Raw genomic sequence first — 57,671 nt, 5'->3', positions numbered from 1 at the left:
AAGAGGAGGTGGTCTTTTTTTGATCGCATGCTATAATAGAGGACAACAAAGTGGTAACAGGAGGCGTAAAAGACATGCATTATCAAAAGATAAATTACCCGGACAATGATAAGGTCTGGCTGGAGTGCTATATACAGGATAGCGGTCTGAAATTAGGACAGGATCTGGTACGACCGGCTCTTGTGATCTGTCCCGGCGGCGGTTATGTGTATTTATCACCACGCGAGGCAGAACCGGTGGCTTTGGCATATGCAGCCAAGGGCATACAGGCATTTGTCCTGCATTATTCTCTGGGCTGGGAAGTCAAAGGTTTCCAGCCATTAAAGGAAATGGACTGGGCGATCGGTCTGATCCGTGAACATGCGAACGACTGGTATGTGGATGCGGACAAGATCCTTGCTTGTGGTTTTTCGGCAGGCGGACATCTGGCATTATCCAGCGGTCTGCTGGGAAAGAACCGACCGAATGGGCTGATCTTGGGCTATCCGGCGACAGACATGAGCGGACAGGGTTCGGAACTGATGCAGATGCTCTTTTTCGGAAAAGAGGGACCGGCGAAAGAAGAAAAGAACTGGCTGAACCCGGTGCAGGCAGTGACCAAGGACGCACCACCACTATTTATGTTTACGACCGCAGAGGATACGCTCACCAGGAGATCGACCCTGGATCTGGTGATGGCATATGAAGAAAAGGGCTGTCTCTTAGAGTATCATCTTTTCCAAAAGGGACCACACGGCTATAGTCTTGCCAACGAAGCATGTGCAGATGGCTCATCCCAGGTCATCGATCCGCATGTGGAAAAATGGCTGGATCTTTCGGTAGAATGGATTTTTTCTGTATTCGGGCAATTAGAATTTCGGGACATATCCACCAGTCACATTATGGATGCGATCAAAGAATTGGGCATCCCATTGCCGCAGGAAGCCACAGGCAAAGGGATAGAAAACGCATAAAGATAACAAGTTAAAAGGAGAGACATCATGGAAAATGCATTAGAATATTTTAAGAGCCTGGTCGATCAGGACCGTTGCGACGTGGTACTTTGCAATCTGGAGCATGAGATCATCTACATGAACCCGGCTGCCATCAAAGATTATGTAAAGTGGGGCGGGGCAGATCTGATCGGGCGCAGCCTGCTTGCCTGCCACAATGATAAGTCAAAAGAAATGATAAAGCGTGTGGTGGACTGGTTTGCGGCAGACAAAGATCACAATATCGTGCATACCTTTTTCAATGAAAAACAGCAGAAAGATATCTATATGATCGCCCTGCGTGCCGAGGACGGACATTTGATCGGCTACTATGAAAAGCACGAATTCCGCAACCGTGAGACCATGCCGTTTTACGATCTCTGGTAGGAGGATCTATTTCTAAAGTTTTCTTAATTTTCTTCCAAGCCGGCAAAAAATTGTTATACTGTAGGCAAATACAGACAGAAAATGGGGTTGGGAGAAGCGACAGATGAGCGAGATACAGACAAGGACAATGGAAGAACAAGGGAAGCCGGCGGCTTCCCATATTTTGGTGGTGGATGACAATCCGGAGATCCGGGAGGTCATCTATCTTCTTTTGGGGGGCGAGGGATATGAGGTGACCGAGGCGGCAAATGGCGAGCAGGCGATCGAGGCTTCGGCAAAATATGCTTTTGACCTGATCATCCTGGATATCATGATGCCGGGGATGAACGGCTATCAGACCTGTGTGGAGATCCGAAAGAACAGCAACGCGCCTATTCTTTTTCTGAGTGCCAAATCCCAGGAAGATGATAAGATGCTGGGATTTTCCAGCGGTGGGGACGACTATCTGGTAAAGCCCTTTTCCTATAACGAACTTGTCAGTCGGGCAAAGGCACTGATCCGCCGCTATCATGTATATCAGGGGAAGAATATGCCGGTCAGGGAAGCGGCATCAAAGGAGGGCACGGCAGAGCGCATCATTTCTTATCAGGATATCGTCCTCAATGAGACAAGACGGGAAGTCAGCCGGAATGGGCAGGTCATTGAACTGACCGATACGGAATATGCCCTTTTGCATCTGCTTCTTACCAACCGCAAGCAGATCTTTTCGGCGGAGCATCTGTATGAGAGTATCTGGCAGGAAGAATATTATTATGGAGCCAACAACACGGTCATGGTGCATATGCGAAATCTCCGCTGCAAGATCGAGAAGGACCCGAAAAATCCGACCATAATCAAGACGGTCTGGGGAAGGGGGTACCGCTGTGACTAAAGAGAAGAAAAATGCCATGCTCCACTGCTTAGAGGAACATCGTCCGGGCAAATGGAAGATCCGCACCAAACTCTTTGTGGTTATTCTTATTATGCTGGCGGTCAGCGTTCTTCTTTTCTGGGGACTTTGGAATCTGCAGGAGTCGGTCTGTCATGTCTTTGAAAACCTGCATCTGATCAGTTGGTTTGACGAGGATACCTATATTGAACAGATAAAGGAAGATGCCGTCAATTACAATGTGCCGGAATTGGAGAGCGACAAAACAGCGCAGAAGGCATTTCGTCCATTTTTGAAAAAACATACCAGTTATTATATCGGATGTTATATCTATGGCCATGATGACAGACTCTTTCGTGCGGGACACGCGGCGAAAGTCATAGAAAAGATCATGTACGGATCCATCATATCAGACAGCATGGACATTTTGGGAGAGTACACTAACATTGTGCCGGTGCAATTTGCCAACGGTACCTATGATGTCGTCTATTCCTCCTTTATGCGGACGAGGTTTGTCTATCCTTATGTGATCGCATCTGCCCTTTTTAGTATCTTCATATTTTTCCTGGGGGTACTTTCCTATATGGGGAGCGTCATCAAGCGCATGGACGGACTCAAGGATGCTGTCGTTAATATGTCCCAGGGCGATCTGACTCATGCCATTCCCCAATGCGGCGAGGATGAAGTCGGGATCGTGGCAAAAGAACTGGATATCCTGCGCAAGACCCTGGATGAAAATATCAAGCAGGAAGATGCCATCCGCCAGACCAATCAGGAACTGATCTCCGCAATTTCACACGACCTGCGCACCCCGCTTACAGTATTAAACGGCTATCTGGAAGTTTTGCGCATGGATAACGCGGATGAGGAAAAGAGGGCTTTATATCTGAACAAGTGCCTGCAAAAAACAGCCGATATCAAGGCACTGACGGATCACATGTTTGAGTATGCTTTTGCCTATGAGACTAATGAAGAAGCGGTCTTAAAACGCATGGAGATCGGGCAGGTAAAAGAAATCCTTCTGGGCAACTGCGAGTTTGTGGAACTGGCAGGCTTTACGATCGAGGGGCAGATGGAGGATATCGAGGGGATTATGTATGCGGATGAGATGATGTTAAAACGTATGTCGAGCAATCTCTTTTCCAATATCCTAAAATATGCTGACAAGGGAAAGCCTATCTATGTGCGCCTGCGGGTGGAACAGGGCATGCTCGGTATTCTTTTGATCAATACGATCAAGCAGGATGTCGGCACGGTGGAAAGCAATCATATTGGACTGCGCAGCAGTCAGAAGATGGTAGAACTTCACAAGGGACAGATGCATGTCTACCATGAAAAACAGCAGTTCCGCGTCCATATCCTCCTGCCGGTTATCAGCATTTCAACTCCGCAGTCCTAAGTGGCTCTCAGACAGTTGCGGGCATTTTATACTGCAGGCTGGCGGCAGCCATGATGTGTTGATGGAACGGGGAAGATTCTATGCAGAGATATACAGGATTATCGTGCGCAATTCGTGGCTACGCAGTGGATGCTTTTGATTACATATTAAAACCGATTTCCTAACCCTCTACACAATCACCCGCAAGACAAAGTCATTTCCATCCACTGCAAATTGGCAGTTTCCACCTGCTTTTTCTGCAATGTAGCGGATACTTTTGGTGCCAAAACCATGTCCAAGCTTTTTGCTTTGTGGCATGCCATCTTTGATTTCAGGCAAAGTGGCACAAGGATTTTTGATGGAAATGAGCAGCTTCTCATCGTGCATGCGCATATGGAGTGTAATAATGCGCTGCTCGATGGGAAGCTCAGATACAGCGTGCATCGCATTTTCCAAACCATTGGATAAAATTGCAGTCACATCCACATCGGATAGTGGTAGAGCATTTGGAATTTGTATGGTATGTTCGAGATGGATATCCTGCTTTTTTAAGAGGTCGTCCTGGGCAGATAAAACGGTATTGACCAGTTCATTGGTGCAGTATTTCTGGATTGCCATTTGATCGGAAGTAGACACGAGTTCATGGATATAGTTCAGTGCATCCTCCTTTTTGTCGTTTTCAATCATGGAAGAAATGGCAAGAAGAAAATGACGCATATCGTGTCGCATGATGGAGACAGACTGTTGCGCCTGATGCAAGGTGACGAGATCTTTTTGAGACTGGTCGCGCATAAGTTCCATCAACTGGTTTTGATGCAGGGTTTCCTGTTGCTCTTCGTATTGTTTGAAATATAAAAAGAGAAAGAGCAGATAGGTGGTGCAGAGAACAAAACCTAAAAACTCAACGACAACTTTGCTTCCAGAATATAGAAGTGATGTATAGACGTTCGTTGCATAGTCAAAAATATAATAGACAAAGGGAATGATACCCAAAATGGCAAGTGATTCTGTTGATTTTTCCAAGAGCCTTGCTGTTGCATCTGATACATGAAGCAGTAAAAATAAGAAAACCGTCACAGTCACAACGATGCGGATAGCATAATAGCACCATTGTTCGTGGGTCAGTGTAAGAAAAGCTATGCCAATCCAGTTACTAATCTGACAGCAGAGATAAGCCGTCAGAACGGAAATGGATGCTGCCAGAGGGCGATATTTATAGTATAAGACCAGTAAGAGAATCAAAGGCAGATGTACAATCAAAGGATAGAGTTCCCTCGTTATGGCTTCACCTAAAAATAGAAACACACCGAGATAAAGCAGCCCGGTTGCACAGGAAAATCCAAGCAGCCGCAAGATATTAGAGCGTTTCATCACAATGCCGAGAAAGGCAGCGGAGAGGTAAACGCCAAAAAGTAATGTAGTCGCATTGTGGGTAAGTTGCAGTATTCCTAAAATCATACAATAATCTCCATAAAAAATTATTCAGCAAACAGGGTTGAAAAATAAGCTTCTTTGAACGCTTTTCCGTATCCTCGGGCAATCGGAATGGTCTGCCCGGATCGTGTTGTGACTTCGTTATTGTTGAAATGATTGACATTGGGCAAATAAACCAGGTAGGAACGATGGCATTTGAAGAAACCGTCTGTGTTCAATAGCTGTTGTTCAAAGTGGTTCAGTGGCTCTGAAACTTCTAAAATCTGCCCGGAACAAAGATGAAAGAGAACGCGTTTGTTCTGGGCTTCTATATATTCAATATCGTGAAAATATTGTTTCTGATAGCCAAAGGCTGTTTTTAAAATCAGATGCTTTGGCTCTTCGTCAAATTGTACGGCAAGTTCATTTAATTCTTTGGATAATTTTTCCTGTGATACGGGCTTGAGGATATATCCCTGTGCCCTTACTTCATAAGATTCTAAGGCAAATTCCGGCGATGATGTCAAAAATATAATCTGAACAGCACGGTCGTGCTGACGCAGTTCGCGGGCAGTATCCATCCCGTTTAACAGAGGCATAATGATATCAAGAAAAATGATATCCATATGACAGTCCTTGTGTGCTTCGATGAGAGCATCACCATTGTCATAGGTAAAAATCTGAACCGCATGTCCGGTGTTAGCAGACCATGTTTCTATGTATGTTTTTGTCTTGTTTAAAAAGATGGGACTGTCGTCACAAACGGCAATCCGTAAGCTTGTCCGTGCCTGCATTTTTATAGTTCCCTCAAAAAATGATCTATCAGTGATAGTTCTATCTTAGTATATGTAAATTTCTTTTTCAATGACAGCGATTGCATTTCACACCCTAAAAACGACACTTCGCGCTGAGCGAAATTTTTAGCATAAAAATTCGGTATGATAGATACAAGATATGGTGGCTATTACAATGTTTGACACCAGTGAAACGGAGGAGAACGCTTATGAAGTTGAAAAAGTTATTCGGAAAAATACTTGGCGCAGGTCTATGCATGGGCATGTTGATTGGATGTATGCCTGGCGGGGCATTACAGGTAAAGGCGGCTACGGAGCCGAATTATCTGACCTTTACGGCAGAGGAGGCAGGCTCAACCTTATCCTTGTCATGGGCGAGCGCAAGTGATGTTCAGACCAGCACAGATCATGGCACAACATGGTCTGCCTATGCAAGGGGTACGACAATTACATTGGCAAATGTAGGCGATAGCGTTTCTTTTAAGGGCAGAGGTTTTGTGGCAAATAACAGAGCCAATGTCAATCATGTAAGGATGACCGGCAAGATTGCGGCATCCGGCAGTGTGACCAGCCTGATTGATGAAAATGGTGGAGACCCGAATGTAACGTTGCCTAGTGATTGTTTTGCACATATGTTCCAAGATTGCACCAGTCTGACACAGGCACCGGAATTACCGGCAACGACTTTATCAGGTATATGTTATGTTTTTATGTTTCAAAATTGTACGTCGCTGACACAGGTTCCGAAATTACCGGCAACCACATTGGCAACAGCTTGTTATCGCGGTATGTTTGATGGTTGTACCGGACTTTCTCTTACGACCACAAAGGATGCAGATCATACATTAGCATGGTCACTTGCGGATGCCACTGAGGAGTTGAATTGGAATGCAATCATGTTTGAGGGATGCCCAAATGTTGATCTGGGAAATGGCTCTAAGGAACCACAGATGAATACCGTTTATTATCAGACTTGCAACCATTCCTATGGTAGTGATGGAAAGTGCATCTACTGTGGCACAGAAAAGGCTGTGGACATCGTGACACCAACGCCGGAAGCAGCACCAGCCGCAGGCATTACAAATGCCCAGCCAAATGGTGGAACGCCGACTACACCAAATACCAATAATCAGGCAGCACAGAACACAACAGCAAATGTCAAAGCACCGGTAACCGGAGAAGCATCGTCGATGGCATCTGTGATACTTGTTTTGCTCATCGCAGGAGGACTTGCTGTAATCCTTGTGGGAGTCTGCAAGATGCGTAAACATTGTAAATAAGGACGAGGAGAACGCTTATGAAAAAGACATTTGGAAAAATACTAGGAGCTTTCTTATGCTTAGGAATGGTGCTTGGATTGATGCCAACGCAGGCATTACAGGTGTTTGCAGAGGGAGAGACAACGCCGAATTATCTAACTTTTACGGCAGAGGAGGCTGGATCGACCCTGTCATTCACATGGAACACAGAAGAAAGTGTGGAGATTAGTAAAGATAGTGGTACGAATTGGTCGACTTACGCGAAAGGAACAAAAATCACCTTAGCCAAGGTAGACGCCAGTGTGCAATTTAGAGGAGAACTTACCAAACTTAATATAAATACTTATATAAACCCAGCTTTTACCATGACGGGAAAAATCGCTGCGTCCGGCAGTATAACTAGTCTTAAAGACGGGAATGGTGGAAATCCTGATACAGTAGCGTCTGGCTTTGGAGGCATGTTTATGAATTGTGATGGTCTTACACAAGCCCCGGAATTACCATCAACACGGGTAGGAAGTAATGGATATGCGTGTATGTTTCAGAATTGTAAGAGCTTGGTAGCAGCGCCAGAATTACCAGCAACTACGCTGGGATATAATGCCTATACAAGTATGTTCTCAGGATGCACGAATATGAAAATAGGACCAGACAAGTTGCCGGCAACAACTCTGGATGACTGGTGTTACTCTAATATGTTTCAAGATTGTATATCCCTAACAAAAACTCCAGAACTGCCAGCAACGACATTGCGGCAGGAATGCTATTTTGGCATGTTTCAGGGATGTACATCGCTACAGCAAATTCCAAATCTGCCAGCTACAAAATTAGCGCTAGATTGTTATAGATGTATGTTTAAGAATTGCAAGAATTTATCCATGACGAGTACGAAGGATAGTAGTCACACGATAGCATGGACATTACCAAATGCTACATTGCCGAGTGCTACAATGTTGGGATCAGACTGGAACACAGATATGTTTAAAGGGTGTACAAATGTAAATATTGGAACTCCACAGTTGAACAAGACATATTACCAACTGTGCCGCCATTCTTATAATGAGAACGATAAATGTATCTATTGTGGAGAAGCTAAGCCAAAGACATATAGTGTGACACTCATTGCAGGAGAAGGATTAACGCATTATCCATATCATGGCGCAGAACAACAGACCAATTTGTTGGGTGCAATGGAGCCGGTATATTATACCGCAGACGAAGATTACTATATTCAAGATGATTATCCGATGATTACAAAAAATGGCATTACAGTGGCAAGATATGTATTGGAAGGGTGGGGACCGGTTATCGTTGTAAATGGAACGCCTACGGCTGATACTACAATTACATTGCCAGCAGCAATAGCACGCAATGTAACACCAAATCCAGAACCGAATCCGAAACCAGAACCGAATCCGGAACCGACGCCGAATCCGGAACCGACGCCGAATCCAGAGCCAACGCCAGCTCCTGAAAAGCCGGTAATGAAGGATGGAGATAACGGACAGCATGTTATAGGCAAGGCAGAGGCACTTACCTTCCGTTCTAGTGCGCCACTCAACGAATTTGTAGCTGTATTGGTCGATGGCGTAATAGTGGATCCGTCCAATTATGACGTGTCGGAAGGTAGTACGATTGTACGTCTGAAACAGTCTTTCCTAGATACGCTATCTAAGGGAAGCCATACGATTGCTATTCAATCAATCGGCGGAACAGCAACGGCAAACTTTTCAGTTACAGCATCTTCTAATAGTGGAAATACTGGCTCTGCCACAACACCAACACCTTCTGCTCCGACAGCAGGCATTACAAATGTCCAGCCAAACGGTGGAACGCAGGTGGCATCAAATACCAATAATCAGGCAGCACCGAAAACAACAGTAAATGCCAAAGCACCGGTAACCGGAGAAACTTCACCGGTATCATGCATGGTACTTGCCCTCATTATTGTTGGTGGATTTGCACTTTTGATTGCAGAATTGCGCAAGGCACACAGAGCATAAATGTAATATTATATAAGACCACTACCTTGTAAGACATTGCGAGGTAGTGGTCTTTTTCGCATTTCGCACCCCAAAATCTACACTTCGCGCCGAACGAAATTTTAAGCCCCCAAATTCGTTATGATAGATGTAAGAAAAAGGTGGATGGAAAGAAACAGACACCAAAGGGAACGGAAAAAAGGAGAACGCTTATGAAAAAGACATTTGGAAAAATACTTGGGGCTTTCTTATGCTTAGGAATGGTGCTTGGACTTATGCCAAGTCAGGCATTGCAGGTAAAGGCAGCCGGTGAACACAAACACTGTGTATGTGGAGCAACGCATAAAGATGTTGGCGACCATACGTCGGAAACAGAAATCACATTTGAGGCATGGACAAAAACGAATAGCCTGCCGGATACAGCGGGGAATTATTATCTGGAAAATGATGTAGTACTTAATGTGCCAACGGATACAAGTGATATGTATCGTGGTTGGCAAGTGCCTGATGGTGTAGTACTTTGTTTAAATGGTCATAGTATTACAGCGACAGGTAGGAATCTGAGTAATGATATTTTTGTACAGAGTAATACTACATTTACAATGACGGACTGTAAGAATACAGGCAGGGTTACGCATGCTAAGAATGCGGATGGAATAACATATACAGGTAGTGCTATAAATGTCAGCGGGGGAACCTTCAAGATGTATGGCGGTTCAATTACTGGAAACGATGCTACAAGTAATAATCCATCTGATGGTAGAAATTGTGGTGGCGGCGTGTACTTATCTGGAACTTTTAAGATGTATGGGGGCTCGATTACCAATAATCATTCGGCTAGTGATGGTGGTGGCGTGTATATACCGACACAGTGGGGCTGTTATTTTTATATGTATGGTGGAAATATCACAGGTAATACTACGGAAAAAGAAGGCGGTGGAGTGTACGCCGTTAGTGACATAACAGTGTCAGGCAATGTCAAAATCACTGGTAATAAAAAGGCAGATGGTAGTGTAAGTAATGTTGGTCTATATACAACCAGTAGTGGTGAGACCAAGACTATTAAAATTGCTGGTGATATGAATGGCACGCTTGGTGTGTACACGGATAGAGTGGTGCCAACCGCTGAAAATCCGGTTATTGTTGTTCAAGGAGCAACTGCAAATAAGGACTATAGTAACATTATTACCAGTGATAGCGCTAACTATAAGATCATGCACGATAGTAGTGATCCTACGAAACTGGTGTTAACAGGGAAGGACGCAACAGAACCGACACCTACGGAACATACACATTGTGTCTGCGGTACGAATAACTTAAGTACGAAGGGTCACAGATGTAATAAGAATCAGGTATGGACGGGTATTGATGATTTGTCGGAAATTACATCAGGTGGATATTATTACTTAAAGCAGGATGTGACAATCACATCTACTGATACATACAGTAGTGTATATACAAGTGGAAATCAGTATTGTGGATTGAAAATATCTGACGATGTTGCACTTTGTTTGAATGGTCATAGTATTATCATGCAAAATCCAGAAGGTGAAACAAACGATGTGGATGCTGTCATGGTTGAGGGACATTTCGTGCTGACGGATTGTCAAGGTACGGGAACGATTAAGCATGCAAAGAATTTATCAGGAGAAACATACCAAGGAAAAGGTGTAAAAGTACAGGGTGGTACATTTGATATGTATGCCGGTACTATTACAGGCAATACATCAGAATATGATACGGGCGGAAGCGGTGTCAGTGTAGAAGGAGTGAAAGAAGCGGGCAAATCCAGCATATTTCATATGTATGGTGGAACAATCAGCGGAAATATAGCCAAGAATGGCGGTGGTGTTGAAGTTACCCGTAGTGTTTATAATGGACCGTCAGAATTTCATATGTATGGAGGAACAATTACAGGTAATACCGCAGATAGTACATGGTCTAGTTATGGTAATGGCGGCGGAGTATATGTCAGCTGGACAGCAAAGTTTTTCATGAATGGTGGTAAAATATGTGGAAATACGGCAACTTATCAAGGCGGAGGGGTATATGGATCCGCATTAGCAAGAACTAGTGCATATGATACTGGTGGAGCAGCAGAACTAAATGTTTCCGGTAGTGCCACAGTTATAGACAATACGGCTGGCGGAAAGAATAACAATGTATACATGACAAGTTCTACACGAGAAAGTGGTTATGAAACGTTATATGTGAAACTAGATATATCAGATCCATTCAGTGGCATCATAGGAGTATCGACAAAAGACAAACCTGTGGCTGGAAAACCTGTTGTTGCTGCAGCAAGTGCAACACCTGGTGTAGATTACAGCAAACATATTGTCAGTGATGATACGCAATACAAGATACGCCATGTAGGGTATATGCTTATGCTGACAACAGCCGATGAACCAAATCATCAGCATACATGGGATGAAGGAAAAATAACAAAACAGCCGACAACAAGTGAGGAAGGTGTGAAGACATTTACTTGTACGGGATGTGGAGCAACCAAAACTGAGCCAATCGACAAATTAGTTTCAAACACCTATAAAATAATCGATGGAGCCAATGGGAAACATACCATTGGTAAGGATGGTACATTGACCTTCCGTTCTAATGCTCCATTCAGTGAATTTGTAGCTGTATTGGTCGATGGTGTGAAAGTGGATCGATCCAATTATGATGTGTCGGAAGGTAGTACGATTGTACGGCTGAAACAGTCTTTCCTTGACACGTTATCCAAGGGAAGTCACACGATTGCTATTCAGTCAATTGGTGGAACAGCAGTAACAAACTTCTCAGTCACAGCATCTTCTAATAGTGGAAATACTGGCTCTGCCGCAACACCAACCCCTTCCACCCCAACCGCAGGCATTACAAATGTCCAGCCAAATGGTGGAGCGCAGGCAGCACAGAAAACAACAGTAAATGCCAAGGCACCGGTAACCGGAGAAACTTCACCGGTATCATGTGTGGTACTTGCCCTTATTATTGTTGGTGGATTTGCACTTTTGATTGCAGAACTTCGCAGAAGTCGACAGATGCAAAAGAAGCACTAAAATTGTTGATAAAAAGTAAATAAGATATTAAAATCTGGGACGTTCCTTTTGCCACAAGGAGCGTCCCTTTTGTCATAAGGAGTGTCCCTTTGGCTTATAAAAAAGTAATTTTGTAATAAATACAGACATATGTGGCATAAACGACGCATAGTAATTATGTATGAAATTAATGGACATAATTTGTGCAATATGACATTTTTACACAATCGTGGCATTATGTGTCGAAAAAGCGCATAGATTATGATAAACTTTAAATAATCTTTTTATAAACTTCTTATAAAGGGCTATGCATAAGTAAAGTAAGGGAGACAGCAAATGAATACAGACAAGATTGATGCCAAGATCCTTGCCGTTGCCGGTAAGGGTGGCGTTGGTAAGACCTCGCTTGCAGCAGTTATGGTCAAACTCTTGGTGGCAGCCTATCCGGATAAGCGGATCCTTGCCATTGATGCAGACCCGGCTGTTGGCTTGTCTACCGCCTTGGGTGTGGACGTGAAACTCACGGTAGACGATATCCGCAAAGAGGTGGTTGCAAACGCAGAGGACGGCAACGCTAAGGCGGCAATTGAATTATTAGGAGAAGCCAGATACCGTATTTTCGACGCGCTCGTCGAGATGGATGGCTTTTCTTTTATTGCTATCGGAAGACCGGAGGCAGCAGGCTGCTATTGCAAGATCAATAGTTACCTGAAAGAAGTTATTGGTCTTTTGGCAGAGAATTATGATTATATCGTGATCGACGGCGAGGCGGGGATCGAGCAGATCAACCGTCGTGTCATGGAAAAGGTGACACACCTCATGCTGATCACAGACTCTTCCAAGAAGGGGACACAGGTCGTAAAGACCATCAAGCAGGTAGCAGACGAACTCGTTATGTACGACAAGGTCGGCGTGATCGCAAACCGCCTTCCGAATTTAGACGTCAAACAGTACATGGACGTGGGCGATATCCCGGTACTTTCCTACATATTATCGGATGCCTCTTTGGCAGAGTTCGATCTCAAGGGAGAGAGCGTATTTTATTTGGATGATGATGCGGCAATCGTCAGGGGAGCCAAGGAAGCTCTGATCGGTATAGGAATCTTAGAAGCGTAAAGGAGGGCAAGCGTGAAAGACTTAAAGCACTTATATTATTTTGAAAAGTTATTGGAAGATGCCAATAACGAACTTGTGCGTCAGGCACAGGACGAGGGTCTTAAGTGTATCGCAACGACTTGCGAGAATGTACCGGAACCACTCTTAAATCTTCCGGGCACATTTTCGGTAAGACTTCGTGCACCGCGTACAGGCTCTATGGAGATGGCTACTTACTACATGACAAGTTTCTTGTGCGAGTACAGTAGAGCACTTTTGGAGAGAGCCATTGAGGGCGGCTACAACTTCGTAGATGGTATCGTGACACCGGACGGCTGTACCATGATGAATCGTTGCGTAGAGAACATGGAACTGCTTAAGACCATGGGTCAGGGCAAGGACGGATTTTTCTGGGAATACATGGAGATTCCACAGAAAAACGATGACAATGCGCTGGAAATGTATACCTTACAGTGCCGCAACCATATCTTAAAGCCTCTGGCAGAAAAATATGGTATCGACACATCCGATGAGGCGATCCGTGCAGCAGTAGATCAGCATAATGAAGTATGCCGTCTGATCCGTCAGATCGGAGACTTCCGTAAGGAAGCCAATCCGCGCGTGACAGGCTATGAGTTCCACATCCTTACCATGGCAAGTTACGTGGCACCAAAGCATCTGATCCTAGACAAACTCCGCGAGACCTTGGAGGAGATCAAGACCAGGGAGCCGGATGCGGCTGACAAGTACCGTGCTCGTGTTGTTTTTGTCGGCTCTGAGGTGGATGATGTTGATGTCATCAAACTGGTAGAAGAATCCGGCGCTTATGTATGTGCAGACCGTTTCTGCTACGGATCTTTGCCGGGACGTGATGAGATCATCCTAAATGACGAGGAAGACGTGGTAAAACAGATCTGCCGTCAGGTGCAGGGCAGAGCACAGTGCCCGCGTTATTGGGATATGGCAAAGATGACTGGCAGACGTGATTACGTTGCAGATCTTGCCAAGGAATACGGCGCAGACGGTATTATCTACGAACAGATGAAGTTCTGTGATCCATGGGCTTATGAGCGTATGATCGGTACGATCGTGCTCCGTGATGAGCACGGCTATCCGGTACTTGCTGTGGATCGTCCGTATTCCATTGGCTCTTCCGGTCAGATGCGCACACGTGTGCAGGCATTCGTAGAGAGCATTGAGATCAAGAAGATTCAAGGAGGTAAGAAATAATGGCAAAAGAAGTAGGCGCAGAAGCGCTGGGTAGATTTTTTACCGATGGAAAAGTACGAAGCAGACGTGAGTGGCGTGGATTCAAAGATACCTTTTATGATTACACACGTTGGCTTTATATTATGAAGCAGTTGGCAGGCTTTATCATCAAACCTAGAAATATCAAAGCCATGTTCCGTTACCGCTGGATGGCAAACTATCTGGCAGTACCGATGATGGTAGATAAGCATACACAGGGACTGCGTGGACCATACCTTCGTATGTGCCATTTAGAGCAGGATCTGGTCGTTTATGACGTAGCAAAACTTCTCGACAATCTTTTCCGTGGCGACCGCCGCATCGGCAATGATGAGGAGTTTTCCAAGAAGGTCGTTTTGGTAGATGAGAACGAAATGACAGCCGTTATGATGGGATTTCCTACCTTGAAGGGACTTTCCCGTGAGACGCCGTCCACCTATGTATCCGTTCTTCTGAACCAAACAGCAGCCCTTCATTATATTGATGTGGCACAGGAATACGGACTTGCCGGTGATGTTTGTCCGATGCCGGAGGCAGAACTTGGCGTTTCCATTGATGATGATGCACCGATCCTTGGTGCCTGCGCCGTACAGTGTAATACGACCTGTGACGGTTCCCTTATGAGTAACGGTGGTATTGCTAAGCGTCTGGAATTAGAAGACGGTATCCCGATCTTCCAGTTGGCAGCCCCGATGCGCCACAGAGAGGACGACGTACAGGATTACGCAGCACAGGAGATCAAGAATTGTATCGCCTTTATCGAAGAAAAGACAGGCGAGAAATGGGATTGGTCTTACTACTTTGAGTGTGCAAAGCGTGTCAATGAGTCTACCAGACACCGTATGGAGTGGCTGGACATGAACAAGACCGATTATCCACAGGTCTTTGGTTCCAACCTTGCGCTTTATACAGAGACCAACTACATGGCTATCTGTGGTAAGGTACCGGAGTTCGTCAATGTAGACCGCAAACTGACCGCACTTGCCAATCAGGCATACAAAGACAAGATGATGATGGCAAGAGAGTATCGTCACCGTGCTATCGTATGGGGCGTACAGTCACACTTTTATATGGACTTTTTGCTCTGGATCTTAAACTGCTGGGGCATCGTTCCGCTGACCGATATGCTTTCCATGGTCAATACCGAAATGATCGCAGAGGAAGATACACCGGAGAACCGCGAAAAGGCATATTATGATATGGCTTGGCTGACAGAGAATATGATCATGAGAAACCGTACCCACGGTGGTTACAAGGTTCTCTTAGACGAACTCTGGGAGTTCTGTGAAGAGTTCAATGCCGATGTGGTCATCCTTTGGGAGCACATGGCATGTAAGGCACTGGATGGTATGCATGGACAGTTCGAGGAAAAGGCAAGAGAAAAAGGTATTCATCTGATCTGGGTAACCCACGATCTGTTCGATCCTCGTATCGTATCCCGTCAGGGTGTTCGTGATCAGGTCAATCGTTATATGAGAACTGTATTTAAGGAAGAACCACTGGATCCGTCGCTGGAAGTATTGCACGACGAGCATTCATGGTAAAAAGGAGGAACAAGATGAAATATTATGGCGGATGTGATTCCGGATCAACTTATACAAAATGTGTCATCATCGATGAGACAGGAAAGATGGTAGCAGATGTAACACTACGCAGCCGTATCAATGCGGTACTTTCCTGTGAAGAATCCATTGAAAAGGCAGTTGCCCAGGTGCCGGACTTAAAGTCAGCAGATGATCTGGCTTATCTGGTAGGTACCGGATACGGACGTAACAAGGTACCTTCCGCAGACGAGAATATCTCAGAAATCTCCTGTCATGCCATGGGCGTGCATGTAGCAGACCCAAATGTCAAGGCAATCATCGATATCGGCGGACAGGATGTCAAGGGTATTGCCATTGATGCTGACGGAACCGTTTTAAACTTTGCCATGAATGACAAGTGTGCAGCCGGAACCGGACGTTTCTTTGAGGCAATGGCAAAGGCATTTGAAATGGATCTGTCTGAGTTTTCCAAGTTATCTTTGAAGGCAAAGAATGTGATCCCGATCACGGCACAGTGTACCGTATTTGCAGAGTCAGAGGTTATCTCTTTGGTAGGAGAGGGCAAGCCGATGGATGAGATCGCAGCAGGTATCGAGTTATCCGTTGCAAAGCGCTGCTTCGTTATGTCAAAGAAGGCAGGTGCTGTAGATTCCATCACTTTGACCGGTGGATGTGCCAAGAACGACGGCTTGAAGGAAGCCATCGAAAAGGTATTGAATTTGAAAGTCATCGATCTTCCGATCGACCCACAGTTGATGGGAGCACTTGGGGCGGCAGAGTTTGCACGTCAAAAGGGAATGGCTAAGGAAGGAGCGGTTTAATATGGCAACATTTCTTCATGTACTTTTGATCATTGCGATCGTTTTGGTTTGCCTCTTTGTTTTGAGTTTTATCGTATATTTCTTTAACTTGGATATGAAACTTACGGCAGCGATCGAACCGTTGATGTTAAAGCATTACGATAAGATAGAAAGAGACACACATCTATGAGACTTTATGATGAGATTATCAATGACATTCTGACTGACCTTTCAGGTCAGGATGTCGTGAAACTTCCGGTCGGTGACGCTGCAGATCCGATCAGCCGGGACTGGCAGGATGCCGGGAAAGCAATGATGATCTTACAGGCAGATATGGCATATGAACTGGGCGGGCATAATCTTCCTGCCGTGGGCAATACCTTAGTGACGACGGAGACAGAGCTGGTAGGAGAGGATGAGATCATCCTCATAGGAAAAGATCTGCCACAGATCACAGAGGACACCCCATATGCAAGGATCGCCCTGGTACGTGTTGCCGAGGATAGTATTGGAACGGGAGACAAGTTATACAATACCATCCAGAACATCGGCTACTTCCGTTACCACATCTACCCTAAGGGATTTATGCTTCGCGTTTCATCTTCCAATGACAGGGAGAGCGTGCGCGTGGCGGCAGATGCACTGGAAGATGGGCTGAATTTTACAGCGATCGGTAATGCCATGCAAAAGGCACTCCACCGGCACAAGGAAGTCGAGGCAGTAAAGATCATCTTTATCACAGATCCGGGTGCTGATTACGTCGGTCTGCAGGAAGGGCTCAAAAAGACCAAGCAGATCACGGCGACCATCGATCATATGCTAAAAGATGTCAATATGGATTGTGGTTCCTGTGGCTTACAGGAGATCTGCGACGAGGTCGAGGGTCTGCGGGAAATGCATTTTGGCATGAGCGAAGAACATACATAAGTAATTACAAGAGAATGTTTAGCACCGCATCGGTGCAGACAATAGAAACAAGCAATAAGAAATGAGAAAAGGAGAGTATAGACATGGACATGAATAAGTACAATGAGTGGCCTGCGAATCACAAAGGCGACAAGAATCCAAGTCCAAAGATCATCGCTTTAGGAAAGCGAATCACAGATGTTGCCGGTCATATGATCGGTGGCGTTACCGCAGAGGATCCGGAATACTGGGGACTCGCAGAGATCATTACAGAGGAAATGGCAGAGGTAGGTCTTACCATGAAAAGACGTGTGCATTACACGTTTGATCAACTCTGTGAAATGAACAAAGACAAGGTAGCAGAAAAAGGGAAAGAAGGATTCCAGAAGTTATTGGATGAAATGTCTTATATCGGACTTTTGGAGTATGATTACGGCTATCATTATGACCACAATGGCCGTACAGCACCACAGTCAGAAAGACGCTACACACTTCCGATGTTTGTACCTGGTTCTGCTGAACTTTTCAACATGGAAGAAATCCCGGGGGATGTCAAGGGCAATCCTAGATTGGAACAGCACCCGGATGTTGCTTCTTTCTTTGAGCGTATGACTTATATCCCATTGGATGGTATTACACAGATGGTACCTCCTGGTGGTGCAGGTGTCGGCATGCACGTTATCCCGGTAGAGAAAGCGATCTCTATGGAAAATGAGGCCATCGACATCGAGAAATTATCTTACTGGCTGTCTAAATACGAAGGCAAGATCGGTGTAGGACGTTGCTCCTGCCGTGCTTCCCGTAAGGCGATCGGTGAAGGTGTTGCAGATGATGATTACGGCTGGTGTATCGGTGTCGGCGATTTCGCAGATTACTGCCGTGAGACCGGTAAGGGTCATGACATCACAAAAGAAGAAGCACTTGAGATCTTACAACGTGCTGAGGACAATGGTTTCGTACATCAGATCACCAATATCGATGGCGAGAACAAGATCTTTGGTATCTGTAACTGTAACGTAAATATCTGTAATGCACTCCGTACATCACAGTTATTCAATACACCAAATATGTCACGTTCCGCTTATGTGGCACACGTAGACAAGGACAAGTGTGTGGCTTGTGGACGCTGCGTAGAGTATTGCCCGGCAGGTGCAACCAGACTGGGACAGAAACTCTGCAAGGCAGACGGAACCGAAGTGACCTATCCAAAGCAGTTGCTTCCGGATAAGGTAAAATGGGGCAAGGAATACTATGACCCGGATTACAGAGACAACAACCGTATCAATTCCCACAAGACCGGTACTGCTCCATGTAAGACAGCATGTCCTGCACATATCGCGGTACAGGGATACTTAAAGAAGGCAGCACAGGGTGAGTACACAGAGGCTCTGGCACTGATCAAAAAGCAGAATCCATTCCCGGCTGTCTGCGGACGTATCTGTAACAGACGTTGTGAGGATGCTTGTACCAGAGGAACCATTGACGAACCGATCGCTATCGATGCAGTAAAGCGTTTCATCGCAGAGCGCGATCTGCATGCAGATACCAGATACGTTCCTCCGATCGTTGTTCCAGCCAGCATCCACAAGAACGGATGGGAAGAAAAGATCGCTATCATCGGTGGTGGACCAGCCGGACTTTCCTGCGCATTCTACTTGGCAGAGAGAGGCTACAAGCCAACCGTATTTGAGAAGAACGAGAATGCCGGCGGTATGCTTCGCTATGGTATTCCATCTTACAAGTTGGAAAAAGACGTCATCGAGGCTGAGATCGACATCATGCGCGAGATGGGCGTTGAGATCAAGACCGGCGTAGAAGTTGGTAAGGATATCTCCTTAGACGAACTTCGTGCACAGGGATACAAGGCATTCTATATTGCTATCGGATGCTCTGCAGGCCGTCGTCCTGGTGTACCGGGGGATGATGCAGAAGGCACCTTTACAGCCATTGATTACCTGAAGAATGCAAACTGCGGTGGTGCAGACTACAATGGCAGGGTTGTTGTTGTCGGCGGTGGTAATGTTGCTATCGATGCAGCTCGTGTCAGCGCAAGAAACGGTGCTTCAGAAGTTACACAGCTTTGCTTGGAGTCAGAGAAGGAAATGCCTGCATCTGATGAAGAAGTAAGAGAAGCAGGTGAAGATGGTGTTACCATCAAGTGTGGATGGGGACCAAAGGAAGTTCTCGTTACAGACGGAAAGGTATCCGGCATCATCTTCAAGAAGTGCGTATCTGTATTTGAAGAAGTAGACGGACGCAAGAAATTTGCTCCAAAATATGACGAAAGCGAGACCATCACGATCGACTGTGACCGCGTGATCTTTGCCGTAGGACAGCAGTCTGTATGGGGCGATCTCTTAAAGAGCGAAGATGTAGAATTCAGAGGACCGGCTCTGGTAGCAGACGGACTTACCTATCAGGTGCAGGGCGCACCGGATCTCTTTATCGGTGGTGATGTCATGACAGGACCGAAGTTCGCAATCGATGCGATCGCAGCAGGTCACTGGGCATCTGAATCCTTACATAGATATGTGCAGAATGGTCATATGACCATCGGACGTAACAAGTGGGAATTCATCGAACTCAACAAGGATGATATCTTAGTAGAGAGTTACGACAATTCTTCCCGTCAGTCAGAAGGATTTGACGAGACACTTGGCAACAAGTCCTTCAAGGATGCGCATATCGCACTTACCGAGGAACAGGTCAAGATCGAGACTTCCCGTTGCTTAGGCTGTGGTGCTACGATCGTAGATGCCAACAAGTGTATCGGTTGTGGTGTATGTACGACGAAGTGTGCATTTGATGCTATCACACTCCACAGAGATCACCCAGAGTGCTCAACCATGGTGACAGCAGAAGACAAGTTCAAGGCTATCATTCCTTATGAGTTGAAGCGTGCCGTTAAGATTGTCTTTGCACCAAAGACAGCAGAGGAAAAGGCTGCAATCAAGGCGCATAAAGAGGCAATGCAGAACAAATAATTTTTACCAGAAATAAAAATATGGTGATAATCAGCCGTCTACCTGCGTAAAAGGATGCAAGTAGGCGGCTGATATGTTATACTGGTACAGCGTCTGCAAGATGCGGATGCCTTACGAGGCAGGCGGGGATGAGAAACTGCGCTTGTCCGGGGAATATGGAGATTAAAGAGGAAAAGAACATGCATGAATTAGGAATCGTATTTCATATTGCAAAGAAAGTAGAATCTCTGGCAGTGGAAAACCATGTCAATCATGTTGCCAAGGTTGTCTTAGAGATCGGAGAAGTATCTACCGTCATTCCGTCCTATCTGGAGGACTGCTGGAAGTGGAAGTGTACCAAGAGTGAGATCTTAAAGGATTGCCAGTTGGAAGTGGAGATGATCCCGGCAGTTACTTTCTGTGAGGACTGCGAAAAGACTTACGGTACGGTAGAACACGGAAAGATCTGTCCGTACTGCGGAAGTGAGCATACCTATCTGGTGCAGGGAAATGAACATGCGATCAGGGAGATCGTAGTTTATGATGAGGACTGCGAGGAGAATGCGGATGCAGAGGCCGAAAGCGAGGCATTAGAGGAAATCGCACACGAGGATAACGGTGCCATGCCGATCGCAGATGAAACAGTAGCAGAGTAAAAGGAAGCATAGAAATAACTTCACCTGCTATCCTAAATATGTTATGATAGTCATATCTAAAGAGTTTTGACATCAGAATCATTTGAAAAAGATTATTTGCTACTCTCAGAGTCAGTCATAGATTTTAGGAGGTTGGAATTGTATGCGAACATTTATTAATGAATCAGCTGAGAATTATTTGGAAACCATTTTGATTCTTAGTAAGAGATTACCGGTTGTCCGAGCAGTTGATATTGCAAATGAACTGGATTTCAAAAAGTCAAGTGTCAGTATTGCAATGAAAAATCTGCGTGAAAAGGAGCAGATTACGGTAACAGATGCAGGATATATTTATCTTACAGATGCAGGACGTGAGATTGCAGAGATGATTTACGAACGCCATGAAATGATCTCACAGGGACTCATGGCACTGGGGGTTCCGAAAGAAATTGCTTTGGAAGATGCCTGTCGTATTGAGCATGTCATTAGCAAGGAGAGTTTTGATGCTGTAAAGAAACTGATTCAGAGTAAACTTCAACTTTAGATTGTGGTCTTGCATCGCTTACGGCGCTAAACTGGGTAAGTTGACGTTGGTTTAGCAGAGAAGTAGAGGCAGAAGATGAGACAGGGGATAAGAACAATCGAAGAAAAAGACGAAAGTCGTCCAGTGCCAACTTCATAATCGTGGCATTGGATGGCTTTTTTTGCGTATTTTCTATTTGCCAGTGATTGTGGGCCAATCGGGCAGGTGGTATAATTGACTATAAAGCAGATTGCTGGAAATCATCTATCGGGAGGTTAGGTATGGAGAAGTTTAAGAAAAAACTTGTGGAAATGTGCAAGGTCAATGTGAAAGCGGCCGTGGTATTTATTATTCTGGCACTTTTTTTGGCTTTGCTGGGCATTGGAGACAGCGAAGGGGATGTATATCTTCTGGCGGCTGGTATTTTTGCCTTTGTTGCAATACTGATGTTTGGCACAGCTGGAACCAAGAAGAAGCGCATCAAAGCCCAGTTGAGGGAAATGGAGGAGGAGGGAAGCCTGCAAATTCTTTACAATGATTTTTCCTATACGGGAGCAAAATTTTCCAAAAAATATCAGGTGGCATATGGACGTCGGTATCTTTTGGATTTTGCAGCGGCTAAGGAGGGCTTTCGCATCATGGACTTACAGGAGATTCACAATGTCTTCCGCTGTAATATGGTCGATGGCGAGCCCCAGGAGACGATTTACATAGCATTAGAAACCGCCGACGGCAGCCGAACGCTGGTGGGAAGTGCCGCTAAGATGACCGAGGAATTCAGCGGTATGATTGCCAATCTGAAACAGATCACACGCTTGAACGGAGGTGCGCAATGGCAGTAGTACATGGACAGAAAATGGTATTCAAACGCGAGGGACATGTAGGAAGAGGTATTTGCAAAAACTGTGGACACGATGCATATATGACCTTGTGCCGCCACTTAAACCAGGGCACTTTATTTTGGATACCGGTTGTAAATATTGAAAAGGAACGCGGCATTATGTGTGAAAGTTGTGGCTATATCTATCCGATGGACAGGCAGGAGTATAAAGAAGCCAGAGATAAGGTAAAGAAAGGTATTGACAAATAAAATCCTATCCTTTAAACTACAAATCATAGAAAACCTACTATTTGACTAGGAATATAGGAATTGTGAATTTTGTGATGAAATGAAACATGTTGATACTTAGTTGCCTGCATCAGCGGATGTGAGCAGACAGGATTTGCAGGAGGAAAAGCAAATGGCAGACATTAAGAACAGTGCAGTAGAATTGATCGGTAACACACCTATTTTGAAATTAAATCGTTACACCGAGGCAGTCGGTGTCAAGGACGCAACCATCCTAGCGAAGTTGGAGTACTTAAACCCGGCGGGTTCTGTGAAGGATCGTGTGGCACTTGCGATGATTCAGGATGCGGAAAAGAAAGGTCTCTTGAAGGAGGGCGCGACCATTATTGAGCCTACTTCCGGGAATACAGGAATTGGACTTGCTGCAGTTGCGACAGCAAGGGGATATCGCACCATTATTACCCTTCCGGATACGATGAGTGTAGAGCGTCGTAATCTTTTGAAAGCGTATGGGGCAGAACTTGTTTTGACCGAAGGTGCAAAAGGTATGAAAGGTGCCATTGAAAAAGCGGAAGCGTTAAAGAACGAGATTGCAGATTCGATTGTGTTAGGACAATTTGTGAACCCGGCAAATCCGGCTGCGCACAAAGCTACAACAGGTCCGGAAATATGGAAACAGACAGATGGGGCTGTGGATATCTTCATTGCCGGTGTCGGTACAGGTGGAACTATCTCCGGTGTTGGTGCTTACTTAAAGGAGCAGAATCCGAATGTAAAGGTGATCGCAGTAGAGCCTGCAACAAGTGCAGTTCTTTCCACAGGTAAGGCTGGTGCGCATAAAATTCAGGGAATTGGTGCAGGCTTTATACCGGATACTTTGGATACAAGCATTTATGATGAGATCATTCCGATTGAGAATGAGGATGCATTTATTGAGGGTAAAAAGTTTGCAGTAACGGAGGGCGTTCTGGTTGGAATCTCTTCCGGCGCAGCACTAAAGGCAGCTACGATTGTGGCGAAGAGAGAAGAAAACAAAGGGAAGAATATCGTGGTACTTCTTCCGGATTCCGGTGATAGATATTTGTCTACACCGTTATTCGCAGACTAATCGCATCGGTTTGTATGTTGTTGTCCTGTCGCACTTGCGGCAGGACATTAGATTTATTGATAGAAAAAGAGGTTCATATGAGAGTTTCAACAAAAGGCAGATACGCCATTCGTTTTATGTTAGATCTGGCACTCCACAATACTGGTGAGCCGGTACGCATCAAGGATGTATCTGGAAGACAGGGGATTTCAGACAAGTATCTGGAACAGGTGGTATCTATTTTAAATAAGGCAGGCTTTGTCAGATCGATCCGTGGACCCCAGGGCGGTTACGTCCTGACACGTGATCCAAAAGATTACACAATGGGTCAGATCCTGCGCCTGACAGAAGGAGATATGGTGCCGGTCGCATGCTTGGCAGATGACATCAATCAGTGTGATCGTGCGGACAACTGCGTGACACTGCATTTTTGGAAGAAACTGGATGCCGCCATCAGCAGCGTGATCGACAACACGACGCTGGCTGACCTTGTCGAGGAAGAACAGGGAATGATGGCGAATAATTATGTCATTTAAAGTTTTTTTGAAAAAGTCCTAAAAACCTATTGACATACTAGGAATTATAGGATATGATTCTAACATCACAATTCCTAGTAAGTTAGTATGAATATAGGGAGAGAAAAAGATCATGAATTATTTTGATGAATTGGTTCATTTTCGAATGTGTTCCTGGCAATGTTGCCGCAAGGCAGAGATGAGATAAGAAAGAGCGAGTAAAAACCAAGAACAGATTTAAAGGAGAAAATGAAAATGAGTGAAGAAAGAAAATACAGATTTGAGACATTACAGTTACACGTAGGACAGGAAGAAGCAGACCCGGCAACCGATGCAAGAGCCGTTCCGATCTACCAGACAACATCTTATGTATTCCGCAATTCACAGCATGCCGCTGATCGTTTCGGATTGGCAGATGCAGGTAATATTTATGGAAGACTTACCAATTCAACCCAGGGTGTATTTGAAGATCGTATCGCAGCCCTGGAAGGTGGTGTGGCAGGTCTTGCCGTTGCATCCGGTGCAGCATCCATCACTTATACGATCCAGGCACTTGCTAAAGCAGGCGACCATATCGTAGCACAGAAGACCATCTATGGTGGAAGTTACAACCTTTTAGCACATACCCTGAAACTTTACGGCATTGAGACAACTTTCGTAGATGTTCACAATCTTGCAGAAGTAGAGGGTGCTATCCAAGACAATACCACAGCCATCTTTATCGAGACCTTAGGAAATCCAAATTCAGATATTCCTGATATCGATGCTATCGCAGAGATCGCACACAAGCATGGTCTTCCGCTTGCGATCGACAATACCTTCGGAACACCTTATCTGATTCGTCCGATCGAGCATGGTGCAGATATCGTTGTTCATTCCGCAACCAAGTTCATCGGCGGACATGGCACCAGCCTTGGTGGTGTGATCGTTGATGGTGGTACTTTCGATTGGAAGGCAAGCGGCAAATATGCGCCGATCGCTGAGCCAAACCCAAGTTACCATGGTATCTCATTCGTAGATGCAGCAGGTCCGGCAGCTTTTGTTACTTACATCAGAGCCATCCTGCTTCGTGATACAGGAGCAACCATTTCTCCGTTCAATGCTTTCCTTTTATTACAGGGAACAGAGACATTGTCACTCCGTATCGAGCGTCATGTAGAGAATACCAAGAAAGTGGTTGAATATCTGTCAAAGCATCCGCAGGTTGAGCATGTAAACCATCCTTCTCTGCCGGATCATCCACAGCATGATCTCTATGAGAAGTACTTCCAGAATGGTGGCGGTTCTATCTTTACCTTCGAGATCAAGGGCGGACAGAAGGAAGCACATGAGTTTATCGACAATCTGGAGATCTTCTCACTGCTTGCAAATGTAGCAGACGTAAAGAGCCTTGTGATCCATCCGGCAACAACAACACATTCACAGTTGTCACCGGAAGAATTAGCAGATCAGGGCATCAAGCCAAACACGATCCGCTTGTCTATCGGTACCGAGCATATCGATGATATTATCGCAGATCTGGATCAGGCATTTGCAAAAGTAAAATAATCCATGATAGAATAAGAGGTGTCGCAAAAGCGGCACCTCTTTTGCAGTGTAAGAAAAGGAAGAAACGTATGCGAGTAGTCGTAGTAGATGATGAAAAAAAGATGCGGGATGAGATCGCTGATTATCTGAAAACTTTTGAAAAAGAGCAGAAGGTCAGCGTGATCGCACAAGTCTATGAAAGTCCGGAGGATTTTTTGGAGCATTATCAAAAGGATGCAGACCTGATCCTTCTGGATGTGGAAATGCCGGGCATGGACGGCATTTCTCTGGCGCGCAGGATCCGACAGGATGACAAGGAAGTCCTGCTTATGTTTATTACCAATATGGCACAGTATGCCCTGCATGGCTACGAGGTCGAGGCAATCGATTATGTCATCAAGCCGCTGGGCTATCAGGAGTTTGACCTCAAGATGAAAAAGGCAATGCGCTATATGGGGCGGCATGAGAAAAAGCAGATGATGCTGCAGACGACAGATGGCATACAGCCGGTGGCAATCGAGGACATCCTGTATGTCGAGGTCATCCGTCATTATTTGCAATACCATACGACCGGGCAGGTCTATGAAGTACGCGGCGCCATGAAAGAGGCTGAGGAAGAACTGGAACGCTATCATTTTGTCCGTTGTAACCAATCTTACCTAGTCAATCTTGCAAAGGTAGCCTGTCTCCATGGAAATACGGTTACGGTAGGGTCTGACCAACTGCCGATCAGCCGCAACAAAAAGACAGCCTTTGTGGATGCTCTGACCAGATATATCGGAGGTATGGCATGATGGGAATTTCTGCACTGGATGTCTTTGAAGAACTCCGCTTTATCTGGGAACTCCTTTTGGCAGAGATCCTTTATGCCGCCTGTTTTACCAAGAAGCGTAAGACCGGGAAATGGCTGCTGCCGGTGGGCTGGCTGGTCTTTAGTCTGTCCGCAGGGATTTATGTGACCTATGTATTGGATCTGACCAAACAGGTATCGGGGATCTGGATCAATGCCGTAAATATTTTGTGGTATGTCCTTTTGTCCGCGGGAACCATCCTCTATATTTATTACAGTTTTGATCTGAGCAAGGCGGATGCCATGTTCTTGTGCGCGGGAGCCTACAGTCTGCAGCACATTGAATATGTCATCATCAATGAAGTGATCGCGCGCGGTGTCTGCAAGATTTTGTTGGAAAGACTATGGGATTACGGACTTATGTGTATCTTTACAACAGCGCTCTTTTATTTTATTTTTTACAAGGTCTTTCATCAGAAACTAAAGGACAGCGGGGGACGGCTCTTTGAAGATAATCCAAGCAATATCGCCTTTTGTGGTATGTTGTTTAGCATCGTTTATCTGGCAACCTTTATGTGTCAGGCAATTTTCGTGAGCAATTCCAATACCTATGATCATGTAAATTATCAGGGGGCAACGGTAGATTTTCTGATCTGTATTCTGCTTCTCTGGGTGCAGCATGGGATCTTGCAGATCCGCAATATCAATCAGGAAAAGGAGATCGTGGAGCACCTCTTATATGAGAGAAAACGCCAGTACGAACTCTCCAGGGAAAATATCGAGACCATCAATCACAAGTGCCATGACCTCAAGCACCAGATCCGTGCCTTAGAGCATGTCAGCGAAGGGGAGCGCAGTGATTATATCCGGGAACTGGAGGATGCCATCGGTATCTATGATGCAGTTGTCGAGACCGGAAATGAGGTGGTAAATACCATTATTTCCGAGAAGACCCTGATCTGTGGCAGGCGTGATATCCGCCTGTCCTGTATCGTGGATGCCAGTCATCTGGATTTTATGTCGACACTGGATATTTATGCGCTGCTGGGAAACGCTCTGGATAATGCCATAGAAAATGTCAGCAAGTATCAGGATACCGACAAGCGTATCATCAGCCTGACCATCCGGGCGGTCGGGGATTTCCTTAGTATCCAGATCAACAATTATTGTGAGGAAAAGGTAGCCTTTGCGGACGGGCTGCCGATCACGACTAAGCGCAACAAAGATTACCACGGCTTTGGGATGAAGAGTATGCGGCATATCGCTAAAAAATACGGCGGTTCCATGGCAACCTCGGTCGCCGATAATATGTTTACCCTGCAGATCCTCCTGCCTATGCCGGCGGAATTTTTGCGCCTTTATAAAGAAGCGGAACATAGATAATCTGCCAAATATGTCAGAAATCGGTCAGATGTGCCAGACCCATTGTAGGGTCTGGCTTTTTTTACTATGGTAGGCATAGAAAGATTGAGCCAAAGGCTTAAAAGGAGGAGGAAACAATGAAAACAAAACCATTTAGCAAAACAAAGTCCATAGTGACTTATGTTGTGTGTGGTGTATTGATCGTTGCACTTGCCATCGGCAATTATTACGCATCTTTGTATAAAGATCTGATTACGGTCTACACCAGTGGTTCCGATGTGGTTACGACAGATGAATCTGCAAAAGTCTGCCAGACCATTGAGGAAGAGGGCATGGTCCTTTTGAAAAATGAGGACGGATTGCCATTAAAAGAAGGCGCAAAGGTATCTTTGCTGGGACAGGATTCCGTAGACTTTGTCTATGGCGGTTCCGGTTCCGGATCGGTTGATACTTCCCAGGCTCTTAATTTGAAAAAGGCGATGGAAGCATCCGGTTTTGAAGTCAATGAAACCTTATGGGATTTCTATGACAGCGGTGCCGGTAAGGATTACCGCAAGAGCGTACCGGATGAGACCGGCGCAGGCGAGTTTGCCGTAAACGAAGTGCCGGCAAGCGTCTACACAGATGATGTGAAAGACAGTTTCAAGGATTACAATGATGCAGCCATCGTTTGTATCGGACGCAGTGGCGGCGAGAGTGCAGATATCCCAACCGAGCCACTGGCAAGCGGCTACAAATATCTGGAACTGGATCAGGATGAAAGAGACATGCTGACCATGGCTTGTCAGAATTTTGATAATGTTGTTGTGCTTGTCAATGCCAACAATGCCATGGAACTGGGCTTTTTAAATGACGAAGCCTACAAGAATGTCAAGGCTTGTGTATGGGTCGGCGGTGTTGGTCAGGAAGGTATCAAGGCAGTTGCAGAAGCACTTGCCGGAAAGACTAACTTCTCAGGACATTTAGCAGATACCTATGCCTATGATTCCCAGAGTGCGCCATCCATAGAAAACATTGGTGATTTTACCATCACCAACAGTGATGTGACAAATGGCAACAAATATACTGTTTATTCTGAGGGTATCTATGTTGGTTATCGTTATTATGAGACACGTTACGAAGATGCCGTGATGGGAAGCGGAAATGCAGGCGATTATGACTACACTTCTACCGTACAGTTCCCATTTGGCTATGGACTTTCCTACACCGACTTCAAGTGGTCTGATTATTCCGTAGAGGATAAGGGCGATACATACGAAGTCAGTGTGACCGTAAAGAATACTGGGGATGTGGCAGGCAAGGATGTCGTAGAAGTCTACATGCAGTCGCCATATACCGACTATGACAAGGAAAACGGTATTGAAAAATCAGCCGTAGAACTGGTCGGATTTACAAAGACAGATTCCATCGAACCGGGCAAAGACCAGACAGTTACCGTATCGGTGGATAAAGAAGTCATGAAAGCCTATGATGCCGCAAATGCAAAGACCTATGTGGTAGATGCCGGAGATTATTATTTTACGGCAGCAAGCGATGCACATGAGGCACTCAATAATATCTTAGCAGCCAAGGGCTATACCACAGAAAATGGTATGGATGCAGACGGCAATGCGGATATGACTTATAAGACGACTGTAGATACGCTGGATACTACAACTTATGCGAAATCTACGGAAACAGGAAATGACATCACAAACCAGTTTGCAGATGTCGATATCCGTTACTATGATGATTCCTTTGCTTATCTTACCAGAAGTGACTGGAGTGGATCATTCCCAAGCACTTATGCAGATGGAAACATGACGGCAAGTGATGCCTTGCTTTCTGATCTGCAATGGGATCGAAGCGATGACGTGGTAAATGACGGCAGTGCTATGCCGGAATTTGAGCAGGATAGTGATAAAAAGGTATCCGATGCAAAGGATGCATCTTATGATGATGAGATCTGGTCAGAACTTGTCAGCGAATTATCCGCAGACCGCGCAATGCAACTGGTACGTCAGGGTGGTTATGCAACCATTCAGGCAGATGATATCGGACTTCCGGCAACCACCGATAAAGACGGTACCTCCGGTATTTCCGGAACACTGGTCGGTGGGCAGTCTGCTATGGCATATCCGGTAGAAGCCGTGATGGCTTGTACCTGGAATACAGATCTTTTGTATGAAATGGGACTCAGTCTTGGCGAGGACTCTATCAACACAGGCGTTGCCGGCTGGTATGCACCGGGTGTTGACATTCATCGTTCTCCGTACAGCGGACGTAACTTTGAATACTTCTCAGAGGATGGCTTCCTTTCCGGTCAGTTGGCAGGAAATGAGGTTAAGGGCGCAAGAGAAAAAGGCGTTATCACTTATATGAAGCACTTTGCTTTGAACGATCAGGAGACCAACCGTTATGGCGGTGCTATGTTTGCAAATGAGCAGGCAATCCGTGAAATTTACTTAAAGGGATTTGAATATACCGTTACGATCGGAAATACCAACGCAGCCATGGCTGGTATGAACCGTATCGGTGCCCGTTGGGTCGGCGCACACAAGGGACTTATGACCAATGTACTCCGTGGTGAATGGGGATTTGAAGGTATGGTCATCACAGACCAGGCTTCCGTACCGGCAATGTTCTATCAGGATATCGTATCCGGTCTTGCGGCAGGAACCGACCTGTGGCTGAACACCAACAAGAGTTACTGGGCACTGGATTCCTACGCAGAGGAAGATGGAAGTACGACAGACTGGACATCCAATGCAACTGTTATGAACAATGTGGCACGCGCTGCAAAGAATGTGATCTATGCAGTTGGTACATCCAATGCCATGGACAGCGTTTCCGATGACGGAACGGTGGCAAGCCAGAAGGCACCATGGGAGATCGCACTGATAATCTTAGATATTATTGTCTTTGGTATTTGTGGACTTTTGATCATCTTGACCAGCATCCGTTGGGCAAAATATGCAAAGAGTCTGCCAAAGCAGGAAGAAGAAGGAGATGATATTGTGAAGAAGAATAAAGTTGTTGTTTTAGTGATCGTCGCAGTGATCGTTGGTCTTTTGGTCGGTGGACTGGGTGTTAAGTTCCTTGGAGGATCCAAGTCTTCCGGCAATGCAGGAAATTCCGCTGCATCTGATGCTGGTGCGGCAAAGGGTAGTGTATACATTTTTGGTGAAGATAAGGAAAATTCCTATGGCGGAACCGATTATGATGAATATCAGTTGACCCTGAAGGAAGATGGTACATATGAGATGGTGATGACAGAGGCAACATTTGCGTATGATATGCTTCTTGGGCATACCTCTGTGACGACATATGGTACATATGAAAAGGGAGATTCTTCTGACGGAGCAACGGCATGTAAGTTGTCAGAGGCAACACGTATTGTTTACAATAGTTATTCTGATGTTGGAGGATACAATTTGTCGTATGATACAGATAGCATCGATGAATACCCGATTGAATTACCAGGTGGTGTTATGACAGAAAAAGAAGATTTCTTTGCCCAATATGGTGCTGAGAGAACGGCTTATCTGGATGATGCAAATCCAAGCCAGATGTCTTTTGAAGAATAGTTAGAAAGTTTGAAAAAAGGGTGTCGCTTTTCTATGGCGATGCCCTTTTTACAAAATTGAAAACATAAGTACAAACGATTGCCTGCGGAATGCTTTATTCTAACTAGGAAAGAAAGTTGCAATTTATGACGCAAAAGATACAGATTGTGCCATAAAGATAGCAGGGACAAAAAAACATGTTATGATAGCATCAACAAAGAGGATGAGAGGAAGAAGGATATGTTACAGTATCAGGAAATCATTTCCAAAATGACGCTGGAGGAAAAGGCATCCATGATGTCAGGACAGGACACCTGGCGTACCAAGGATTATAAGAAAATGGGCATCCCAGCCATGTTTTTATCCGATGGCCCGCACGGACTGCGTAAGCAGGCGGGGGCAGGAGATCATCTGGGACTCAATGCTTCCCTGCCGGCAACCTGTTTCCCGACAGCGGCGACTATGGCGAACAGTTGGGATACATCGCTTGGCGAAAAACTGGGCGAATGTCTGGGCGAGGAGGCAGCAACTCTTGGTGTGAACATGGTACTTGGACCGGGACTGAACATGAAGCGAAGCCCCCTCTGTGGACGTAATTTTGAATATTTTGCAGAGGATCCTTATCTGGCAGGAAAGATGGCTGCGGCATATATCCGAGGCATCCAGAGCAAAGGAGTAGCAGCCTGCCCGAAGCATTTTGCGGCTAATTCACAGGAAGAACGCCGTATGGCGATGGACTCCGTGGTAGACGAGAGAACCTTCCGCGAACTTTACACGACAGGCTTTGAGATCGCTGTCAAAGAGGGCAGGGCAAAGGGCATTATGACCGCCTACAATCAGATCAACGGCACCTATGCAAATGAGAGCAAACATCTGCTGTGCGACATACTGTATGGTGAGTGGCAGTATGACGGCATGGTCGTATCGGATTGGGGCGGAAGTAATGATCACGTCGAGGGCGTGCGACAGGGCTCTCATCTGGAAATGCCTTCCACCGGAAAGATGGGGGCAAAGCAGATCGTCCGTGCCGTGCAGGAGGGAAGTCTGGAGGAGCAGATTCTGGATCAGCGCGTAGATGAACTTTTACGTGTTGTTTTTGCCACACATGAGGCGACGGCACAGCATGAGGGCAAGGGCTTTGATGTCAAAAAGCATCATGATTTTGCCAGATGCGCAGCCGCACAGAGCATTGTCCTTTTGAAAAATGAGGGAAAGATCCTGCCGCTTGCCAAAGACAAGACGGTCGCAGTGATCGGAGATTTTGCCAAGACACCGCGTTACCAGGGCGCAGGATCATCTCTGGTCAATCCGACTAAGGAGCCGGAGAATATCCTGGATCTGATCGCGAATTATCCGGTCAATTATTTGGACTATGCCAGAGGCTATGTGCGCAACAAAAAGACAGACGTAAGACTTTTAGAAGAAGCAAAGGAACTGGCGAAACGTGCGGATATCGTATTGCTTTGTGTGGGGCTGGATGAGATCAGTGAATCGGAAGGTCTGGATCGGACCCATATGCGTATGCCACAGGCACAGATTGAATTGATCGAAAAGGTATCGGCGGTCAACAAAAATGTGGTGGTTGTCCTATCTGCCGGATCTTCGGTGGAAATGCCTTGGGCAGACCGGGTGGCTGCGATCGTGCACGGTTATCTGGGCGGACAGGCGGGAGCATCCGCTATGCTGGATGTCTTGACCGGAGCGACTTGTCCTAGCGGAAAGTTGAATGAGACTTATGCTTACAGTCTGGAGGATGTGGCTAGTACATCTTACTATCCGGCTATCGAGCGCAGCAGTGAATACCGTGAAGGACTTTACATGGGATACCGCTATTTTGACACGGCTGGAGTTAAGGTGCGATTCCCATTCGGCTTTGGGCTCAGTTATACGACGTTTGCCTACAGTGATCTGACGGTCGATGGAGGTGGCGTGACCTTTACGATCACCAATACAGGCGAGTGCGATGGTGCAGAGATCGCCCAGATGTATGTCGGGCATGAGCGCAGCCATCTGTTTGGACCGAAAAAGGAATTAAAGGGCTTTGTCAAAGTATTTTTGAAAAAGGGAGAAAGTCAGCAGGTGACCATCCCATTTGATGATAAGACCTTCCGTTACTACAATGTAAAGACGAATGGCTGGGAAGTCGAAGGGGGTGCTTATCAGATCTACATTGGAGCCAGTGTAGAGGATATCCGCCTGCGCGCAGAGATAGAAAAAGAGTCTTCCGGTGCGCCACTTCCATACGATATGAAGTGCCTGCCTTCCTATGCGAGCGGTCAGGTCAAGGCGGTATCCGATCAGGAATATGCTTATCTGTATGGACGCGATCTGCCGCCGGCAAAGTGGGATACTTCCGGTAAATTGGATAAAAATGATGCCATTTGCCAGATGTATTATGCCAAGTCTTATCTTGCCAGATTTATCTGCTTTATCTTACGCAGCATCAAGAAGGCAAGTGAGAAAAAAGGAAAACCAAACTTAAACATTTTATTTATTTACAATATGCCCTTCCGTGGGCTTTCCAAGATGACGGGCGGAGCCATGAATGAGGACATGATCGATGGACTGGTGGAAATGGTCAACGGCAGAGGTATGATCGGTCTGGGGCATTTCCTGGCAGCAATTTTTAAGGGATAAAGGAGTAGAGTATGAACGCAGTAAAAAACGCATGGGCAGGATTTGCCGAAAAACATCCCGGAGCGTCCAAATGGATCCGCGAGGGTGGTTTGTTTGTGATCGTCAGCAATCTGATCACAGTATTAAAGTATTTGATGTTATTGTTTTTGCCATTGGCATTTGCCGGACTGCCAAATATTGATTTTGGATTTCCGGGGATTGATATTACCCTGTTTGGAGAGACATTCAAGTGGAATATTATCGGATATGATGCTCAGCACGGAGGACTGCCATATTTCTGCGCTTATATGGTAGCCATGGTGCTCGGCGAATGTATCAACTTCCCGATCCAGAGAAGTTTTGTATTCCGCAGTAAGGGAAATATCTGGTATCAGGGCTTGTGGTATCTGATCGCATTTTGTATCGTTACCTGTATCGTCAATTCCATCAACTGTATCTGGGTTGCTGTGGCAGCACTCTTTGTACCGGATTGGCTTTACAATATCGGAACGACTGTCTTAAACGGCGGCGTTTCCATGGTGGTCTTCTTCTTCGTAAATAAGATCATCTTCCCGGAGGGAGAAGCCAAGAATAACTAAGTTTTTTCATTAAATCCTTTCCTTATATAGGGCGGTATCTTCGGATACTGCCCATTTTTGTTGTGGTGACGAGGAAATACACGTATAAATTTCCTACGAAATATTGCGAAAATACAGGCAATATCGTATGATATGTGCATGAAACTTTTGGATAAAACGAGTCAAAAAGAGGGGTTAGCATGACATTACAGGAAAAGCAGTTAGGAGAAAAGAACCGTACGGGATTTATTGTCGGAATGATCATCACAGGAGCACTCCTGATATCGTCCTTTACGGGCATGATAGATGTAGGCTTTGATGCCAAGGGTATCGCCGCACTTTTGGCAGGGGTGGCAGCCATGGTGGTACAGGTGATTGCTTATCGAAAGTTTAAGTATCAGGATATTTTCTATCATTTCAGTTGTTATTCTGTTTTCCTTTATTATGTGATCGAATTGTTTACAGGCGGTATTTTTATGCGCTATGTAGTTATATTTCCGATCGCGGTCTTGGTCCTCATGTATCGCAAGGTCAAACTGGTCAAGGTAGGATCCTTCTTTGCCATTGCCAGCAATATCGCATTTGATATTTTTTATGCCATGCATTACGGCTTGAGTGGGATGCAGGAAGATGTGGGCTATCAGTTGGCAGCGATCGTTGTTGCCGCAGCATCAGAACTCTTAGTCTGCGCGCAATGGGAAAGACATCAGACGGAGACCTATGAGGAAATCCAGGAGCGCACGGCAAGACAGGCAAATATTGCAAAAGAGATCATGGAACATTCCGAGGAACTGACAGAGCAGTTTGATCAGGCAATGGATGTCTCCCGGATGTTAAATGAGAGTATGGATAGCAGTCATACTTCGGTCAATGAGATCGCAGACAGTACAAGACTTACAGCAGAAGCCATTGAGTCGCAGACAGCCCAGACCATGGATATCCAGAATATTTTGGAAAAGGTAGAAGAACAGGCCCACCGGATGAATGACCTGTCGCAGACGACCGCACAGGCGGTAGAAGAGGGCGTTGATCTGGTCAATGCATTGGAAGAACAGGCAAAGGTGATCGCTTCCGTCAATCGTGAAGCAAGTGTTTCTACCAACAATCTGAACGACCGCATCAAGGAAGTGGATGCCATCACAGAGACCATTCTTGGTATTTCTTCCCAGACCAATCTTCTGGCACTCAATGCGTCGATCGAGGCGGCAAGAGCAGGAGAAGCAGGCAAGGGATTTGCCGTTGTGGCAGATGAGATCCGCAAACTTTCCGAGGAGACCAAAGAAGCAACGGAGCAGATTGGTGTCATCATCAGCAAACTGACGACAGAAGTCGGCGCGGCAACGCAGAGCATGACAAAATCGACGGATTATGCAGAACGCCAGAATGAAAAGATCTTATCTACAGGAGATAAGTTAAACAGCATCCAGACCAATACCCAGGAACTCAATGAGAGTGTCAGTCATGTAACGATTTCCGTGGAGCAGGTACTGACAGCAAATACAAAGATCACGGACAGCATTGCTAATTTATCTGCCACATCACAGGAAGTAGCGGCATCTTCGGACAATGCTTTATCACTCAGTGATCACAGCATGGCGACTTTACAGGATATGAACCGTAATCTGGAAAAGATAGACCAGATCTCACAGGCGATGCGGGAAGCAGCGCAGGAATAGCAGTTTTTTGAAATAGGACGGATACGAAAGTTACAGAAAATGTAACTCTCGTATCTGTTTTTTTGTGCATAAAAATCCATTTTTTATGCAATCTTCTTATTGAAATGCATATGTAAATACTTTATTATAGTAAAGTATAGAATCTTCTATGAAATGTGTTGTTTTTGCCACACAATATAGGAGGTGTGCTCGGGATAAGGAGGACATAAAATAATATGGAATACAAAGTAGGCGTCATCAGTGGTGACGGAATCGGACCGGAAATTGTTTCGGAAGCAAAGAAAGTCTTGGATCGTATCAGTCAGGTTTACGGACATACGTTTCATTATGAAGATATTTTGATGGGAGGCTGCTCGATTGACGCAACCGGCGTACCGTTGACCGATGAAGCGATCGCAGCGGCAAAGGCATCGGATGCCGTATTGATGGGCTCGATCGGTGGCAATACCGCGACTTCTCCATGGTATAAACTGGCACCGGAACTCAGACCGGAAGCCGGACTTTTGAAATTGCGCAAATCCCTGAATTTATTTGCAAATTTAAGACCGGCATATCTGTATGAGGAGTTAAAGGCAGCATGTCCGCTCCGCGATGATATTATCGGGGATGGTTTTGACATGATGATCATGCGTGAACTGACCGGAGGACTTTATTTCGGTCAGAGAAGCACAGAGGAAGTAGACGGTGTCTTAACAGCACATGATTCGCTTACATATAACGAAAACGAGATCAGACGTATCGCAAAGCGTGGCTTTGATATTGCAATGAAGCGTCGTAAGAAGGTAACCAGTGTTGACAAGGCAAATGTTTTGGATTCTTCCCGTTTGTGGCGCAAGGTCGTAGAGGAAGTGGCAAAGGATTACCCGGAAGTCACTTATGAGCATATGCTGGTTGATAACTGCGCAATGCAGTTAGTCAAAGATCCAAAGCAGTTTGATGTGATCTTAACGGAAAACATGTTTGGCGATATTTTATCCGATGAAGCCAGCATGGTGACAGGATCCATTGGTATGCTTTCATCCGCAAGTTTAAATGAGACCAAGTTCGGTCTTTACGAACCGTCCGGCGGATCTGCACCGGATATTGCAGGAAAGGGCATTGCCAATCCGATCGCAACCATACTGAGTGCAGCCATGATGCTCCGATACAGTTTTGATCTTGATACCGAGGCAGATGCCATTGAACAGGCAGTCAAAGCTGCCCTTCATGATGGCTATCGCACGATCGACATCATGCCGCGCGAAGGCGAATCCATGGAAGGCATCACACAGGTCGGAACCGCCGAGATGGGTGATCTGATCTGCCGCTACATCGTGGAGTAGATTTGAAGATTTTTTAGAGAATTTAACCAGTTTCTGACGATGGGTAACTACCCATCTAGGAAACGTCAGATGAAATAAGCATTAGGTAAAGGAGAAAAGGAAAGATGAGAAGCGACAATGTAAAGAGCGGCATGCAGCAGGCACCGCATCGAAGCCTATTCAATGCCTTAGGCTTCACCGAAGAAGAAATGAAAAAACCTATGGTAGGTATCGTTAGTTCCTACAACGAGATCGTACCGGGACATATGAATCTGGATAAGATCGTCAACGCCGTAAAACTTGGCGTAGCAGAAGCAGGCGGTGTGCCGGTGGTATTCCCAGCCATTGCAGTCTGTGATGGTATTGCCATGGGGCATTCCGGCATGAAGTATTCTCTGGTGACCAGAGATCTGATCGCCGACTCTACCGAGTGTATGGCTTTAGCCCATCAGTTTGATGCCCTGGTTATGGTGCCAAACTGTGATAAAAACGTACCGGGACTTTTGATGGCAGCAGCCCGCGTCAATGTACCGACCGTATTTGTTTCCGGTGGTCCGATGTTAGCAGGACATGTCAAGGGCCAGAAGCGTTCTTTGTCATCCATGTTTGAAGCCGTTGGTGCTTATGAAGCAGGCACTATGACAGAGGATGATGTCAAAGAATATGAAGAAAAGGTCTGCCCGACCTGCGGTTCCTGCTCCGGTATGTATACCGCTAACTCTATGAACTGTCTGACTGAGGCTCTTGGTATGGGACTTGGTGGCAATGGTACGATCCCTGCTGTTTATTCTGAGAGAATCAAACTTGCCAAGCATGCAGGTATGGCTGTCATGGATATGTACCGCAAGGACATCCGTCCGAGAGACATCATGACAAAGGAAGCCATCATCAACGCATTGACGGTGGATATGGCACTTGGCTGTTCTACCAACTCTATGCTGCATTTGCCGGCAATCGCACACGAAGTTGGATTTGACTTTGATATTTCCTATGCAAATCCGATCAGCGAAAAGACCCCGAACCTCTGTCATCTGGCACCGGCAGGTCCTACCTATATGGAAGATCTCAACGAGGCGGGCGGTGTCTATGCTGTTATGAAAGAACTGGCAGATATCGGACTTCTCAACACAGACTGCATGACCGTGACTGGTAAGACGGTGGGAGAAAATATCAAAGATGCTGTAAATAAAAATCCGGAAGTCATCCGTCCGGTTGACAATCCATATTCCAAGACCGGCGGACTTGCTGTATTAAAGGGAAATATCGCACCGGATGGCGGTGTTGTAAAGCGTTCTGCCGTTGTGGATGAAATGCTGGTACATTCCGGCCCGGCAAGAGTCTTCGACTGCGAAGAAGATGCTATTGCAGCCATCAAGGGCGGCAAGATCGTTGACGGCGATGTGGTAGTCATCCGTTACGAAGGACCAAAGGGGGGGCCTGGTATGCGTGAGATGTTAAATCCGACATCTGCGATCGCCGGTATGGGACTTGGTTCTACCGTTGCCCTGATCACAGACGGACGTTTCTCCGGTGCATCCAGAGGTGCATCCATCGGACATATTTCACCGGAAGCAGCCGTAGGCGGACCGATCGCATTGGTGGAAGAAGGCGATATTATTTCCATTGATATTCCAAACATGACGATCCATATGGAAGTCTCTGACGAAGAACTTGCCAAGAGAAAAGCGGCTTGGCAGCCAAGAGAGCCAAAGATCAAAGAGGGCTATCTGAGACGTTATGCAGCACAGGTTACCTCAGGTAACATGGGCGCTATCTTAAAACAGCCGGAATAAGTCGAAAGAAAAGGGGAAGAATCATGGAACTGACAGGAGCACAGATCGTTATTGAGTGCTTGAAGGAGCAAAAGGTAGACACCGTTTTCGGGTATCCGGGCGGTGCGATCTTAAATGTTTATGATGAATTATATAAGCACAGTGATGAGATCCATCATGTGCTGACATCCCATGAGCAGGGAGCGAGTCATGCAGCGGATGGCTACGCAAGAAGTACAGGTAAGGTGGGCGTCTGTCTGGCAACGAGCGGACCGGGGGCAACGAACCTTGTCACCGGTATTGCAACGGCACAGATGGATTCAGTGCCTATGGTTGCCATTACCTGTAATGTTACCGTACCGCTTCTGGGAAAGGATAGTTTTCAGGAAGTGGATATTGCCGGTATTACCATGCCGATCACAAAGCATAACTTTATCGTAAAAGATGTGACAAAACTTGCCGACACCATGCGGCGTGCTTTTATGATCGCAAAGACAGGCAGACCGGGACCGGTCCTTGTGGATATTCCAAAGGATGTGACCGGTGCCAAGTGTGAATATACTTTTAAAGAGGCAGAACCGGTCGGGCGTGTGACAAAGGATCTGACAGAGGAAGCCTTAGAAAGAGCAGTAGCCCTGATCGAGGCAGCAAAAAAACCATACATATTTGTCGGTGGTGGAGCCGTGATCAGCGATGCCGCAGAAGAATTAGCAGACTTTGTATCGCTTGTAGATGCGCCGGTCTGTGATACCCTGATGGGTAAGGGTGCTTTTGACGGAACCAAGCCTGCCTATACCGGTATGCTTGGCATGCATGGTACCAAGGCATCCAATCTGGGCGTCAGCGAATGTGATCTTTTGATCGCTGTCGGATCGCGTTTTAGTGACCGCGTCCTTGGCAATCCAAAGACTTTTGCAAGCAATGCCAAGTTATTACAGTTTGATGTAGACCCGGCAGAGATCAACAAAAATGTCATCGCGACCGCAGAGGTGATCGGGGATATCAAGGAGATCTTAAAACGGATCAATCCAATGTTAAAGAAGCAGGATCACAGCGACTGGATGGCGCATGTGATGGATCTGAAAGAAAAGTATCCGGCAAGTTATTGCACGGATGGACTGTCCGGTCCATTTGTGGTCGAGGAGATCTATCGTCAGACAAAGGGCGATGCCATCATGGTGACCGAGGTAGGACAGCATCAGATGTGGACAGCACAGTATTATAAATATGCAAAGCCACACAGACTTTTGACTTCGGGCGGACTGGGAACCATGGGCTATGGTCTTGGTGCAGCCATCGGCGCACAGATCGGAAACCCGGATAAACAGGTCGTCAACGTAGCAGGCGACGGATGCTTCCGTATGAATATGAATGAAGTCGCGACTGCGGTGCGTGAGAACTTACCGCTGATCGAGGTCATCATCAACAACCATGTACTTGGTATGGTACGCCAGTGGCAGACTTTATTCTACGACAAGAGATATTCGTCCACCGTCTTAAATGATGGTGTGGATTATGTGAAAATGGCGGAAGCTATGGGGGCTACCGGTTTCCGTGCGACCAGCAAGGAGGAATTTACAGAGGTCTTTGCAAAAGCACTGGATATGAAGACACCGGTAGTGATCGATTGTGTGATCAACTGCGATGACAAGGTATGGCCAATGGTCGCACCGGGTGCACCGATCAGTGATTGTTTTGATGACAAGGATATAGAAAAGAAAGGAATGTAAAAATGAGCAGAGTGTACAATTTTTCAGCAGGACCTGCGGTACTTCCGGAAGAAGTACTGAAAGAAGCAGCAGACGAGATGATGGATTACAGAGGATGTGGAATGTCCGTGATGGAAATGTCGCACCGCTCGAAGGTCTTTGACGATATCATCAAAGAGGCAGAGGCAGATCTGCGTGATCTGATGCAGATTCCTGACAATTATAAGGTACTGTTCTTGCAGGGCGGTGCTTCTCAGCAGTTTGCAGCCATCCCGATGAATTTGATGAAAAACCGCAAAGCAGGCTACATTGTGACAGGACAGTGGGCAAAGAAGGCTTTTGCAGAAGCAAAGATCTACGGCGAGGCAGTGGAGTTGGCATCATCGGCAGACAAGACATTCTCCTATATCCCGGATTGCTCGGACCTGGATATTCCTGAAGATCTGGATTATGTGTACATCTGTGAGAATAACACCATTTACGGAACAAAGTATAAGACTTTGCCAAATACCAAGGGACATACCCTGGTGGCTGATGTTTCTTCCTGCTTCTTATCAGAGCCGGTAGACGTGAGCAAGTATGGCGTGATCTATGGTGGCGTGCAAAAGAACATCGGACCGGCAGGCGTGGTCATTGTGATCATCCGTGAAGACCTGATCCGCGATGATGTGCTTCCGGGAACACCTACCATGCTCAAGTACAAGACACAGGCCGATGCAGATTCTTTATACAACACACCGCCATGCTACGGTATTTACATCTGTGGTAAGGTATTCAAGTGGTTAAAGAAGATGGGCGGTCTTTCTGTCATGAAGGAACGCAATGAAGAAAAGGCAAAGATCCTTTATGATTTCTTAGACCAGAGCAAACTCTTCAAGGGAACCGTCCGCAAGGAGGACAGATCTCTGATGAACGTACCTTTTGTAACCGGAGATGCAGATCTGGATGCCAAGTTCGTAGCCGAGGCAAAGGCAGCAGGCTTTGAAAATCTGAAAGGTCACCGCACGGTTGGCGGTATGCGTGCCTCTATCTACAATGCTATGCCAAAAGAGGGCGTAGAGGCGCTGGTTGCTTTCATGAAGAAGTTTGAAGAAGAAAATGCATAAATCGTAAAGGAGAGATGACCTATGTTTTCATATCATTGCCTGAATCCGATCGCCGAGGTGGGATTGGATCAGTTTTCAACAGATTATAAAAAGGTGGAGGCAGCGGAGACTGCCGATGCTATCTTAGTCAGAAGTGCAGCCATGCACGATATGGAGTTTGGCAGCAATTTGCAGGCAATCGCAAGAGCGGGGGCTGGTGTCAACAACATTCCGCTGGAGCGCTGCGCCAAGGAAGGTATCGTCGTATTTAACACACCCGGTGCAAATGCCAATGGTGTCAAGGAACTTGTTTTCGCCGGTATGCTTTTGGCATCCCGCGATATTGTCGGCGGTATTGAATGGGTCAAATCCCAGAGTGGCGAGACTGATATCGCAAAGATGGCAGAAAAGCAGAAAAAGGCATATGCAGGTACGGAACTTGCAGGCAAGAAACTGGGTGTGATCGGTCTGGGCGCCATCGGTGTCAAGGTTGCCAATGCGGCAACCCATCTTGGCATGGATGTCTATGGATACGATCCATATATCTCTGTGCAGGCGGCTTGGAATCTGAGCCGTTCCGTAAAGCATATCGATGTTGTGGAAGACATCTACAAGGAATGTGATTTTATCACCATCCATGTGCCGCTTCTGGATTCGACCAGACAGATGATCAATAAGTCTGCTATCCAGATGATGAAAAAGGATGTCATCATCTTAAACTTTGCAAGAGATCTGCTGGTGGATGAGCAGGCAGTTTTAGACGGTATTGCAGCAGGAAAGATCCGCAAGTATGTATCCGATTTCCCAAATCCGACGACAGCAGGTCAGGATGGCGTGATCGTCATCCCACATCTGGGGGCATCTACCGCCGAGGCAGAGGATAATTGTGCTATCATGGCAGTGCAGGAGATTTCCGATTACATGGAAAACGGTAATATCACGCATTCCGTCAATTACCCGGATTGCCAGATGGGCATTTGCCAGACGGCAGGACGTATCGCACTTTTGCACTATAATCGTCAGGGCGTGATCGCACAGTACACGACCATTCTTGGCGATGCCAATATCAATGTTTCCGATATGACAAACAAGACCAGAGGAGACTTTGCGTACGCACTTCTTGATATTGATGCGCCGGTGACACCGGAAGTTGTCGAGAAACTGGATGCGATCGAGGATATGATCCGTGTGCGCGTTGTAAAATAAAGGTTCTGATCCTACATAGGTATAGAAAAAGAAAGCAGGAGAGCAGCATTTTTTTGTTGCTCTCCCTTGTGGTTTTAGCGAGACTGTTGTAACATGGCAGAGGAAGTATTTTCAAAATACACAGATGAGAATTTATGATTTTTAACCAAAAGAAGGGGATACAAAATGATTTTAATGTCACAGGTATTATCTGATAATCTGATTAAAAATTTGGACGAAGGCGTAATGAAAAGTTGGCTGCAATCGGTGCTTCCATCGGTACTGGGCTTTTTCTGGAGTGTGGTGCTGGCACTGCTTATCGCTTACATTGGTGGTAAGATCATCAATCTGGTGCGACGTATGTTCCAAAAGTCTTTGCGTCGCCGGGATGCAGAAGAGGGGGTTTGCCAGTTCGCAGATCAGGTGCTCAAATATTTCCTGTGGATCGTAATTATCGTGATTATTTTGGGCTTGTTTGGATTTACAGCATCCTCGCTTGCAGCCGCAGTGGCATCTTTGGGTGTGACGGCAGGTCTTGCTTTACAGGGAAGTTTGTCGAACTTTGCGGGGGGTCTTTTGATTCTCGTTTTGCATCCTTTCCGCGTGGGAGATTATATCATTGAAGATACACATAAGAATGAGGGAACGGTCATTGAGATCAGTGTATTTTATACAAAATTGCGCACAATTGATAATAAGATCATTGTTATTCCAAACGGTACACTTGCCAATACGAGTCTAACTAATGCGACCAAGAGCGACCGCAGGCAGATGGATCTGGTCGTGCCGATTGGTTATGATGCCGACATCAAAAAGGCAAAGGATATCTTAATGGAACTGGTGGAGGCAGAAAAAAGACGCCTGCCGGAGGATGTCAATGTCTTTGTCAAGGAATTGGGGGCAAGTTCCGTGGATCTGGGACTTCGTTTCTGGGTGCCGACCGATCAATACTGGCCGGTGCGCTGGCAGTTGTTGGAAGACATCAAGATCCGCTTTGACGCGGAGAAAATCTCCATTCCATTCCAGCAGGTCGATGTCAATATCAAGCAATAGAGGTGGAATTTCCACACAAGATAGAAAAAGAGTATGGGAGGAAGACAAATATGCATAATGCGTATGAGTTGATCAAAGAAGAAAATCTGGGGGACTTAAATTCCAAGGGCTATGTGCTGCGCCACAAGAAAAGTGGGGCACATATCAGTCTGATCGAGAATGATGATGACAATAAGGTGTTCTACATTGCTTTTCGCACACCGCCAAAGGACTCTACCGGTGTAGCGCATATCATTGAACATACCGTGCTTTGCGGTTCTGACAAATATCCGCTCAAGGATCCTTTTGTAGAACTTGTCAAAGGTTCCATGAACACCTTTTTGAACGCCATGACTTACCCGGATAAGACCGTTTATCCGGTGGCAAGCTGCAACGATCAGGATTTTAAAAACCTGATGGATGTTTATATGGATGCTGTTTTTCATCCAAACATCTACCACGACCCGGAGATCTTTATGCAGGAGGGCTGGCATTATGAACTGGAAAGCCGAGAGGACGACCTGACCATCAATGGTGTTGTTTATAATGAAATGAAGGGGGCTTTTTCTTCCCCGGATGATGTGGTTAATCGCGAGATCTTAAATTCTTTGTTCCCGGATAATACCTACAGTGTGGAGTCGGGTGGAGATCCAAAGGTCATACCGGAACTGACCTACGAAGATTTTCTGGGATTTCATAAGAAATATTACCATCCATGCAATTCTTATATCTATCTGTATGGAAATATGGATATGGATGAGCGGCTGGATTATCTGGATCGTGAATATCTGTCGAAGTACGACAAGATCGAAGTGGATTCTGAGATCAAGAAGCAGGAACCTTTTACCCGCCCACGCGCGGTAGATAAGACTTATCCGATTTCTTCAGCAGAGGATGAAAGAGACGCAACCTATCTGGCATACACCTTTGTTATCAGTGATGCGCTGGACCAGGAATTATACCAGGCATTTGACGTTTTGGAGTATGCGCTTTTCAGTTCTCCGGGTGCGCCGGTGCGTACAGCACTTTTGGAAAAGGGGATCGGAAAAGATATCATCGGTTCTTTTGATACCGGTATGCTGCAGCCTATGTTTTCTGTTATGGCGCGCGGTGCCAACCCGGAAGATAAGCAGGCTTTTGTCGATGCCATTCAGGAAGTTTTATTGCATCAGGTAGTCGATGGTATTGATAAAAAGGCACTCCTCGCAGGTATCAATGCGTCACAGTTCCAGTTCCGCGAGGCAGACTTTGGCAGTTTCCCTAAGGGACTGATCTTTGGCTTGCAGTGCATGGATAGTTGGCTGTATGACGAGGATCAGCCGTTTGTCCATATGCATGGTATCGATGTCTTAGACGGACTTCGCAAAAAGGTGGATACCGGTTATTTTGAAAAATTGATCGAAACCTATCTGCTTGCCAATACCCATGCATCTGTTCTTATGGTTGAGCCAAAGAAGGGGCTGACCACAGAGGCAGAAGAAGAGTTAAAAAAGGAACTGGCAGAATATAAGGCAAGCCTTTCAGATGAGGCACTGGATGCTTTGGTCGAGCAGACCAAGACCTTAAAAGAACATCAGCAGGAACCGTCCTCCAAGGAGGCTCTCGAGTGTCTGCCGATGTTAAAGAGAAGTGATCTGAAAAGGGAAGCACGTCCGCTCGACCTGATCGAAAAAGAAGTTGACGGTATCAAAGTCCTGCATCACAAAGTCTTTAGCAATGGCATCCATTATCTGAATCTGGTCTTTGATGTGACAGGTATTGGGCAGGAGGATTGGAAGTATCTGTCTCTTTTGAGCCGTATGCTCGGACTTGTGGATACCGAGAATTATTCTTATGCGGACCTTGCCAATGCAGTCAATATCTACACCGGTGGCATTGGGGCATCCTTGAATGTCTATGATCCGGCGGAGGGTAAGACCCACTTTATGTGTGAAGTGCGTGCCAAGTTCTTATATGGCGAGGTAGAAAATGCCATCAAACTTATCGAGGAGATCATTTTACATTCCGACTTTTCGGATGAAAATCGTATCCGCGAACTGGTGGCTGCCCAGCGTTCCCGTCTGGAAATGCGTATGAGCAGTGCAGGTAATGTACTTGCCGCAGGACGCGCTATGTCATGCTTCTCCGTGCCGGCACTCATCACGGATTCCATCAGTGGTATTGCCTATTATCAGTTTGTCAAGGATCTGGACGAACATTACGAGGAAAAGAAAGACGAGATCCGCAGCAAGTGTCAGGAACTGGTAAAGAAAGTCTTTACCAGGGATCATCTTTTGGTAAGTTCTACCGGAGACGATCAGGCATTTACCCAGGTAGAGACCTATCTGCCGGGCATTGCAGAGCATCTCTTTGCAAGCGGTAAAAAGGAAGCGGCACAGGAGATCAGACTGACTCGCAAAAAAGAGGGATTCAAGGATGCCTCTCAGGTGCAGTATGTATGCCGTGCCGGTAATTTTACCAAGGATGGCTATGAGTTTAACGGCGCACTCAATATTCTGCGCGTTGCCCTTTCCTATGACTATTTCTGGATCAATGTCCGTGTCAAGGGCGGCGCCTATGGCTGCCGCAGTGCTTTTGGAATGAATGGGGATACCTATTTTGTATCTTATCGTGATCCGAATCTGGAAAAGACCAATGAGATCTTTGCGCACACGGCAGACTATGTCCGGGATTTTGATGTGGATGAACGAGATATGACCAAATATATCATTGGTACGATCAGTGAGATGGATACGCCGCTGACACCGGCACAGCGCGGCACGAGAGCCCTGTCCTGCTATCTAAGGGATGTGACTTTTGCAGACTTGCAGCGCAACCGTGATCAGGTCTTGAATGCCACAGTAGAGGATATCCGTGCGCTGGCACCGCTGGTACAGGCAACCATGGATCAGGATTATTTCTGTGTTGTCGGAAACGAGGATACGCTGACGGCAGCCGCAGATATGTTTGACGAGTTATACAATTTATACGAATAAGAGTAAGGAGCATTACATGCAAGATAATTTTAAATCAGGTTTTGTCACCATTATCGGACGACCAAATGTTGGAAAGTCTACCCTTATGAACCATTTGATCGGACAGAAGATTGCGATCACTTCCAACAAGCCGCAGACGACCCGCAACCGCATCCAGACGGTTTATACGGATCCGGAACTGGGGCAGATTGTATTCTTAGATACGCCGGGCATCCATCAGGCATCCAATAAACTTGGCGAATATATGGTCAGTGTGGCAGAACACACGATGCAGGATGTGGATGTGATTCTCTGGCTGGTGGAGCCGTCTGATTATATCGGTGGCGGCGACAGACATATCGTAGAGCAGTTGCAAAAGACCAAAACCCCGGTTATCCTTGTGATCAACAAGATTGACACGGTAGACCATGATGCGGTCTTTGGCGTGATCGAGGCTTATCGCAAACTATATGATTTTGCTGAGATCGTGCCGCTTTCTGCCTTACGCGGAAAGAATTGCAATGTCCTTTTAGACCAGATCTTTAAGTATCTGCCTTACGGACCGGCATATTATGATGAGGACGTGGTAACAGACCAGCCTCAGCGTCAGATCGTAGCTGAGATCATCCGTGAGAAGGCGCTCCATGCACTTTCCGAGGAGGTGCCACACGGTATCGCGGTTTCCATCGATCAGATGAAATGGCGTTCGGGCAAGCATGGCATGTATGATATTGACGCAACCATCATATGTGAAAAAGACTCACACAAGGGCATCATCATCGGCAAAGGTGGTGCCATGTTAAAAAAGATCGGAAGCAATGCCAGATACGAGTGTGAAAAAATGCTGGATGCCAAGGTCAATCTCAAACTCTGGGTCAAGGTCAAGAAAGACTGGCGCGACAGTGATTATCTGATCAAAAATTTTGGTTATCGTAAGGACGAGATCTAATTCCATTTTTTATCTGGTATATCTTCTTTTTTGCTGGAGAATCTAAAGAATAGAGAAGCGAAAAAGAGGTGTGCGTCTATGGATGAATGGTGGGAGAGATTTACGGCAAGCGGCAAGGTAAGTGACTACCTTGCTTATTGTAAAATGGCGGAGGAAGAGTCCCATGGGATTCAATATTGTTCTGACAGGGATGGTTCTTTCGGCGATTCCTGTGGGAGAGTACGACAAGAGAATAACGATACTTACCAGGGAGCGCGGCAAGATCACGGCTTTTGCTAAAGGGGCACGTCGTTCCGGTAACCAACTTTTGGCGGCAGCCAATCCTTTTGCCTTTGGTCAGTTTGAGGTCTACCAGGGCAAGAGTACATATACCGCGGTGCGTGCGGACATCAAGAATTATTTCCGGGAACTGGCAGAAGATTTTGATATGGTCTGCTATGGTTACTATTTTCTGGAGATGGCGGAATACTATGCACAGGAAAATGCAGATGAAGTAGAACGCTTACGGCTTTTGTACCAGACACTTCGGGCGCTTGAGAGCCGTAAGTTTTCTTTTGCGCTGATCCGGGGCATCTACGAGTTAAAGACCTGGACGATCAATGGGGAATATCCTAATGTCTTTGAGTGCTTATCCTGTGGCAGCAAAGAGCATCTGGACTTCTTTTCCATGCGGCTGCGGGGCTGTGTCTGTGCGTCCTGCCAGGGCAAGACCGGTGGCAATCCGATAGACGGATCGACCCTTTATGCCATGCAGTATATCATTTCCACTTCTGTGGAAAAATTATACACCTTCCGTCTGACACCGGCGGTGGAGGCAGAGTTTCTGAATTTACTGCAATCCTATCGGAATCATTATGTGGGACATAAGTTTAAGAGCGAGGACTTTATCTGAGCCACAGGGACGTTCCTGTGGCACAAGGCGGTTGAAAAAATAATTGTGTCATAGTATAATAGTGCAGATTGTTAAGTGCTTCAAATAGGAGGACCATTGATACATGGAAAATAAGAAAAAGCATTCTGCCAAGGCAGCACAAAATGCGAGAGAAAATAAGATAAAGGCGAGAAACCAAAAGATCGTCCAGCACAGGATCGCGATCCTGATCGCCGTCATTATCCTTGTGATCGCTGCGATCGTTGCGGTTGTCAAGTTTAGCGGATGGTTTGATAAGATACCGGATCAAAGTACCCTTACGATCTCAGATGACGGCAAGGTGATCTGTGAAGAATTGACAGACTTTGCGGAGGATTACTCCCGAAGTGAGTTAAAGACTTACATGAAGGAAGAGATCAAAGAATACAACGATACCAATGGCAAAGACAGCGTCAAATTAGACAAAATAAAGTTTTACAGTGACCTTGCCCATGCCAAGACTACCTATGCATCTGCAGAGGATTACAGCAAGTTTACCGGCTATGGACTTTATACCGGTACGATCAAGTCGGCAGTCAAGCAGGGCTTTGATTTCTCAGATGCTTTTGTCAGTGTTACGGACGGAGAAAAGGGGACATCGGTTGATACTTTAGACATTACTTCCCAAAAGAAGTTAAAGGTGGCCATCATCAAAGAGAATATCAATGTCACGGTAGACGGCACCATCCTTTATGTTTCCGATGCCTGCACGACAATGGTGGATAAGAGTACCGTCTCAATCGAACAGCCGGATGGCAATGAAGATGCAACACAGTTGACCTATATTATTTATAAGTAGAGTGTTATACAGGAGATTGCCTGTACACAATAGAACAAGAAATGAGAGGATCAGATTATGGAAAAGACAATGGACAAGATTGTTGCTTTATGTAAAGCAAGAGGATTTGTATATCCGGGTTCTGAGATCTATGGAGGTCTTGCGAACAGTTGGGATTATGGAAATCTTGGTGTGGAACTGAAGAACAATATCAAAAAAGCATGGTGGCAGAAGTTCGTACAGGAAAGCCCGTACAATGTAGGTATTGACAGTGCAATCATCATGAATCCACAGACATGGGTGGCTTCCGGTCACTTGGGCGGATTTTCCGATCCTTTGATGGATTGTAGAGAGTGTCATGAGCGTTTCCGCGCAGACAAGATCATCGAAGATTTTGCGCAGGAAAATGATATTACCTTAGAGACATCTGTAGATGGATGGACGGCTGAGGAAATGATGGGATTCATCAAGGAACATAGTGTTCCATGTCCTACTTGTGGCAAGCATGACTTTACAGATATTCGTCAGTTTAACCTGATGTTTAAGTCTTTCATGGGTGTTACCGAAGATGCAAAGAATACCGTTTATCTTCGTCCAGAGACAGCACAGGGTATTTTTGTAAACTTTAAGAATGTACAGCGTACATCAAGAAAGAAGTTACCGTTTGGTATCGGTCAGATCGGTAAGTCTTTCCGTAACGAGATCACACCGGGTAACTTTATCTTCCGTACCAGAGAGTTTGAGCAGATGGAACTTGAGTTCTTCTGCGAGCCGGGAACCGATCTGGAATGGTTCCAGTATTGGAGAGGCTTCTGCCGCGACTGGTTACTTTCTCTTGGCATGAAAGAAGAAGAATTACGTCTGCGTGATCATGATCCTGCAGAACTTGCTTTCTACTCCAAAGGAACGACCGATATCGAGTTCTTATTCCCATTTGGATGGGGTGAACTCTGGGGTATCGCAGATCGTACCGATTATGATCTGACCCAGCATCAGAATACATCCGGTCAGGATCTGACCTACTTTGATGATAGCAAGGGCGAGCGTTATATCCCTTATGTTATCGAGCCTTCTCTTGGTGCAGACCGTGTGCTTTTGGCATTCCTTTGCGCTGCCTATGATGAGGAGAATATCGGAACAGAGGAGAAGCCGGATATGCGTACCGTACTGCATTTCCATCCGGCAATCGCACCGGTCAAGATCGGTGTGCTTCCGCTTTCCAAGAAGTTAAATGAGGGCGCTGAGAGCGTATATGCCCAGTTGTCCAAGAAGTACAACTGTGAATTTGATGACAGAGGAAACATCGGTAAGCGTTATCGTCGTCAGGACGAGATCGGAACACCATTCTGTGTTACTTACGATTTCGATTCTGAGGAAGATGGAGCCGTTACTGTTCGTGACCGTGACACCATGGAGCAGGAGCGTATCAAGATCGAGGATCTGGATGCATACTTTGCAAAGAAATTTGAGTGGTAATTTGAACCATAATACAGCAAAAGGTCTTTCCCAAGAGGGAGAGACCTTTTTTGATCTATTTATGAGATTTTCGATAGTCCGTTGGTGTGCAGTTCATTACAGCCTTAAAATCACTACAAAAATGTGTGTAAGAAGAATAGTGAAGATACTCGGCGGCGTCGGCGATGGATATTTCGGATTCCAGCAGCATCCTGGCGGCATAGTGCATTTTGAGATCGCGGTAATACTGTTTTGGGGAAATGCCGACTTCCGTTTTGAAAAGGCGGTTCAGATAGTAGGGCTCGTAGCCGGTCTGATCTGCCAACTGTGCGGTCGTGACGCCGCTTGTGATGTTATTCTTCAGATATGTCATACATTTTCTTATCATAGGGCTATATTGCGTTTTCTCATCCATCGCTTCTTGTACCAGTGCGCAGTAGGTCTGGTGAATGTCTTGGTGTAATTGGTTCATGCCGAGTGGAGAGTGCGTATTTTCAATTTCCTCGATGAAGGACTCCTGTGCGCGGTAGGCGGTGGAGATCAGTACACCGGCTTCTATGGCTTTATGGCATTCTAAAGCGTTCAGGATGAGTAATGAGTCCTTACGGCTGCGTGATGGTTCCGCTACATTGGCATATTCGGTTGGCACGGTTGCAAGCCGACCCTTTTGCACCATGTCGTTTAATTCTGCAGCATAAAGGCTGCTTTGTCCCTGTGCAACCTCGTTTAACAGCAGGTTTTCAAAATGATAGATGTTTTCGTAGACCACATCCCGATCTTCGGAAACATCACTTGCCACGGGAAAGGAGGCTGTAGCAAGAAAGGAGGTATCCTGCATATGGTCAAAATCATTCATAGAGATGCGCTGCCCATTGACCAGATAATGCAGCATCATGCCATAGTGGGCAAATTGGCTGTATTTCATGACGGGGAGTTCTTGCATCTGGGCAATAAGTTTGTGCTTGTCGGAAAAGGACATACCAAGCGACTCATATTGGCGCAGACAACGCTCCATAGCCTCGTTGGAATAGGGACTGTAGAAGATGGGACCGAGCACATGTACACGCACCAAGTTTCCCTCTCTTTTTTCATAGACAGCTTCCCAGACAAAGCCGATGTAGGCCGCCAGAACAAAGGGGGTGTCATGGTTCTTTCCGTGGGAAAAAATCATTTCCATATATTCCTCAGTACTTAAAAAAGCACTAAAAATACGACCTATGTTATCGTTTGATCGTATCATTCGCCGGTCTGCGTCGAAAGTAATAAGATGCAGTTGGGGAATGACCGAGAATAATGCGTAAATATCCATTGCATTTTCATCTCCTTTTTTCTATCGTAACCATACTTTACTAAAAATAGAATAAAAAAGCAAATTTTAGTATTAAAGCATGTGCAAAAAGGTCATATGATAATGCCAGAGGGTGTATCAAATTGTGAAAAGATACAGAAAAAAGACAACTCAAAGGAGGAGAACAATGGGGAATAAAAAGTTAAGCGCGGCAAGCGTGAGAGATGGTGTAGAATACCGCACCGCCAGTAAATTATCTATGATACTCGGTGTCGCAACCAATGGTGGAGGTATGTGTTTTTATCTTTTGATGATGTACGCATCCTACATAGCCAATGCCGGTTATGGAATCGCAGTTGCGGTTGCCGGAATTATTATTACAGGAACACGTATTTTTGATGGTATCACAGATCCTTTAGTGGCATTTGTTTTTGACCGCATCAAGGCTGGAAAGCATGGAAAGATCCGAATCTTCCTATTCGCAGCATGGGCGGTTATGGCACTGGCATGTTTCATGATGTATGACTGGATGAGTGGCAAGTACACAGGTGTAGCCGGTGTGGCATGGTTCATCGGCATCTATGTGGTATATATCATTGGTTATACCATGATGAATATGTCATCCGGAGCTGTCGGCAACCTGATCACAAATGATCCGACCCAGCGTCCTTTCATGAACCTGATCGGAACCATTTATTCATACTGTGTACCAATGGTATTTAACACCATTATTTCATTTGCAGTTTTACCAAAATATGACAATCAGTATAATGCAGCCTGTCTGCGTGAAGCATGTGTGTGGTATGTTGCGGGTGCCTTTGTATTTATGATTCTTGCATGTATCGGTCTGACACCATGTGACAAACCGGAAGTGTTAAACAGTGTGACTTTTGGTGATGATGGTAAGGAAAAGAAGATCGGATTTAAGGATATGTGGAATCTGCTCAAGGATAACAGAAATATGCAGATGTGGATCATTACTGGTGCTTCTGATAAACTGGCACAGACCACAGCCGGACAGTCTATCGTTATGACACTCTTAAGTGGTGTGCTGATCGCGAACTATCAGACAGCAACTATGCTTGGTAATATCACGGCGATCATTGGTATTGCCTTTGCGACAATTGGCGGTATGTATGTTGCAAAATTCGGAGCCAAGAAAGCAACATCTGTCTGGTCATGGGCATGTATCGGCTTGTCTGTTGTGATGGTTGTATTCTGTACCATCTTAGGACCAACCGGTATGTCAAGCATTGGTAAGTTCGGTGTTCCAATGATCATTTATCTGGTTCTTAATGTTGGATTGACCGGTTTTAAGATGATCCTTTCTACAGCAAGTGGTGTTATGAGAGCTGATGTTTGTGATTATGAGTTTGAGCGTTCCGGCAATTTTATGCCGGGTACCGTAGGCGGTGTGTATTCCTTCCTCGATAAGATTATTTCTTCACTGGCATCAACCATTGCTGCTCTTATGGTATCTCTGATCGGATATAAGACCGTGATGCCACAGATGGGAGATAAGGCAACACCTGCAGTATTCTGGATGACTATGTTCTTAGCATTTGGACTGCCTGTCATTGGCTGGATCTTTAATGTTATTTCTATGAAGTACTATGATCTTGACAAAGAAAGAATGGTTGAAGTACAGAAGAACATTGTAGCCATGAAAGCAGAACAGGAAGCGAAGAAAGAAGCATAATTTAGCAATTTACAAAACCCTTCATTATAGAGACTTCGAGATTTGATTTCGAAGTCTCTTTTTCAAAAAGAGAGAGGAAGAAAAATATGAGATTGTATGATGTGACAGTGGAATATCAGAAGGAACCGATTGGCATAGATGTCTGCCCACGTTTTTCCTGGAAACTGGAAAGTCAAGAGGAAAACACCTATCAAAAGTCTTATGAAATAAGCGTAGCAAAAGAGGGAAAGAGTGTCTGGTCAAGCGGCAGGGTGGAAAACGGACAGTCCCTGTTTGTGACTTATGAAGGCAGTGCCTTGGAGGCCTTTAGCCATTATGATGTCAATATCTGTGTCTGGGACAACCATGGAAACGCTGCGGAAACGACCACTTTTTTTGAGACCGGACTGATGTCAGAGGACAATTGGGAAGGTGTGTGGATCACTACGAAAGAGGAATTGCCGGCCGTTAAGACTTTCTCCAAAGAGGTCTGTCTGCAGAAAGGAAAAAAACTGCGTCAGGCAAGAATCTATGCATCTGCACTTGGTGTCTATGATCTGGAAATTGACGGCAAAAAAATGGGGGATGCATATCTGGCTCCCGGCTGGACGTCTTATGGCAACCGCGTCCAATATCAGACTTACGATGTGACGGATGAGTTACAGGAGAAATCCCTAGTGTCTTTGGTTGTCGGCAATGGTTGGTATGCAGGCTACTTAAACGGCGAAGGGGAGCATCATCTCTATGGAAAAAAGACAGCCTGTATCGCCATGATCCGTATCACATACGAAGATGGTTCGGTGGACGTCATGGGAACCGATGCCTCATGGCTGGTATCAGAAAATGCGATCCGGTCGTCGGAAATCTATATGGGTGAGACACTGGATCTGACCTTGCCGCTATCCGATCATTATGCCGGTGATACCCAGGCAGTACTCTTAGAAAGAAGTGCCTTTCCAAAACGTTTGATTTCACAAGAGGCAGAGCCTATCCGTATTACCAAACGTTTCCCGGTGGTTCAGAAGATTCTTACGCCAAAGGGTGAGTTGGTGTTTGATTTCGGTCAGAATATGGCAGGGTTGGTGGAAGTAGAATTACCGCCGCTTTCTTTGCTTACCGGTGCGAAGAAAGAAATCCGTATCACACACGGCGAAGCCCTGGACAAAGATGGCAATTTTTACAATGAAAATTACCGGACAGCAAGATCAGAGGATGTTTACTGCTATGGTGAGGGAGATGTCGGGAAAAAAGCCATGCCACATTTTACCTATCACGGTTTCCGTTATATTTGCGTTGAGGGTGTAGATAGCAGTGTGGATCCCAAGTATTTTACGGCCTGCGCCATGCATAGTGATATGCACAAAGCGGGGACGATGACAACATCAAACCGTCTGGTCAACCGCCTGATCCAAAATATCGAATGGGGGCAGAGAAGCAACTTTTTTGATATTCCGACCGATTGCCCGCAAAGGGATGAACGACTGGGCTGGACAGGGGATGCCATGATCTTCAGCAAGACTGCTATGCAGAATTTTAACACGGGCCTCTTTTTCAAAAAATGGCTGCGTGATGTGGCAGTGGAATCGGATGCTAAAACAGGCATTCCGCAGATCGTACCCAATGTGGTAAAGGGCAGTATGGGAACTTCTATTTGGAGTGACTGTGCTACCGTGATTCCATGGAATCTTTATATGACCTATGGGGATACCGGTGTGCTTGCCGATCAATATGATAATATGCGCCTCTGGGTGGACTGGATCTTTGGGCAGTGTCAGGGAGAAGTCCTATGGATGCATGGTTTCCAAAGAGGTGACTGGCTGGCACTGGACAGTGATGAAAGCCTGCATCTGATGTCGGGCGGCACAGATAAGAATCTGGTAGCAAATGTCTTTTATGCATATTCGACCAAGATCGTGTGCGATACGGCACATATACTTGGAAAAGAGGAGGATGCCAAGATATACGATGGGCGCTATCAGGCTATCGCGGATGCCATCTTAAGAGAGTATGTAACAGCATCCGGACGCTTGGTTTCTGAGACACAGACAGCCTGTGCCCTGCTTCTTTATTTTGATTTGGTCGCGGGCGCGAAAAAGGAGCGCATTATACAGACGCTGGAGCAAAATCTCAAACAGCACAAAAACAAGTTGACGACCGGCTTTGTCGGAACGGCATATCTGTGCCATGCCCTTTCTGAAAATGGGCTGCATGATCTGGCGGCGGAACTTCTTTTAAATGAGGATTACCCGGGCTGGCTCTATGCAGTGAAGATGGGGGCAACGACGATCTGGGAGCGCTGGAATTCTGTTTTGCCGGATGGAACTTTTGATACATCGGGCATGAATTCTTTGAATCATTATACGTATGGTTCCATAGGAGATTGGCTTTATCGGAAAGTCGCCGGGATTACGCCGACCTCAGCAGGCTATGCGACTTTTGACATCAGACCTTATCTGACAAAGGGACTGGAGGAAGTGGAAGCCGCGCTGGAGACTATGTATGGCAGTATTCGTGTCCATACGGTCTGTAAGGATGGACAGATTCAGGTGGAGGTAAAGGTGCCGGTAAATACGACCGCTACACTTTATCTGCCGGAAAAGGAAGATGCATTGGTGCTTGGCTCCGGTCAATATCATTATGTATATGAGACAAATACGGTGCTTATCGCGGGAAGATACAACATGAACACAAAATTCCGGGATATGGTCGAAGATCCGGCAGCGAAAGCCATTCTGGATGCGGCACTTCCGGGTATGTTGGATGGCCCTATGGCATCCTTTATCCTGAACCAGTCGCCAAACGAGATGCTTGCCTATGATGCGGGTAAAAAGGAAATGTTTGAACAGATCATAGGGCAATTGAACCAGTCTGTTTAAAGTTTTTATGGAAAAGTGATAAGAAAAAAAGATACCGATAAAAATACTTGGATAAATTTGTCAGAATAAAACGGATTTTGTACATTAGTCAATGATGTGACACCAACTTTTGAAAAATAAAAAGATTGGC

The 57,671-nt window shown here is 45.9% G+C and carries 43 protein-coding genes and 1 pseudogene; 41 read left to right on the top strand and 3 right to left on the bottom strand.

What is annotated here, in order from left to right; genetic code table 11:
- Positions 1-74 precede the first annotated feature (74 nt).
- From DW183_RS11330 to DW183_RS11315, 4 genes are all read left to right on the top strand, one after another.
- Positions 75-953 carry an alpha/beta hydrolase gene (locus tag DW183_RS11330; protein WP_118282217.1) on the top strand — a complete coding sequence of 293 codons (879 nt, stop codon included), beginning with the start codon at positions 75-77 and terminating at the stop codon, positions 951-953.
- 27 nt (positions 954-980) lie between these two features.
- Positions 981-1,358, top strand: a complete 378-nt coding sequence (locus tag DW183_RS11325) for a PAS domain-containing protein (RefSeq protein ID WP_118282214.1) — start codon at positions 981-983, stop codon at positions 1,356-1,358.
- Between the two features lie 103 nt (positions 1,359-1,461).
- On the top strand, positions 1,462-2,229 hold the full coding sequence (locus DW183_RS11320; protein ID WP_243069572.1) for a response regulator transcription factor: 768 nt from the start codon (positions 1,462-1,464) through the stop codon (positions 2,227-2,229).
- Complete coding sequence (locus DW183_RS11315) at positions 2,222-3,625, top strand: sensor histidine kinase (RefSeq protein ID WP_118282212.1); 1,404 nt, start codon at positions 2,222-2,224, stop codon at positions 3,623-3,625. Before DW183_RS11320 ends, DW183_RS11315 begins: the two co-directional genes overlap by 8 nt.
- 168 nt (positions 3,626-3,793) lie before the next feature.
- Here DW183_RS11315 and DW183_RS11310 read toward each other — a convergent pair whose 3' ends face one another.
- Both DW183_RS11310 and DW183_RS11305 read right to left on the bottom strand, forming a co-directional pair.
- Positions 3,794-5,062 (bottom strand): sensor histidine kinase, encoded by a 1,269-nt coding sequence (locus DW183_RS11310; protein ID WP_118282209.1) that lies wholly within the window; start codon positions 5,060-5,062, stop codon positions 3,794-3,796.
- Between the two features lie 20 nt (positions 5,063-5,082).
- Entirely contained in the window at positions 5,083-5,811 is a 729-nt protein-coding gene (locus DW183_RS11305) for a LytR/AlgR family response regulator transcription factor (protein ID WP_118282206.1), read from the bottom strand.
- Between the two features lie 209 nt (positions 5,812-6,020).
- On the opposite strand from DW183_RS11305, the gene DW183_RS11300 reads away from it, so the two are divergent.
- From DW183_RS11300 to DW183_RS11135, 35 genes and pseudogenes are all read left to right on the top strand, one after another.
- A complete protein-coding gene (locus DW183_RS11300; RefSeq protein WP_118282204.1) occupies positions 6,021-7,091 on the top strand; it encodes a hypothetical protein in 1,071 nt (356 codons plus the stop codon).
- A 55-nt stretch (positions 7,092-7,146) separates the two neighbouring features.
- Positions 7,147-7,299, top strand: coding sequence for a hypothetical protein (locus tag DW183_RS12465; protein ID WP_158573078.1), 153 nt, complete (start codon positions 7,147-7,149; stop codon positions 7,297-7,299).
- Positions 7,300-7,948: 649 nt separating this feature from the next.
- Positions 7,949-9,073: a hypothetical protein gene (locus DW183_RS12460; RefSeq protein WP_158573077.1), complete on the top strand. Its 1,125-nt coding sequence runs from the start codon at positions 7,949-7,951 to the stop codon at positions 9,071-9,073.
- Between the two features lie 191 nt (positions 9,074-9,264).
- Positions 9,265-12,111 (top strand): hypothetical protein, encoded by a 2,847-nt coding sequence (locus DW183_RS11285; protein ID WP_118282196.1) that lies wholly within the window; start codon positions 9,265-9,267, stop codon positions 12,109-12,111.
- Positions 12,112-12,426: 315 nt separating this feature from the next.
- The gene (locus DW183_RS11280; RefSeq protein WP_118282193.1) at positions 12,427-13,206 is read left to right on the top strand and encodes an ATP-binding protein; all 780 of its coding nucleotides are present in this window, start codon (positions 12,427-12,429) and stop codon (positions 13,204-13,206) included.
- 12 nt (positions 13,207-13,218) lie between these two features.
- The gene (locus tag DW183_RS11275) at positions 13,219-14,415 is read left to right on the top strand and encodes a 2-hydroxyacyl-CoA dehydratase family protein (protein ID WP_118282190.1); all 1,197 of its coding nucleotides are present in this window, start codon (positions 13,219-13,221) and stop codon (positions 14,413-14,415) included.
- The gene (locus DW183_RS11270) at positions 14,415-15,977 is read left to right on the top strand and encodes a 2-hydroxyacyl-CoA dehydratase family protein (protein WP_118282187.1); all 1,563 of its coding nucleotides are present in this window, start codon (positions 14,415-14,417) and stop codon (positions 15,975-15,977) included. The genes DW183_RS11275 and DW183_RS11270 overlap by 1 nt, the downstream gene beginning before the upstream one ends.
- Positions 15,978-15,991: 14 nt before the next feature.
- Positions 15,992-16,798 carry an acyl-CoA dehydratase activase gene (locus DW183_RS11265; protein ID WP_118282184.1) on the top strand — a complete coding sequence of 269 codons (807 nt, stop codon included), beginning with the start codon at positions 15,992-15,994 and terminating at the stop codon, positions 16,796-16,798.
- A gap of 1 nt (position 16,799) precedes the next feature.
- On the top strand, positions 16,800-16,967 hold the full coding sequence (locus tag DW183_RS12555) for a hypothetical protein (protein WP_178011150.1): 168 nt from the start codon (positions 16,800-16,802) through the stop codon (positions 16,965-16,967).
- Positions 16,964-17,704, top strand: coding sequence for a carbon monoxide dehydrogenase (locus DW183_RS11260; protein WP_118282181.1), 741 nt, complete (start codon positions 16,964-16,966; stop codon positions 17,702-17,704). Before DW183_RS12555 ends, DW183_RS11260 begins: the two co-directional genes overlap by 4 nt.
- A gap of 89 nt (positions 17,705-17,793) precedes the next feature.
- On the top strand, positions 17,794-20,667 hold the full coding sequence (locus DW183_RS11255) for an FAD-dependent oxidoreductase (protein WP_118282340.1): 2,874 nt from the start codon (positions 17,794-17,796) through the stop codon (positions 20,665-20,667).
- Positions 20,668-20,846: 179 nt separating this feature from the next.
- Positions 20,847-21,185 (top strand): annotated as a pseudogene (locus DW183_RS11250) (hydrogenase maturation nickel metallochaperone HypA); the annotation flags it as partial.
- Positions 21,186-21,444: 259 nt separating this feature from the next.
- Complete coding sequence (locus tag DW183_RS11245) at positions 21,445-21,825, top strand: metal-dependent transcriptional regulator (protein ID WP_118282179.1); 381 nt, start codon at positions 21,445-21,447, stop codon at positions 21,823-21,825.
- Positions 21,826-22,085: 260 nt separating this feature from the next.
- Positions 22,086-22,646: a hypothetical protein gene (locus tag DW183_RS11240; RefSeq protein WP_118282176.1), complete on the top strand. Its 561-nt coding sequence runs from the start codon at positions 22,086-22,088 to the stop codon at positions 22,644-22,646.
- Complete coding sequence (locus DW183_RS11235; RefSeq protein ID WP_118282174.1) at positions 22,637-22,894, top strand: zinc-ribbon domain-containing protein; 258 nt, start codon at positions 22,637-22,639, stop codon at positions 22,892-22,894. Before DW183_RS11240 ends, DW183_RS11235 begins: the two co-directional genes overlap by 10 nt.
- 151 nt (positions 22,895-23,045) lie before the next feature.
- Complete coding sequence (gene cysK / locus DW183_RS11230) at positions 23,046-23,981, top strand: cysteine synthase A (RefSeq protein ID WP_118282171.1); 936 nt, start codon at positions 23,046-23,048, stop codon at positions 23,979-23,981.
- A gap of 77 nt (positions 23,982-24,058) precedes the next feature.
- A complete protein-coding gene (locus DW183_RS11225; protein ID WP_118282168.1) occupies positions 24,059-24,496 on the top strand; it encodes an RrF2 family transcriptional regulator in 438 nt (145 codons plus the stop codon).
- A gap of 234 nt (positions 24,497-24,730) precedes the next feature.
- Positions 24,731-26,023 (top strand): O-acetylhomoserine aminocarboxypropyltransferase/cysteine synthase family protein, encoded by a 1,293-nt coding sequence (locus DW183_RS11220; RefSeq protein ID WP_118282166.1) that lies wholly within the window; start codon positions 24,731-24,733, stop codon positions 26,021-26,023.
- A 68-nt stretch (positions 26,024-26,091) separates the two neighbouring features.
- Complete coding sequence (locus DW183_RS11215; protein ID WP_118282163.1) at positions 26,092-26,796, top strand: LytR/AlgR family response regulator transcription factor; 705 nt, start codon at positions 26,092-26,094, stop codon at positions 26,794-26,796.
- The gene (locus DW183_RS11210; protein ID WP_118282161.1) at positions 26,793-28,175 is read left to right on the top strand and encodes an ATP-binding protein; all 1,383 of its coding nucleotides are present in this window, start codon (positions 26,793-26,795) and stop codon (positions 28,173-28,175) included. The genes DW183_RS11215 and DW183_RS11210 overlap by 4 nt, the downstream gene beginning before the upstream one ends.
- A gap of 116 nt (positions 28,176-28,291) precedes the next feature.
- Positions 28,292-31,720 carry a glycoside hydrolase family 3 N-terminal domain-containing protein gene (locus DW183_RS11205; RefSeq protein ID WP_118282158.1) on the top strand — a complete coding sequence of 1,143 codons (3,429 nt, stop codon included), beginning with the start codon at positions 28,292-28,294 and terminating at the stop codon, positions 31,718-31,720.
- 219 nt (positions 31,721-31,939) lie between these two features.
- On the top strand, positions 31,940-34,336 hold the full coding sequence (locus DW183_RS11200; protein WP_118282156.1) for a beta-glucosidase family protein: 2,397 nt from the start codon (positions 31,940-31,942) through the stop codon (positions 34,334-34,336).
- Positions 34,337-34,347: 11 nt separating this feature from the next.
- The gene (locus DW183_RS11195; RefSeq protein ID WP_118282153.1) at positions 34,348-34,914 is read left to right on the top strand and encodes a GtrA family protein; all 567 of its coding nucleotides are present in this window, start codon (positions 34,348-34,350) and stop codon (positions 34,912-34,914) included.
- 179 nt (positions 34,915-35,093) lie between these two features.
- Positions 35,094-36,569 carry a methyl-accepting chemotaxis protein gene (locus DW183_RS11190; RefSeq protein WP_118282150.1) on the top strand — a complete coding sequence of 492 codons (1,476 nt, stop codon included), beginning with the start codon at positions 35,094-35,096 and terminating at the stop codon, positions 36,567-36,569.
- Positions 36,570-36,784: 215 nt separating this feature from the next.
- Complete coding sequence (leuB, locus tag DW183_RS11185) at positions 36,785-37,891, top strand: 3-isopropylmalate dehydrogenase (protein ID WP_118282148.1); 1,107 nt, start codon at positions 36,785-36,787, stop codon at positions 37,889-37,891.
- A 104-nt stretch (positions 37,892-37,995) separates the two neighbouring features.
- Positions 37,996-39,663 carry a dihydroxy-acid dehydratase gene (gene ilvD, locus DW183_RS11180; RefSeq protein WP_118282145.1) on the top strand — a complete coding sequence of 556 codons (1,668 nt, stop codon included), beginning with the start codon at positions 37,996-37,998 and terminating at the stop codon, positions 39,661-39,663.
- A 23-nt stretch (positions 39,664-39,686) separates the two neighbouring features.
- Positions 39,687-41,372, top strand: a complete 1,686-nt coding sequence (gene ilvB / locus DW183_RS11175; RefSeq protein ID WP_118282142.1) for a biosynthetic-type acetolactate synthase large subunit — start codon at positions 39,687-39,689, stop codon at positions 41,370-41,372.
- A 2-nt stretch (positions 41,373-41,374) separates the two neighbouring features.
- On the top strand, positions 41,375-42,457 hold the full coding sequence (gene serC / locus DW183_RS11170) for a 3-phosphoserine/phosphohydroxythreonine transaminase (RefSeq protein WP_118282140.1): 1,083 nt from the start codon (positions 41,375-41,377) through the stop codon (positions 42,455-42,457).
- Between the two features lie 21 nt (positions 42,458-42,478).
- Positions 42,479-43,642, top strand: a complete 1,164-nt coding sequence (locus DW183_RS11165) for a phosphoglycerate dehydrogenase (protein WP_118282137.1) — start codon at positions 42,479-42,481, stop codon at positions 43,640-43,642.
- 165 nt (positions 43,643-43,807) lie between these two features.
- Positions 43,808-44,674 carry a mechanosensitive ion channel family protein gene (locus tag DW183_RS11160; RefSeq protein WP_199649443.1) on the top strand — a complete coding sequence of 289 codons (867 nt, stop codon included), beginning with the start codon at positions 43,808-43,810 and terminating at the stop codon, positions 44,672-44,674.
- A gap of 50 nt (positions 44,675-44,724) precedes the next feature.
- On the top strand, positions 44,725-47,628 hold the full coding sequence (locus DW183_RS11155) for an insulinase family protein (protein ID WP_118282134.1): 2,904 nt from the start codon (positions 44,725-44,727) through the stop codon (positions 47,626-47,628).
- A gap of 16 nt (positions 47,629-47,644) precedes the next feature.
- Entirely contained in the window at positions 47,645-48,556 is a 912-nt protein-coding gene (gene era, locus DW183_RS11150) for a GTPase Era (protein ID WP_118282132.1), read from the top strand.
- Between the two features lie 163 nt (positions 48,557-48,719).
- Positions 48,720-49,448 (top strand): DNA repair protein RecO, encoded by a 729-nt coding sequence (gene recO / locus DW183_RS11145; RefSeq protein WP_118282129.1) that lies wholly within the window; start codon positions 48,720-48,722, stop codon positions 49,446-49,448.
- A gap of 103 nt (positions 49,449-49,551) precedes the next feature.
- Positions 49,552-50,265 (top strand): hypothetical protein, encoded by a 714-nt coding sequence (locus tag DW183_RS11140; RefSeq protein WP_118282127.1) that lies wholly within the window; start codon positions 49,552-49,554, stop codon positions 50,263-50,265.
- Positions 50,266-50,322: 57 nt separating this feature from the next.
- Positions 50,323-51,720: a glycine--tRNA ligase gene (locus DW183_RS11135; protein WP_118282124.1), complete on the top strand. Its 1,398-nt coding sequence runs from the start codon at positions 50,323-50,325 to the stop codon at positions 51,718-51,720.
- A 55-nt stretch (positions 51,721-51,775) separates the two neighbouring features.
- On the opposite strand, the gene DW183_RS11130 is transcribed toward DW183_RS11135, so the two are convergent.
- Positions 51,776-53,008, bottom strand: coding sequence for a helix-turn-helix transcriptional regulator (locus tag DW183_RS11130; RefSeq protein ID WP_118282121.1), 1,233 nt, complete (start codon positions 53,006-53,008; stop codon positions 51,776-51,778).
- 166 nt (positions 53,009-53,174) lie between these two features.
- Here DW183_RS11130 and DW183_RS11125 point away from each other — a divergent pair, with 166 nt between their 5' ends.
- Together DW183_RS11125 and DW183_RS11120 are read left to right on the top strand one after the other, a co-directional pair.
- Positions 53,175-54,686 carry an MFS transporter gene (locus DW183_RS11125; RefSeq protein WP_118282118.1) on the top strand — a complete coding sequence of 504 codons (1,512 nt, stop codon included), beginning with the start codon at positions 53,175-53,177 and terminating at the stop codon, positions 54,684-54,686.
- 86 nt (positions 54,687-54,772) lie between these two features.
- Positions 54,773-57,541, top strand: a complete 2,769-nt coding sequence (locus tag DW183_RS11120) for an alpha-L-rhamnosidase (RefSeq protein WP_118282115.1) — start codon at positions 54,773-54,775, stop codon at positions 57,539-57,541.
- Positions 57,542-57,671: the final 130 nt, after the last annotated feature.

The organism is Roseburia sp. AM16-25, assembly GCF_003473825.1.
GTDB classification, from domain to species: domain Bacteria; phylum Bacillota; class Clostridia; order Lachnospirales; family Lachnospiraceae; genus Pararoseburia; species Pararoseburia lenta.
Note: the sequence above shows the minus strand (reverse complement) of the source record. Positions and strands in the feature narration are given on the sequence as shown.

Excerpts from the sequence above, each read along its gene's own strand:
- DW183_RS11195 (WP_118282153.1), top strand. The coding sequence starts at position 34,348 with ATGAACGCAGTAAAAAACGCATGGGCAGGATTTGCCGAAAAACATCCC.
- serC (WP_118282140.1), top strand. The coding sequence starts at position 41,375 with ATGAGCAGAGTGTACAATTTTTCAGCAGGACCTGCGGTACTTCCGGAA.
- DW183_RS11165 (WP_118282137.1), top strand. The coding sequence starts at position 42,479 with ATGTTTTCATATCATTGCCTGAATCCGATCGCCGAGGTGGGATTGGAT.
- DW183_RS11270 (WP_118282187.1), top strand. The coding sequence starts at position 14,415 with ATGGCAAAAGAAGTAGGCGCAGAAGCGCTGGGTAGATTTTTTACCGAT.
- leuB (WP_118282148.1), top strand. The coding sequence starts at position 36,785 with ATGGAATACAAAGTAGGCGTCATCAGTGGTGACGGAATCGGACCGGAA.
- DW183_RS11215 (WP_118282163.1), top strand. The coding sequence starts at position 26,092 with ATGCGAGTAGTCGTAGTAGATGATGAAAAAAAGATGCGGGATGAGATC.
- DW183_RS11255 (WP_118282340.1), top strand. The coding sequence starts at position 17,794 with ATGAATAAGTACAATGAGTGGCCTGCGAATCACAAAGGCGACAAGAAT.
- DW183_RS11265 (WP_118282184.1), top strand. The coding sequence starts at position 15,992 with ATGAAATATTATGGCGGATGTGATTCCGGATCAACTTATACAAAATGT.
- DW183_RS11245 (WP_118282179.1), top strand. The coding sequence starts at position 21,445 with ATGCGAACATTTATTAATGAATCAGCTGAGAATTATTTGGAAACCATT.
- DW183_RS11155 (WP_118282134.1), top strand. The coding sequence starts at position 44,725 with ATGCATAATGCGTATGAGTTGATCAAAGAAGAAAATCTGGGGGACTTA.
- DW183_RS11300 (WP_118282204.1), top strand. The coding sequence starts at position 6,021 with ATGAAGTTGAAAAAGTTATTCGGAAAAATACTTGGCGCAGGTCTATGC.
- DW183_RS11130 (WP_118282121.1), bottom strand. The coding sequence starts at position 53,008 with ATGGATATTTACGCATTATTCTCGGTCATTCCCCAACTGCATCTTATT.
- DW183_RS11330 (WP_118282217.1), top strand. The coding sequence starts at position 75 with ATGCATTATCAAAAGATAAATTACCCGGACAATGATAAGGTCTGGCTG.
- DW183_RS11125 (WP_118282118.1), top strand. The coding sequence starts at position 53,175 with ATGGGGAATAAAAAGTTAAGCGCGGCAAGCGTGAGAGATGGTGTAGAA.
- DW183_RS11260 (WP_118282181.1), top strand. The coding sequence starts at position 16,964 with ATGAGACTTTATGATGAGATTATCAATGACATTCTGACTGACCTTTCA.
- cysK (WP_118282171.1), top strand. The coding sequence starts at position 23,046 with ATGGCAGACATTAAGAACAGTGCAGTAGAATTGATCGGTAACACACCT.
- DW183_RS11240 (WP_118282176.1), top strand. The coding sequence starts at position 22,086 with ATGGAGAAGTTTAAGAAAAAACTTGTGGAAATGTGCAAGGTCAATGTG.
- DW183_RS11305 (WP_118282206.1), bottom strand. The coding sequence starts at position 5,811 with ATGCAGGCACGGACAAGCTTACGGATTGCCGTTTGTGACGACAGTCCC.
- DW183_RS12460 (WP_158573077.1), top strand. The coding sequence starts at position 7,949 with ATGACGAGTACGAAGGATAGTAGTCACACGATAGCATGGACATTACCA.
- DW183_RS11320 (WP_243069572.1), top strand. The coding sequence starts at position 1,462 with ATGAGCGAGATACAGACAAGGACAATGGAAGAACAAGGGAAGCCGGCG.
- DW183_RS11160 (WP_199649443.1), top strand. The coding sequence starts at position 43,808 with ATGATTTTAATGTCACAGGTATTATCTGATAATCTGATTAAAAATTTG.
- ilvB (WP_118282142.1), top strand. The coding sequence starts at position 39,687 with ATGGAACTGACAGGAGCACAGATCGTTATTGAGTGCTTGAAGGAGCAA.
- era (WP_118282132.1), top strand. The coding sequence starts at position 47,645 with ATGCAAGATAATTTTAAATCAGGTTTTGTCACCATTATCGGACGACCA.
- DW183_RS11205 (WP_118282158.1), top strand. The coding sequence starts at position 28,292 with ATGAAAACAAAACCATTTAGCAAAACAAAGTCCATAGTGACTTATGTT.
- DW183_RS11280 (WP_118282193.1), top strand. The coding sequence starts at position 12,427 with ATGAATACAGACAAGATTGATGCCAAGATCCTTGCCGTTGCCGGTAAG.
- DW183_RS11135 (WP_118282124.1), top strand. The coding sequence starts at position 50,323 with ATGGAAAAGACAATGGACAAGATTGTTGCTTTATGTAAAGCAAGAGGA.
- DW183_RS11235 (WP_118282174.1), top strand. The coding sequence starts at position 22,637 with ATGGCAGTAGTACATGGACAGAAAATGGTATTCAAACGCGAGGGACAT.
- DW183_RS11225 (WP_118282168.1), top strand. The coding sequence starts at position 24,059 with ATGAGAGTTTCAACAAAAGGCAGATACGCCATTCGTTTTATGTTAGAT.
- DW183_RS11220 (WP_118282166.1), top strand. The coding sequence starts at position 24,731 with ATGAGTGAAGAAAGAAAATACAGATTTGAGACATTACAGTTACACGTA.
- DW183_RS11325 (WP_118282214.1), top strand. The coding sequence starts at position 981 with ATGGAAAATGCATTAGAATATTTTAAGAGCCTGGTCGATCAGGACCGT.
- DW183_RS11200 (WP_118282156.1), top strand. The coding sequence starts at position 31,940 with ATGTTACAGTATCAGGAAATCATTTCCAAAATGACGCTGGAGGAAAAG.
- DW183_RS11140 (WP_118282127.1), top strand. The coding sequence starts at position 49,552 with ATGGAAAATAAGAAAAAGCATTCTGCCAAGGCAGCACAAAATGCGAGA.
- DW183_RS11210 (WP_118282161.1), top strand. The coding sequence starts at position 26,793 with ATGATGGGAATTTCTGCACTGGATGTCTTTGAAGAACTCCGCTTTATC.
- DW183_RS11310 (WP_118282209.1), bottom strand. The coding sequence starts at position 5,062 with ATGATTTTAGGAATACTGCAACTTACCCACAATGCGACTACATTACTT.
- DW183_RS11285 (WP_118282196.1), top strand. The coding sequence starts at position 9,265 with ATGAAAAAGACATTTGGAAAAATACTTGGGGCTTTCTTATGCTTAGGA.
- DW183_RS12555 (WP_178011150.1), top strand. The coding sequence starts at position 16,800 with ATGGCAACATTTCTTCATGTACTTTTGATCATTGCGATCGTTTTGGTT.
- ilvD (WP_118282145.1), top strand. The coding sequence starts at position 37,996 with ATGAGAAGCGACAATGTAAAGAGCGGCATGCAGCAGGCACCGCATCGA.
- DW183_RS12465 (WP_158573078.1), top strand. The coding sequence starts at position 7,147 with ATGCTTAGGAATGGTGCTTGGATTGATGCCAACGCAGGCATTACAGGT.
- DW183_RS11120 (WP_118282115.1), top strand. The coding sequence starts at position 54,773 with ATGAGATTGTATGATGTGACAGTGGAATATCAGAAGGAACCGATTGGC.
- recO (WP_118282129.1), top strand. The coding sequence starts at position 48,720 with ATGGGATTCAATATTGTTCTGACAGGGATGGTTCTTTCGGCGATTCCT.
- DW183_RS11190 (WP_118282150.1), top strand. The coding sequence starts at position 35,094 with ATGACATTACAGGAAAAGCAGTTAGGAGAAAAGAACCGTACGGGATTT.